Here is a 57,385-nt window from a genome sequence, read left to right on the forward strand (position 1 = left end):
GCCGCCGCCCCGCGGCGACGTGGCCGGTGCGGGTGCGGCCGCCCGTGACTACGTGGGCTCCGGACCGCCCACCTACGACGCCGAGCCCACCGCGCTGCCGCCCGCCGAACCCGACGCGCTGGACGGTCTGGTGGCGGACACCGTGCTGGAGGGTGCCCGGTACGGGACCTGCACGCTGCGGGCCGCCTCCGTGCGGGGCGACTCCGCGCGCTACCGAGGCGACCCGCGCCGCGACGCCCTGCTCGTCGCCCGGTTCGGCGCCGGCGAGCAGGCCCTGGTCCTGGTGGCGATGGCGACCGGCGCCCGCGGGACGGCCGGGACGCACCGGGCCGCCGCCCAGGTCTGCCGGTGGATCGGCCGGGCCGTGGGCCGCAGCCACGCCCGGCTCGCCGAGGACCTGCGCGCCGCCCGGCGCGGCGACCTCAAGTCCGGCCTGCACCGTCTCACCGACCGCAGCCTCGGCCGGCTCCGGGCCGAGGCCGCCGAACAGGGCCTCGCCCCGCACGCCTACGCGGCCACCCTGCGCTGCCTGCTGCTGCCCGCCGCCCCCGAGTGCCGCACCCGCGTGTTCTTCGGCGTCGGCGCGGGCGGACTGTTCCGCCTGCGGGACGGCGCCTGGCAGGACCTCGAACCGCGCTCCGGCGACATCACCGGCGAGCCCGTCGTCGGCTTCGGCTCCCCGCCGGGCGAGACACCCGAGGGCGACCGGCTCACCATGGACCTGGGCATCACCACGCCGCCCGGCCCGTACGCCGGACCGCCCGACGAGCCGTCCCGCGAGCCGTTCCGCTTCCGCGCCTCCGTAGCCCGCCCGGGTGACGTGCTGCTGATGTGCAGCGCGGGCCTGGCCGAGCCGCTGCTCGGCGAGCGGGAGCTGGGCGAACTCCTCGCGCGGCGATGGGCCGACGCCGAGCCGCCCGGCCTCGCCGAGTTCCTCGCCGACAGCGGGGTCCGGGTCAAGGGCTACGCCGACGACCGTACGGCCGCCGCCGTTTGGGAGGCGTGACACCGCGCGCTGTGCCTCCATGGACCCATGGCCAAACAGAACGTCGCGGAACAGTTCGTCGACATCCTCACCCGTGCCGGAGTGGAACGCCTCTACGGAGTCGTGGGCGACAGCCTCAACCCGATCGTGGACGCGGTGCGCCGCCACCCCGGCATCGACTGGGTGCACGTGCGGCACGAGGAGACCGCCGCCTTCGCCGCCGGCGCGGAGGCCCAGATCACCGGGAAGCTGACCGCCTGCGCCGGCTCCTGCGGCCCCGGCAACCTCCACCTCATCAACGGGCTGTACGACGCCCACCGCTCCATGGCCCCGGTGCTCGCCCTCGCCTCGCAGATCCCGTCCAGCGAGATCGGCCTCGGTTACTTCCAGGAGACCCACCCCGAACAACTGTTCCGCGAGTGCAGTCACTACTGCGAGCTGATTTCCAGTTCCCGGCAGATGCCCCGGCTGCTCAACACCGCGATCCAGCACGCGATCGGCCGCTCCGGCGTCAGCGTGGTCTCCCTGCCCGGTGACATCGCCGGAGAGCCCGCCCCGGAGAAGGCCGCCGAGACCGCCCTGGTCACCTCCCGGCCGACCGTCCGCCCGGGCGACGAGGAGATCGACAAGCTGGTGCGGCTGATCGACGGCGCCGACAAGGTCACCCTGTTCTGCGGCAGCGGCACGGCGGGCGCGCACGCCGAGGTCATGGAGTTCGCCGGGAAGATCAAGTCGCCGGTGGGGCACGCACTGCGCGGCAAGGAGTGGATCCAGTACGACAACCCGTACGACGTCGGCATGAGCGGACTGCTCGGCTACGGCGCCGCCTACGAGGCCACCCACGAGTGCGACCTGCTGATCCTGCTCGGCACGGACTTCCCGTACAACGCCTTCCTGCCCGACGACGTGCGGATCGCCCAGATCGACGTCCGGCCCGAGAACCTCGGCCGGCGGTCCAAGCTGGACCTCGCGGTGTGGGGCGACGCCAAGGAGACCCTGCGCTGCCTGATCCCCCGGGTGAAGGAGAAGAAGAACCGCCGCTTCCTCGACCGGATGCTCAAGAAGCACGCGGAGGCGCTGGAGGGCGTCGTCAAGGCGTACACCCGCAAGGTCGACAAGCACGTGCCGATCCACCCCGAGTACGTCGCCGCCGTGCTGGACGACATCGCCGACGGCGACTCCGTGTTCACCGTCGACACCGGAATGTGCAACGTCTGGGCGGCCCGGTACATCACGCCCAACGGCCGTCGCCGCATCATCGGTTCCTTCTCGCACGGCTCGATGGCCAACGCGCTGCCGATGGCGATCGGCGCCCAGCTCGCCGACCGGCGACGGCAGGTGATCTCGATGTCCGGCGACGGCGGGTTCACCATGCTGATGGGCGACTTCCTCACCCTCGTCCAGCAGGACCTGCCGGTGAAGGTCGTCCTGTTCAACAACTCCTCCCTCGGCATGGTCGAGCTGGAGATGCTGGTGGCGGGCCTGCCCTCGCACGGCGTGGCCAACCGCAACCCGGACTTCGCCGCCGTGGCCGAGGCCTGCGGTGCCTTCGGGGTGCGGGTGGAGAAGCCGAAGGACCTGGCCGGGGCGCTGAAGGCGGCCTTCAAGCACAAGGGCCCGGCCCTGGTCGACGTCGTCACCGATCCCAACGCCCTGTCCATCCCGCCGAAGATCAGCGCCGACATGCTCACCGGGTTCGCCCTGTCCGCCTCGAAGATCGTCCTGGACGGCGGCGTGGGCCGGATGCTCCAGATGGCCCGCTCGAACCTGCGCAACGTGCCGCGGCCCTGAGGCCTGTCGTCCGGATCGTGCCGGGGCCGCGGACCGGGGCGGATTTCGGCCGGTTCGACCGCTCGTGTGGCCGAACGGGCGTTGGCCGGGCATTCGACATGACTGCCCGGGGCCCGATCGGGCAAGGATCCCCCGTGAACGTGTTCGACAGGTAGAAGGGACATCGACATCGGCACGCGGACGGGGGACATGGAGAGGCAGGCGGTGCCACAGCTCAGGCGCAGACTGGGCCGGGCGGATCTGCGGGCGGTGCCCGAGGCCCGCCGGGCGCTGCGCGAGCTGCTGCGGCACTGGGGCGAACCCGGTCGGTCGGAGATCGCGGAGCTGCTCACCAGCGAGCTCGTCACCAACGCGCTCGTCCACACCGACGACGACGCGGTGCTGACCGCCACGGTCTCAGAGCGCGGGCTGCGGGTGGAGGTCCGGGACCGAGTGGCCCGGCTGCCCCGGCAGCGCGCCCCGGAACCGGACGAGAGCACCCACGGCCGGGGCCTGGTCCTGGTGCAGTCCCTGGCGGACGCGTGGGGCGTGCGGTCGCACGACGTGGGCAAGTCCGTCTGGTTCGAGCTGGGTGCGGACGCCGCGTGAACGCCGCAGGGGCGTGACACGCGGTCACGCCCCTGCGGCGGTGCGGCGGCCCGGCGGGTGGCCCCGGCCGTGCCGCCCTAGCCGAACTGCTGCTCCAGGTCCTTGAGCTTGCGCTCCAGGGAGTCCAGCCGCGGCAGGGCCTGGGTGTCGTCCTCGGCGGTGAGATCGACGGTGTGCTGGTCAGCTCCGGTGCGCACGGGCTGCAGCGAGGGAAGCTGGCGTACGGGCAGCTGCTCCGGCGTGGATATGGCGGGCTCCGCGGCGGCGGCCCGGTCCGAACCGCGCTCGACCTGCTGCACGTCCACCTCGACCTGCCGGCCGCCGCGGCCGGGGAGACCCCGGTGGCCGTGGCCCCGGCTGATCGCCTTCAACTGGGCCCGCTCCAGGCGCTCCTGCTCGCGCCGGCGCTGCTTGGTCTCCTCCTTCTGGCGCCGGTCGTCGCGCACCTCCTCGACCGCCTCGTCCAGGCTGCGCACACCCTCCAGGAGCATCAGCGACCAGGCGCGGTAGGTCTCCCGGGGGGCCCGCAGCCAGCGGACCATGCGGATCTGCGGCAGCGGACGCGGCACGAGACCCTGCTCGCGCAGCGCGGCCCGGCGGGTCTGCTTCAGGGCCCGGTCGAACAGCACCGCCGCCGACAGGGACATGCCCGCGAAGAAGTGCGGGGCGCCCGCGTGTCCGATGCCCCGGGGCGCGTGCACCCAGTTGAACCAGGCCGCCGCGAAGGCGAACGCCCACACGAGTATCCGGGAGCCGAGTGCCGCGTCACCGTGGCTGGCCTCGCGCACCGCGAGCACGGAGCAGAACATCGCCGCCCCGTCGAGCCCGAACGGGACCAGGTACTGCCAGCCGTCGCTCAGGCCGAGGTTCTGCTCGCCGAAGCCGACCAGCCCGTGGAAGGAGAGGGCCGCGGCGACCGCGGCGCAGCAGAAGAGCAGCACATAGGAGAAGGTGCCGTAGAGAGCCTCCTTGCGCCTGCGGCGCTCCTCGGCACGCTCCCACGAGTCGTCCGCGCCCGCGTCCTTCCCCGAGGATCGCTTTCCGCGCGCGAGCACCGCCACCGCCGCCAGCATGCCCAGGAGCAGTACGGCGCCCGGAAGCAGCCAGTTCAGCGATATGTCGGTCAATCTCATCTGGGGGTCCCTTGCCTTGGGATAGGGCGTAACGCCCGCCATGGTGGCCCAAACCCGGCAGCCCTCAGGGGGTTTCGGGGCAAGAGGCCGCCGAGGGAGTGAGGGGGGATGCCCGGGGACGGCGTTCTGCTCGAACTGCCGCTTGAGGGACGGGAGTTGAGTTCGAACAAGAATACCCGTACGGGTGGTTCCGCGGAAAGTTCCCGCGGCGCGTGGGGAAGTTGTGAAACAGGCCGCCGGCGGCGGGCGGCCCCGGTCCGGACGATCTTAGCGGGCGGCGCCGGGCGGCCGGACCCGCGGGCGGCTCAACCGGCGGTGGCGAGCAGCTTGTCGACGCGGTCCGCGTCGCAGGTGCGCGGGCAGGTGGCGCACGTGTCCTCGGGGCGCAGCGTGTAGAACATGCAGCAGCTCGCCCGGTCCCGGGTGTGCAGCGGCTCGCCGTCCGGACCGGTCAGCTCCCGGAACGCGGCCTTGCCGACGTACGGCTTGGTCGCCCCGGGCAGCAGCAGTTCCAGTTCCCGCCGGGCGCGCTCCTGTTCGCCGAAGAGGTGGGCGACGTACCACAGGCCCTCGACGACCTCGTCGGTCGCCATGCCCCACAGGGCCCGCCCCCGCCGGCGCATCCGCGGCCCGAAGCCGGCCAGCACCGGTTCCAGGTGCTCGGCGACCGCGGCCCTCACCTCGGCCCGCAGCGCCTCCTCGTCGGTGACCACCCGGGCGCCGGGCAGCGCGGCGGCGGGGTCGCCGGGCAGGCACGCGAAGCCGCTGGGCCGCGCGGCCATGCGGCCCAGCGGCAGTCCCGCGGCCGTGCGGTCGTAGGCGACGTGGCCGGCCGGGTAGCGCGGCACCCTGCGGTGGAGGAACCAGGGCACCGTGATCAGCAGGCAGGCCGGCCAGGCGTACCGGTGCAGACCGAAGCTCGCGATCACGTCCGGCCGGGCGCGCTGCCCGTAGTCCCGCACCACCTGGGCGTCGTCCCAGGCGAGGAAGGCGTCCAGCTCCGCCCCGCCCGCGGCGAGCGAGGCGGCGGCGACCCAGCCGCCCCCGGCGGGCAGCTCCTCCCCGGAGTCCGGCACCGTGACGCCCAGCCCCGGCAGAACCTCGGACAGGCGCGCGTAGGAGTCCGCGACGGCCGGGTGGGAGACAGGCATGCGGGACCACCGATCCACATCAGGGCGACGGATTGCTTGAGGTAAGCCTTACCTTACTCAAGATCTCCGGCAGGGGAAGCGGAGGGTCGAGCCCTTATGGTGTGTGACGGACCGGACGGCACCCCACCGTCACGACCCCGACCACCGATACGTCCCTGAGGAGGACCCCCGTGAAGCAGGGCGCGCAGGGCTCCGCCGGGACGGACGGCCCGCGCACGGGCGCCGCGAGGCGGGCCCGGGTGCCGGTTCAGCCCGGTGCGGCGGACCGGGAGCGGGGCGGTGGGCCGGACCGGGCCGGCGTCGTGCGCGGCGAGCACACGCACGGTGAACGGCCGCTCGACGCCCCCCGCGCCCTGGTGCGGCGGTCCTCCGTGCGCGGGCAGGTCCTCGACGCCCTGCGCACCGCACTGGTCGCCGGAGAGCTGCGCCCCGGCGAGGTGTACTCGGCGCCCGTGCTCGGCGAACGCTTCGGTGTCTCCGCCACCCCCGTACGCGAGGCGATGCAGCAGCTCGCCCTGGAGGGCGCCGTCGAGGTCGTCCCCAACCGCGGCTTCCGCGTCGTCGAGCGGGACGCCCGGGAACTCGCCGAGCTCGCCGAGGTCCGCGCCCTGATCGAGGTGCCGGTGCTGCTGCGGCTGGCCCGCACGGTGCCCGCCGAACGCTGGGCCCGGCTGCGCCCCGTCGCCGAGGCCACCGTCCGGGCCGCGTCCTCAGGCTGCCCGGCGACATACGCCGAGTCCGACCGCGCCTTCCACCGCGAGGTGCTCGCGCTCGCCGGCAACGACCAGCTCGTACGGGTCGCCGGCGACCTGCACCGCCGTGCGCAGTGGCCGCCGGCCGGCGCCCCCGCGACGCGGGGACGGGCCGACCTGATCGCCGACGCGCACGAGCACACGGCCCTGCTGGACGCGCTGATCGCCGGCGACCAGGACGTGGTACGGGCGCTGGTGGCGGATCACTACGCCGCCACCTGACGGGCCGGTGCCGCCCGCCCGGCCCTCACCGGCCCTGGGGGACCTCCTGCGGCACCTGTCCGGGCTCGCGCTCCCCAGACCGCTGCCGTGCCGCCGGCTTCCCGCGGGCCCCGTCCGGGCGGCGCGGGGCCCGCCGCCCGGCGTCGCGGCCGTGCAGCTCGACGGCGAGCGGGGCGGCGGTGAACACCGACGAGTAGGTGCCGACCACCACACCGATGAGCAGGGCGACGGCGAAATCGGTGAGCGAGTCCCGGGCGAGGACCGCCAGCGAGGCGAGGATCAGCACCGCGCCCATCCCGGTGTTGACCGTGCGCGGCAGCGTCTGCAGGATCGCCCGGTCGGTGAGCCGGGCGAACGGCGTCCTGCCGTCCTTGCCGAGCAGCTCCCGGATACGGTCGAACAGGACCACCGAGTCGTTGACCGAGTAGCCGATGACGGTCAGCAGGGCCGCCAGGAAGACCCCGTCGAAGGGCTTGCCGAGCCAGGCGAACACCCCGACCAGGATGATCACGTCGTGCGCCAGCGCGCCCACGGCCGCGGTACCGAACAGCCACCGGAAACGGGCGGCCAGATACAGGAGCTGGGCGCCGAGGGCCAGGCCGAGGGCGACGAGGGCGTCCCGGCGCAGCTCCGCGCCGAGGCTGGGGCCGATCAGCTCGTCGCGGACCTTCTCCGTCTCGCCGCCGAGCCCGGCGATCGTCCCGGTGACGGTGGCCGCCTCCGCGTCGGTCAGTTCCTCGGTGCGCACCGTGAGGCCGTCGTCGCCGGAGGACTGCACGACCGCGCGCGGGAAGCCCGCGTCGGCGAGCGCGGTGCGGGCCCGGTCGGGATCGACCTCGGTCGCCGTGGAGTACTCGATGAGCCGTCCGCCGGTGAACTCGATGCCGAAGTCGAGGCCGCGGACCACGATGCCCGAGCCGGCCAGCACCAGGACGATGCCGGAGGCGGCCAGCCAGCGGCGCGGCCGGCGCATCAGGTGGGGGTCGCGCCGCAGCAGGGCGTCACGGACCGGGCCGGTGGTGAAGATGCCGGTGAGGTGCGGGCGGCGGAAGACCGACGGGCGGCCGGCGGCGAACTCGGCGAGCACCCGGGTGATCACCAGGGCGCTGACCATGGAGGCGAGGACACCGATGCCCAGGGTGACGCCGAAGCCCTTCACCGGACCGGAGGCCAGGAAGAACAGCAGGGCGGCGGCGATCAGCGTGGTGATGTTGGAGTCGGCGATCGCGCTGAAGGCGCTGCGGAAGCCGGTCGTCAGCGCCGAACGCGTACTGGGACGGGTGCGCAGGGCCTGTTCCTCCTGCGCCCGTTCGAACACCAGGACGTTGGCGTCCACCGCCATGCCGATCGCCAGGACGAAGCCGGCCAGTCCCGGCAGGGTCAGCGTCGCGCCGACCGCGGCCAGGGCCGCGTAGGAGATGACGCCGTAGCAGAGCAGGGCGACGGTGGCGAGGGCGCCCATGAGCCGGTAGACGACGACGATGAACAGCGCGGTCAGCGCGGTGCCGATGACGGCGGCCCGGGCGCCGGCCGCGATGGCCTCGTCACCCAGGGTGGCGCCGATGGTGCGCTGCTCCACGGTCTCCACCGGCACGGGCAGGGCGCCGCCCTCGACGAGCAGGGCCAGCTCACGGGCCTCGGCGTCGTCGAAGGAGCCGGTGATCTGCGTGGAGCCGCCGGAGATGCCCGCCCCGCAGGCCACCGAGGGGTCGACCTGCGGCGAGGAGATGATCTTGTCGTCGAGCACGATGGCGACGCGGCGCTGCGGGTCGCCGGCCGGGTGGCAGGCGGCCTCGCCGGTCACCCGGGCCCACCGGTCGCTGCCCTGGTCCTCGAAGTCCACGGTGACGTGCCAGCCGGCGCCGTTCTGCTGGTCGAAACGGGCCTCGGCGCCCTGGACGTCCTGACCGGTCAGGGCGGCCGTCGCCAGCCGCAGCGACTGGCCGGACTCGTCCGGCAGGACGCGCTCCCGCGACGTGCCGGCGGGCGGCTCGGCGGGGTCTCCCGGCGTCCCGGCGGTGCCGAGCACCGGGTGGACGGTGAGCTGAGCGGTGCGGCCCAGCACGTCGGCCGCCTTCTTCGGGTCCTGCACGCCCGGGAGCTCGACGACGACGCGGTCGTCGCCGGAGCGGACGATGGTCGGCTCGGCGACGCCCAGCGCGTCGATCCGGCCGCGCAGCACCTCCACGGTGCGGTCGGTGGCCTCGCGGCCGGCCTCGGTGGTGGACGTGGATCTGGTCTCCAGCACGATCTGGGTGCCGCCGCGCAGATCGAGTCCGAGGCGCACCGGCACGGTCAGGGCGACGGCCACCGCGGCGGCCATCACGGCCAGGGCGACCAGCGCGCGCAGGCGCAGCGCCCGGGACTGCGAGCGGGAACGGGGTCGGGGACGGGTACGGGGACGTGAACGCTTCACACGGGCCTCCGGCAGGCACGCCGCGGCGGCGGCCGGCACGGCCGCGGCGGAAGAAGGAAGGAGAAGGGCGGATCGTCAGGTGCCGGGAGGCGCGGGAGGCGCCCGCCCGCGGTCGTGGCCCGTGCGGCCGGGGGAGACGGGCGGGGTGCGGCGCGTCGTCGGGTCGTGCCGCCCGTGGGCGGCCGGGACGACACCGGTCCCGTGCGCCGTGACGGCGAGGTGGCCCGGCGCCGGGGCGCGCTCGCCGAGGGGGTCGAGGCGCGGCCTGGCGTGGGTGGCGCAGGGGCTCGGGCAGCCGTCGTCGGCGTGGAAGCCGGCGTCCGGGCGGGGGACCGCCGTGACGGAGTGGCCCGGGAGCGGTCCGCCGGGTGCGACGCGCGCCCCGGGCGCGGGCCACGCCGGGACCAGGGCCAGCAGGACGGCCAGCAGTACGGTGACCGCCGTCCCGAGCCGTCGGCCTGCGGTGCCCGGGTCCGTCCGGAGGACCCGCCCACCGGACCGGCCGGGGGAGTGGCGTCGGGGCCCGCGGCGGTCGTCCGGGGACGGGTCGTGCCGGCGGGCCGGCCGTGGGGCGGGCCGGGGTGCCTCGCCGGCGCTGCCGGGGTGCCTCCCCCACGCTCGGCTGCGCTCGCGCGGGGGGACCCCCACCGCCCGCCCGTGCCGCCCCTCGGGGTACCTCCCCGGCCGTTCAGGCACCGGGGGAGGCACGACGGCCCGCAGCCGGGGCGTGGCAGGGCCGGCGTCGGCCTCGGGCGCCGGACGGCCGGTCAGGCGCACGCCGGACCCCGCGTACCCCGAATCGTCCGGGTGGCGGGCCCAGGGCGCGCGGCGCATGCGCCGTCCCCTTTCGTGGTGGGTGCGCGGGGGTGAGCCCGGGGCTCCGGCCGGGGAGTGGGCGACCAGAGCCCCGGGCGGTCCGGGGGAGGGGGGAGAGGGGTCAGGGTTCGATGAGGCCGGCCCGGATGGCGTACCGGGTCAGCTCCAGCCGGTCGCGCAGGCCGAGCTTCTGCAGCAGGTTCGCCCGGTGCCGCTGGACGGTCTTGACGCTGATGAAGAGGATCTCGGCGATCTCCTTCGACGAATGGCCCTCGGCGACGAGCTTGAGGACCTCCTCCTCGCGGGGGGTGAGGACGTGGCCGGCGGTCTCCTCGCCGTGCCGGACCCGGTCGAGGTAGTTGCGGATCAGGGCCGTGACCGCGCCGGGGTAGAGGAACGGCTCGTCGCGCATCGCGGCCCGGCAGGCGGCGACCAGGTCCCGGTCGGCGACGGACTTCAGCACGTATCCGCAGGCGCCCGACTTCAGCGCCTGGAACAGGTACTGCTCGTTGTCGTGCATCGTCAGCATCAGGATGCGCAGGCCCGGTTTCAGCGCCGACAGCTCCCGGGCCGCCTGCAGACCGGTCAGCCGGGGCATCGCGATGTCCAGCACCGCGAGATCCACGGCACGGGCGCGGGCCATGTCGATGGCCTCGGCGCCGTCCCCGGCCTCCGCGACCACTTCGAGGTCCGGCTCCCGGTCGAGGATCAGGCGCACACCGCGGCGTACCAGCGCGTGGTCGTCGGCGAGCAGGATGCGGATCCGGGACGGGTCACGCGCGGGCGGCCCGGACGCGGCCGGTGCGGACGCGGTCGCCTCGGGAGCGGACGGGGCGGGCAGGGACGGGTCGGACATGGTCAGGGCTGCTTCCTGGATGCGGGTACGGGGGCGGCGAGGCGGATCCGGGTGCCGGCCCCGGGCGCCGAGGTGATGTCGAGGGCGGCCCCGATCAGCAGGGCTCGTTCGCGCATGCCGCGGATCCCCGCGCCCTCGCACGCCGCCTCGATGCCGCGGCCGTCGTCGGTGATCGTGAGCACCACCGCGCCGTCGGCCCGGCCGAGGCCGACCTCCAGGCGCTCGGCGTCCGCGTGGCGGGCGGCGTTGGTCAGGCTCTCCTGCGCGACGCGGTAGAGGACCAGCTCCGTCTCGTGGTCCAGGGCGGGCAGGTCGGCCTCGAAGCGGCGGACGACCCTGAGGCCGGTGTGGGTGGCGAAGTCGTGCGTGAGCGAGGTCAGCGCGCTGATCAGGCCGAGGTCGTCCAGGACACCGGGCCGCAGCCGGCGCACCAGGCGGCGCACCTCGTCCAGGCTCTCCCGGGTGATCTCCTGCGCCTGGTGCAGTTCGTCGCGCAGCGGCTGGTCGGCGTCGTCCGCCGCACGCCCCAGCACGAGCAGGATCGCGGTCATGCTCTGCCCGACCTCGTCGTGCAGCTCCTGCGCGATACGGCGCCGTTCCGCCTCCTGGGCGAGCAGGACGCGGGCGCTGCTGGTGGCACGCTCGTGCTCCAGGCGGTCGAGCATGGCGTTGAAGGTGCGGATCAGCTCGGGGACCTCACCGCCGCCGGACACCGGGAGCCGCTGGCCGGGGCGCAGCAGGTCGACCGTGGTCATCAGCTTCGTGAGCCGGTCCAGCGGCGACAGGCCCCAGCGCAGCAGCGCGCCGTTGGCGACCAGCATGACGGCCATGCCGCCCACCAGGACGGCGGCCTCGGTCAGCAGGACCGGTACGGAGACGGTCACCGGGGCCCACAGCAGCAGCGCCGTGGCAAAGCCCAGCACCACCGCGTTGAGCCCGAAGATCCGCCAGAACAGGGACAACGGGGGACGCCTCCTTCTGCGACGCGGCAAGCCTCTGCCTTCGGTCATCGCGCACCCCGGTCGGAGCTGCGGCCCTTGGTCACGACCGAGCCTGCGCCCAGCCTGCCCCTTCCGCCCCGCCGGGTCGATGGGGTCCGACCCCCATTTCCAGGGAGCGCCGCACCCATACGGCCGCCTCCGCGGGCCGCGGAGTGGATGCTCCGCCCCCGGGCAAATGGGGCCCGCGCCCGATGGGAATCCGCCGCCGGTCCGGCCAGGGTCGAGGTGACCGGGATGTCGTCGCGCCGCCGGCCCCCGCCGCGGCCCCGGCGACCGGCCGCACCCGCGGCCGGCGGGCCGTACTCCCGTGCTCCCGGCGGCCCGCCCCACGACCCCGCACGTCCGAGAGAAGGAATCACCGTGTCGCTCGACGCCTCCCGCATCGAACCCCGCCCCGAGCGGCTGACCGCTCACGAGGCCCGCCAGCGCCTCGAGCACGCGCGCAACACCCGTATGACCCAGCTCCAGGCCCTCGGCGAGAACGGCCAGGACGACCAGCTGATGTCCGCGCAGAAGACGGCCATCGAGCGGGTGCTCAAGGAGATCGAGGAGGCCTTCGCACGGGTCGAGAACGGCACCTACGGCACCTGCCTGGGCTGTGCCAAGCCCGTGCCGGGCGAGCGCCTGGAGATCCTCCCCTACACGCGGTACTGCGTCGCCTGCCAGCGCCGCGCCGCCGCCTGAGCACCGTCCGTCCAGCCTTTCTCTCCCGCCCTGCTGAGGGGTGAAGTGGTGAACCAACAGACCATCGGCGACCGCGACACGCGTCTGTCGCCCGAGGACCTCGCCGCCCTCCGGGACAGCCTCCTCGAACAGCGGCTGTTCCGGCAGGAGCAGCTGCGGCAGATCACGACCGCGCGGCCCCCCGCCGGCGGCCGGCGTCCGCCGGGCTCCGCCGCGCAGGCCGAGGTACGGGGCCAGCTCGCGGCCTCCGCCCGCATGGTCCTCGCCGACGTGGAGGCCGCGCTCGACCGCATGGCCGAGGGCCGCTACGGCTCCTGCCATCTGTGCCGGCGTCCCATTGCCCGCGAGCGTCTGGTGATCGTCCCCCAGGCCCGCTACTGCGCTCGCTGCCAGCAGGTGCGGGAGGCCGGACGATGACCGCGGTCCGGCGGACCCGTGCCGCCCTGCCCCGGCACCGGCCGTGGCCCCTGTGCCGGCAGTGCGGCGGCGTCGTCCTCGACATGGGCAGCGCGCGCACCCGTGCCTGGATCGCCGGGCGGGGCATGATCCTCGACGTGCCGACGGTGACCTTCCCCGGCGCCGGGGCGGTGTACCCGATCCAGCGCGGCTCCATCGTCGACACCCCGGGCACGGCCCGGATGCTCGACCGGCTGCTCGGCCACCGCCTGCCCCGCTTCACCCGCCCGCTGGTCGTGGTGACCGCGCCCGTCCTGGACGGGTTCGCCTACCGCACCGAGGCGCGTACGGCGGTGGAGGTGTTGCGGCCGCGCAGCGTGCTGACCGTCCCCAGCGCGCGGGCCGTCGCCCTGGCGGCCGGGGCGGACCTGTGCCGGCCGCTGCTGGTGGTGGACCTCGGCGCCCGTCTCACCGAGGTGGTGCTGCTGGTGGACGGCGCCGTCTTCGACGCGCGCCGCACCGCGCTGGGCACCGACGATCTGGACGCCGCCACCCCGGCGACGCGGATCGCGGAGGCGGTGGTCGACATGGTGACGTCGATGCTGCGCCAGGACCGGACGTCCCTGACCGTCGACGCCCTGGGCCGGGGGCCCCTGCTGGCCGGCGGGGGAGCCCTGCGTCCCGAGATCACCTGCCGTCTCACCGACACGCTGCACGCTCCCCTGCGGGCCGTACCGGCGCCGCACACCGCCGCGGTCCGCGGTGCCGCGAGGCTCCTGGAGGCCGCCCACGCCCACCCGTCGGCCACGGACCCCGACACGGACCCCGGTCCACCGGAGGGGTGCCCCCACTGACCACGGCCCCACCCCCGGTGCCGGCCGCGGCGGCGACGCCCCCGTCCCCCGCCGCCGCCGCGGCCGGCACCGGCACCCACGGCCGCCCGCTCCGTCTGTCCGGACCCTGGAAGGAGGCACACCGTGGCCGGCGACATACCGCGAGCACAGCCACCTCCGGCCCCCGCGCCCCGACAGCACCCGTACCTGCTGCTGTGGCGGTGGCGCCGCAACTCCTTGCGGCGGCGCACCGACCGGACGCAGGCGTGGATCGCCCTCGGACTGCTGTTCGCCGTGCTGGCGGCGGCACCGGCGGCGATGTTCACGGCCGGCGACGCGGCGTACCGGCACTACCGCGACGCCGCGGCGCACCAGGAACGCGGTCGCGACCACGTGCCCGCGGTCCTCGTCCACGACGCCCCGCGCCACCCGGAACCCGGGTCGGACGAGGCGCGGAAGACCCGCTACCCGGTCGAGGTCCGCTTCACCGCGCCGGACGGCGCGACGAGAACGGGCAGGGCCGACGTCGAGCCCGGGCTGCCCGCGGACAGCACCGTCCTGGTCTGGGTGGACACGGCGGGCGGGATCACCGACCCGCCGCTGGACGCCGGGCAGATCCGCAGCCGCGCGATGGGCTGGGCGATCCTCGCCTTCCTGGGCGTCACCCTCACCGGTCTCGCGGCGCACGGCATCACCGGCCTGCTGCTGCACCGGCGCAACCTCGCCGAGTGGGACAGGGCATGGGCGGCGACGTCGCCCCGCTGGAGCAGATCCCCCTGATCCCCTCCGGCCGGCCGGCCCGCCCGCCGCCCCCGTCAGGCCGTCGCCGCCCCCGCCGCCGGCGGGGTCAGCCGGCGGGCCAGCCAGGTGGGGACGCCGCCGAGCAGGCGCAGCAGCCGGCGGGCCTCCTCCCGCAGCCGTGAGGCCTCCGGTTCCGACTCCGCGTCCGCGAGCGACACCAGCGCCGGGGCCGTACCGACCAGGTACCCCAGCTCCTCGCGGATGCGGAGCGACTCGGCGAAGCCGTGCCGCGCGTCCGCCAACTCGCCCTCCCTGAGCGCGAGTCCGGCCAGATGCCGCCAGGTGGACGACTGGAGCAGCGGATCCCCCTGCGCGGTCGCCCCGGCATGCGCCCGCCGGTACGCCGCGCGGGCGGCCTGCGGCGAGCGGGTCAGGTTCTCCGCGACGAGCCCGCGCCGGAAGTCCAGCAGCGCCCGCCCCCGCGCCCCCGGCGCGATCAGCGCCGCCGCCCGGCCGAGCGCGGCCCGTGCCTCGTCGGCCCGGTCGCGCACCCCGTGCACGGTGGCGGCGTAGGCGAGCTGCCCGCGCTCGCAGGCGGCGGCCCCGCGCTCGTCGTCGGTGTGGGCCAGTGCCTCCGCGGTGCGCAGCGCGTCCTCCGCCTCGGCCCAGCCCTGCTCGGTGTACAGGCACCGCTCCACGAGCAGCGAGGCCCGCTGCAGCGCGGTGGCCGCGGTGACCGGCTGCAGCAGGGACACCGCGTCGGCCCAGCAGGCGCGCGAGCGCAGCCGCCACACCGCGGTCTGGAGCGGATCGTCACCCTCGGTCGTTCCCCAACCAGAACCAGCCATGGCGGAATGCGCCACGTCGCCCTCCCCAAGCACGCCATCGAGCCGTCGAGTGGTGGCCGCATCTCAGCACGAATCCAGGGGCCCGGCCAAGGGGGTGGGTGAAAGATTTCACAAAGTGGTGGGAGATTCGGCGGCCGAGGTTTGGGCCCCTCGGCCGCCGTGTCTCAGCTCATGCGCAGTGCCAGGAAGAAATCGAGCTTGTCCTCCAGCCGCGACAGGTCACGCCCCGTCAACTGCTCGATCCGCCCGACGCGGTAGCGCAGCGTGTTGACGTGCAGGTGGAGCCGGGTCGCGCAGCGCGTCCAGGAGCCGTCGCTGTCGAGGAACGCCTCCAGCGTCGGGATCAGCTCGGCGCGGTGGCGGCGGTCGTAGTCCCGCAGCGGGTCCAGCAGCCGGGCCGTGAAGGCCCGGCGCACGTCGTCCGGGACGAACGGGAGCAACAGCACGTGCGAGGCCAGTTCCTGGTGGCCCGCCGCGCACACCCGGCCGGGCCGGGCCGCGGCGACCCGCCGCGCGTGCCGGGCCTCCTCCAGCGCCCCGCGCAGCCCCTCCGCCGAGTGGACGGCCGCGCTGACGCCGAGCGTGAGGCGCCCGTCGCCGTCCAGCCCGGCCGACAGCGGGTCCCGCACGGACGTCAGCAGCGCGTCGGCGAGGATCCCGGCCTCGGACCCGTCGTGCTCGCTGGAGACCGCGGGCAGCGGCACCAGCGCGATGGCCTCCTCGCCGGTGTGCGCCACGGCGATGCGGTCGGAGGGCTCGGGGCCCGCCGCCATCGGGTCGACGAGGATCTCCTCCAGGAGCCGCTGGGCGACCGGTCCGTCCTCGACCTCGCCGTCCTCCCACTCGACGCGGGCCACGACGACCTGCCAGTGCGGGGCCGCGCCGAGACCCGGCAGCAGCACGGGCGCCGCGACCCGCAGCCGGGCCGCGATCTCGGCGGGCGCCGCGCCCGTCTGCACCAGCTCCAGCACCTCCTGCGCGAGCCGCCGCCGCACCGTGCGTGCCGCGTCCCGCCGGTCGCGTTCGACCGCTATCAGCTGGGTGACGCCGTGCAGCAGGTCGAGCCGCTCCTCGGCCCACTCCCCGGCGTCCGCCTCCACGACCAGCAGCCAGTCGGACAGCACGCTCTCGCGCACGTCCCGCGCGGCCTGCGGGGCACGGCCGGTGCTGCGGACCGGGAAGAGGCTGTACGTCGTCCCGGCGACCGTCACCCGATGCGGTGCCCGGCGGCCCGCGCGGGTCGCGGCCAGGTGCTCCGCCGCCAGCTTCGCGCACACCTCGGCGGGCAGCACCGGACCCGAGTCCTCCGGCCCGGCGACCGGCCGCCCGGTCGGGGACAGCACCCAGGCCCGCAGGTCGAGGTCGGAGCCGAGCAGGTCGAGGACCACGTCCGGGCCGCCGCCCGCCGGCCCGGAGGTCATCATCCGCCGGTGCCGGTCCACCACGGCGGCCAGGTCCCCGGCCCGCTCGCCGGACACCTGGCGGACGACGTGCTCGGTGACGGTCGCGAACGCCACCGACTCGTGCACCGCGAACAGCGGCAGCCGGTGCCGTGCGCACGCCACCACGAGGTCCTCCGGCACGCTTCCGAGCTCCGCCTCACCGGCGGCGAGGGCCGCCACTCCGGCCTGCACCAGGATCCGGACGAACGGCTCGGAGTCGGCGGCGTCCCGGCGCCAGGCCAGACCGGTGAGGACCAGCTCCCCGCCGGAGAGATAGCGGCTGGGATCCCGCAGGTCGGTGGTCATCACGCCCCGGACGGAGCGGTCCAGCTCGTCCTCGCCGCCGAGCAGCTTGAGGCCCAGCGCGTCGGTGTCCAGCAGTGCGCGCAGCCGCATTCTCGTCGCCGCCGTTCTTTCGTCTCGAAATGTTCGCTTGATCGTGGTGGGTCCGGGCCAAGGGGCCGGTCGGCGGGCCGGCGAGCGCCGCTCGCCCGCTTCCGAGCTGTGTTCCAGGTCACGCGGCTGTTTCGCCCGTTTCCAGAGGAAGACGAGGAGGTTGGTGAGGACCCCCGTTCATACGAATCTACAAGATGCCTGCCGTGGCCAGCCAACTCCTTCATGGTTTCTGCGACTGACCCAGGTGGAGCACCGGGCGGTGTACTGAGCCCACTCCACGTGAACAGCACATGAACGAACCGGGCCCGCCACCTACGGAATGGCTCAAACCCGTACGCCCCCCAAGACGATGAAGAGAGCCGGCCATGGACTTCCTTCGCCCCGCCAGTTGGGAGGAGGCGCTCGCCGCCAAGGCGGAGCACCCCACCGCTGTGCCGCTTGCGGGTGGCACCGACGTGATGGTCGAGATCAACTTCGACCACCGCCGGCCCGAGTACCTCATGGACCTGAACCGCATCGGCGACCTGACCGAATGGGAGGTCCAGGAGGGTTCCGTACGGCTCGGTGCCTCCGTGCCCTATACGAAGATCATGGAGAACCTGAGCACCGAGCTGCCGGGTCTCGCCCTCGCCTCGCACACGGTCGCCTCCCCGCAGATCCGTAACCGCGGCGGCGTGGGCGGGAACCTCGGCACCGCCTCCCCGGCCGGCGACGCCCACCCCGCGCTGCTCGCCGCCGGTGCCGAGGTCGAGGTCGAGTCGGTGCGCGGCGCCCGCCGCATCCCGATCGACGCGTTCTACACCGGCGTGAAGCGCAACGCGCTGGAGCCCGACGAGCTGATCCGCGCCGTGCACATCGAGAAGGCCGGCGGCCCGCAGCAGTTCTCCAAGGTCGGCACCCGCAACGCGATGGTCATCGCCGTGTGCGCGTTCGGCCTGGCCCTGCACCCCGAAACCCGCACGGTCCGCACCGGCATCGGCTCGGCGGCGCCCACCCCGGTGCGGGCGAAGGCCGCCGAGGACTTCCTGAACGCGGCGCTCGACGAGGGCGGCTTCTGGGACAACGGAAAGATCATCACGCCGTCGGCCGTCAAGCAGTTCGCGGACCTGTGCGCCGCCGCCTGCAACCCGATCGACGACGTACGGGGCACCGCGAGCTACCGCCGGCACGCGGTCGGCGTCATGGCCCGCCGGACCCTCACCTGGACCTGGGAGGCGTACCGCGACGCCCGCCGCACCACGGAGGGAGCCGCGTGATGCGCGTCAACTTCACGGTCAACGGACGTGCGCTGGAGGCCGACGACGTGTGGGAGGGCGAGTCCCTGCTCTACGTGCTGCGCGAGCGGCTCGGCCTGCCCGGGTCCAAGAACGCCTGCGAGCAGGGCGAGTGCGGCTCCTGCACGGTCCGCCTGGACGGCGTGCCGGTGTGCGCCTGCCTGGTCGCGGCCGGTCAGGCCGAGGGCCGCGAGGTCGTCACCGTCGAGGGGCTGGCGGACTTCGCCCGGCAGCGGGCCGAGGGCCGTGGAGAGGGCGCCGGCACGGGCACGACACTCGACGAGGCCAAGCGGTGGCGGGCGCAGGGCACCGACTCGCAGACCGGCGAGGGAACGGAGCTGGCCCCGATCCAGCAGGCGTTCGTCGACGCCGGTGCCGTCCAGTGCGGCTTCTGCACGCCGGGGCTGCTGGTCGCCGCCGACGAGATGCTGGAGCGCAACCCGAACCCGACCGACGCGGACATCCGCGAGGCACTGTCGGGCAACCTGTGCCGCTGCACGGGCTACGAGAAGATCATGGACGCGGTCCGCCTGGCGGCCGCCCGCCGGTCCGAGGGGGTGTGAGCATGGCTGCCAACGGCGCACCCACCGGGATCACCCAGGGTTCGGGGACCAAGGGCGGCATCGGCGAGTCCACGCTCCGCCCGGACGGCATTCTCAAGGTCACCGGCGAGTTCGCGTACTCGTCCGACATGTGGCACGAGGACATGCTCTGGGGCCAGATCCTGCGCTCCCCGGTCGCCCACGCCGAGATCGTCTCCATCGACACCGGCGAGGCCCTCGCCCAGCCCGGCGTCCACGCGGTCATGACCTACGACGACCTGCCGACGGACGTGCGCACCTACGGCCTGGAGATCCGGGACACCCCGGTCCTCGCCCACGGCAAGGTGCGCCACCACGGCGAGCCGGTGGCGATCGTCGCCGCCGACCACCCGGAGACCGCGCGCCGCGCCGCCGCCAAGATCAAGGTCGAGTACCGGGAGCTGCCGGTCATCACCGACGAGGCCTCCGCGACCGCCCCGGACGCGGTCCTCGTCCACGAGAACCGCGACGACCACCACATCGGCCACGTCCCGCACCCGAACATCCTGCACCGCCAGCCGATCGTCCGCGGCGACGCCGACGCGGCCGCCCGGCGGGCCGACGTGATCGTCGAGGGGGACTACTGGTTCGGCATGCAGGACCAGGCGTTCCTCGGCCCGGAGTCCGGCCTCGCGGTGCCCGCCGAGGACGGCGGCGTCGACCTGTACATCGCCACCCAGTGGCTGCACTCCGACCTGCGCCAGATCGCCCCGGTCCTCGGCCTGCCCGAGAAGAAGGTGCGCATGACGCTGTCGGGCGTCGGCGGCGCGTTCGGCGGGCGCGAGGACCTCTCCATGCAGATCCACGCCTGCCTCCTGGCGATGCGCACCGGCAAGCCGGTCAAGATCGTCTACAACCGCTTCGAGTCCTTCTTCGGGCACGTGCACCGCCACCCCGCCCGGCTGCACTACGAGCACGGCGCCACCAGGGACGGCAAGCTCACGCACATGAAGTGCCGGATCGTCCTGGACGGCGGTGCCTACGCCTCCGCCTCCCCGGCCGTCGTCGGCAACGCCTCCTCGCTGTCCGCCGGCCCGTACGTGATCGACGACGTCGACATCGAGGCCCTCGCCCTCTACACCAACAACCCGCCCTGCGGCGCCATGCGCGGCTTCGGCGCGGTCCAGGCCTGCTTCGCCTACGAGGCGCAGATGGACAAGCTGGCCGCGGAACTCGGCATGGACCCCGTGGAGTTCCGCCGGATCAACGCCATGGAGCAGGGCACGGTCATGCCCACCGGCCAGCCGGTCGACTCCCCGGCCCCGGTCGCCGAACTCCTGCGCCGCGTCAAGGCGATGCCCATGCCGCCGGAACGCCAGTGGGAGTCCAGCGAGGGCGCCGACGTCCGTCAGCTGCCCGGCGGGCTGTCCAACACCACGCACGGCGAGGGCGTCGTCCGGGGCGTCGGCTACGCGGTCGGCATCAAGAACGTCGGCTTCTCCGAGGGCTTCGACGACTACTCCACCGCCAAGGTCCGCATGGAGGTCGTCGGCGGCCGGCCCGTCGCCACCGTGCACACGGCGATGGCGGAGGTCGGCCAGGGCGGCGTCACCGTCCACGCGCAGATCGCCCGCACCGAGCTGGGCGTCACACAGGTCACCATCCAGCCCGCCGACACGCAGGTGGGCTCGGCCGGCTCCACCTCCGCCTCGCGGCAGACGTACGTCACCGGCGGCGCCGTGAAGAACGCCTGCGAGCTGGTCCGCGAGAAGGTCCTGGAGACCGGCCGCCGCAAGTACGGCACCCACCACCCGGCCTGGGCCACCGCCGAACTGCTCCTGGAGGGCGGCAAGGTCGTCACCGACGGCGGGGAGGTCCTCGCCGACCTCGTCGACGTCCTGGAGGGCGAGGCCGTCGAGGTCGAGGCGGAGTGGCGGCACCGGCCGACCGAACCCTTCGACCTGCGCACCGGCCAGGGCAACGGCCACGTCCAGTACTCCTTCGCCGCGCACCGCGCCGTCGTCGAGGTCGACACCGAACTCGGCCTGGTCAAGGTCATCGAACTGGCCTGCGCCCAGGACGTCGGCAAGGCGCTCAACCCGCTCTCCGTCATCGGCCAGATCCAGGGCGGCACCGTCCAGGGCCTGGGCATCGCCGTGATGGAGGAGATCGTCGTCGACCCGAAGACGGCCAGGGTCAGGAACCCGTCCTTCACGGACTACCTGCTCCCCACGATCCTCGACACGCCGACCATCCCCGTCGACGTGCTCGAACTCGCCGACGACCACGCCCCGTACGGGCTGCGCGGCGTCGGCGAGGCACCCACCCTGTCGTCCACACCGGCGGTCCTCGCGGCCGTCCGGAACGCGACCGGGCTGGCGCTGGACCGCACGCCGGTACGGCCGGAACACCTCACCGGCACGGCGTGACAAGACCCTCCGGGCGGCGCACGGAACGTCACACCCTCCGCGCCGCCCGGAGCACATCCGGAATTCCGCTCGCTCGCGGGACCCGGAGCACCACCACCCATGCGTTCGTCTCGGGCCGTCCCCCGGGTCGTGCACGTCCCAAATCCCGTAGCCGCCCCAGCGGTCGACACGGGTGCCCCTCTGAACCTTGGGAGACGACCCCATGACCCAGCAGTCAGTCGAGCCCAAGACCACAGCCGAGGACGCGGGCGCGGGTTCCCGCGTCCCGGCCGGCCGGTCCTGGCTCGACCGCTACTTCCACATAACCCACCGTGGCTCCACGGTGGCGCGTGAGGTGCGCGGCGGCATCACCACCTTCATGGCGATGGCGTACATCGTCCTGCTCAACCCGATCCTGCTCGGCGGCGAGGACGTCGCGGGCGACACCCTGAGCCAGAAGGCCCTGATCACCGCGACGGCGCTCGCCGCGGCGGTGACCACGCTCCTGATGGGCTTCGTCGGCAAGGTGCCGCTCGCCCTGGCCGCCGGGCTCTCGGTGTCCGGAGTGATCGCCGGACAGGTCGTTCCCCAGATGACCTGGGGGCAGGCCATGGCCATGTGTGTGATGTACGGCGTGGTCATCATGCTGCTCGTGGTCACCGGGCTCCGCGAGATGATCATGAACGCCATCCCGCTCGCCCTCAAGCACGGCATCACCATGGGCATCGGCCTGTTCATCGCGATCATCGGCCTGGTGAAGGGCGGTTTCGTCCACCCGGGCAAGGCCACCCCGCTCACCCTCGGTCCCGCCGGTGAACTCGCCGGCTGGCCGGTCCTGCTCTTCGCCGGCACCCTGCTGCTGATCTTCATGCTCCAGGCGCGCAACACCCCGGGCGCGATCCTGATCGGCATCGTCACCGGAACCGTCGTCGCCGCGGTGCTGAACGCCACCGGGGTCATCGACCCCGAGCAGTGGGCCAACGGCGCCCCGGAACTGCACGGCAGCGCCGTCTCCATGCCCGACTTCTCGCTCTTCGGCCACCTGGAGTTCGGCGGCTGGGGCGACGTCGGCGCGATGACCGTCGGCATGATCGTCTTCACGCTGGTGCTGGCCGGGTTCTTCGACGCGATGGCCACCATCATCGGCGTCGGCACCGAGGCCAAGCTCGCCGACGACAAGGGCCGTATGCCGGGCCTGTCGAAGGCGCTGTTCATCGACGGTGCCGGCGGCGCCATCGGCGGTGTCGCGGGCGGCTCCGGCCAGACCGTCTTCGTCGAGTCCGCGACCGGCGTCGGGGAAGGCGCCCGCACCGGCCTCGCCTCGGTCGTCACCGGCGCGTTCTTCGCGGCCTGCCTCTTCTTCACCCCGATCACCGCGCTGGTGCCGCAGGAGGTCGCCTCGGCCGCCCTCGTCGTCATCGGCGCCATGATGATGATGAACGCGCGGCACGTGGACTGGGCCGACCGGGCCACCGCGATCCCGGTCTTCCTGACCGTCGTCCTGATGCCGTTCACCTACACCATCACCACCGGTGTCGCGGCCGGCGTCATCTCCTACGTCGCCATCAAGGTCGCGCAGGGCAGGGCGAGGGAGATCGGCGCGTTCATGTGGGCACTGACGGTGATCTTCGTCGTCTACTTCGCCCTCAACCCCATCGAGAGCTGGATGGGCGTGCACTAGCCGCTCCCGGGGGAACCCCTTCCGTAACACCGCGGGCAAGGAGACCGACCATGCTGGACATCGCCGAAGAGCTCCACCGGTGGGTCGAGCAGGGGCGCGACGTCGCCGTGGCCACCGTCGTGGCCGTCGGCGGCAGTGCCCCCCGTCCGCCCGGCGCCGCCCTCGCGGTGGACGCCGAGGGCACGGTGATCGGCTCGGTCTCCGGCGGCTGTGTGGAGGGGGCCGTGTACGAGCTGTGCCGGCAGTCGCTGAAGGACGGGCGAACCGTCCTGGAGCGCTTCGGCTACAGCGACGAGGACGCCTTCGCCGTGGGTCTGACCTGCGGCGGGGTCATCGACATCCTCGTCACGCCGGTACGGGCGGACGACCCCGCCCGCCCGGCCGTCGCCGCAGCTCTCGCCGCCGCCTCGCGGGGGGAGGCGGCGGCGCTGGCGCGGATCGTGCGCGGCCCGGCGGAGCTGACGGGCCGCGCTCTGGCCGTCCGGGCGGACGGCTCCCGCACCGGCGGCCTCGGCACGCACCCCGGCCTGGACCGCACGGTGGCCGCCGAGGCGGGTGCCTTCCTGAACGCCGGCCGTACGGGCACGCTGGAGATCGGGGAGCGGGGCTCGCGGTGCGGAGCGCCCCTGACGCTGCTGATCGAGTCCTCCGTGCCCGCTCCCCGCATGATCGTCTTCGGGGCGATCGACTTTGCCTCGGCGCTGGCCCGTGCCGGCACGTTCCTCGGTTACCACGTGACGGTGTGCGACGCGCGCCCCGTCTTCGCGACGCGGGCCCGCTTCCCGGACGCCGACGAGGTCGTCGTCGAGTGGCCCCACGAGTACCTGAGGCGCACGGACGTCGACGCCCGTACGGTGCTGTGCGTCCTGACCCACGAGACCAAGTTCGACGTACCGCTCCTCGCGCTCGCCCTGCGCCTGCCGGTCGCCTACGTCGGGGCGATGGGCTCCCGCCGCACCCACCTGGACCGCAACGAGCGCCTGCGCGAGGCCGGCGTGACGGACGCGGAGCTGGCCCGGCTCAGGTCCCCCATCGGCCTGGACCTCGGCGCCCGTACTCCTGAGGAGACGGCCCTGTCGATCGCGGCGGAGATCGTCGCCGCCCGGCGCGGTGGCAGCGGCGCCCCGCTGACCGGCGCCCACACCCCGATCCATCACGAGGACGCCCCGCTCCCGGCCGGATGGACCGGCTCCCTCGGCGCGAGCGGCACGCATCCCGTCACGGCTGTCTGAGCTGTCAGGGCCGACGGAGCCGGCCACGGCTGACTGAGCATTACGGCGCCCCGACCGGTCACGGCGCCCCGACCGGTCACGGCGCCCCGACCGGTCACGGTCCTCCGAGCCGTCACGGTCCTCCGAGCCGTCACGGCTGTCTGAGCAGCCGGTTCACCGCCCTGCCGAACACGTACCGCCCCGACCGGCCCAGCACGCCGTCGAACAGGGACGGCAGCAGGCGGACGTCCAGCTCCTCGCGCCACAGGACGCGCGCCCGCCCGCCGGGGCCCGGCCGGACCTCGATCTCCGCCCAGCCCCTGACCAGCCGGCCCCGCTTCTCCAGCCGGCACCGGCCGGGCGCACCGTCCCGCGGGGGCTGCCAGACGGTCACCTCCATCGTGTCGTCGAAGGCGAACGGGCCGAGCCCCGAGCGGGCGACGACCACCGTGCCCACCCCGGTGGGCGGGGGAGTGGGCACGCGGACCCGGGTCAGCGGCACCGCGTCGCCGTGCCGGTGCCATGCGGTGAGCCGGCGCCATGCCTCGTCCGGGGCGAGCGGTGCGGTGCGTTCGAGCGAGAAGATGACCACGCGACGATCGTAGGCAGCGGGAGCCGTCCCCGCTGCGCCCGTCGGCAGGTCCCCGGGCGGGGGAGGCGGCCCAGGGGGTGTCGTCGGATCTTGCCGGGGTCGCGGGGTCCGGCACGCTCTCCCCCACTGCCCTGAAGGCGTGGGAGGTGCCCCCAGCGGCGTTGGCGTCGGTTGCCGGGCCCCGACTTCGCCCTCCTCCGCCTTGCAGCCGCACGCACCAGACCCCGCTCGGGTCGATCGCAAGGCACCGTTGCCTGGAGCGGCCTGATCCGGACGACGCCCCCTAGCGGTAGACCTCGCCCGGCACGGCCTCGCCCGGCGCGAGCAGTTGCGGCACCGTCACGAACACGTAGCCCCGCCTCTTGAGCGCGTCGATGATCCCGGGCACGGCGGGCACCGTGCCGTCGTAGATGTCGTGCAGCAGGATGATGCCGTCCCGGGACGACTGGTCCAGGACCCGCTCGGTGATGAGGTCGGAGTCGTCCGTCGTGTAGTCCTTGGCGGTCACGCTCCACAGCACCTCCGCCAGCCCCAGCTCGCGGCAGATGCCGTGCACCGTGTCGTCCGTGCGGCCCTGCGGCGGGCGCATCAGCGTGGGGCGCCGCCCGGTCAGGCGCTCTATCTCCTTGTTGGGGCGCTCCAGCTCCTCGCGTATCTCGTCCGGTTCCGCGTCCGTGAGGATCTTGTGCGTCCAGGTGTGGCTGGCGACCTCGTGCCCCTCGGCGGCCATGCGCCTGACCAGGTCCGGATACGTGTCGATGTGCCGCTTGCCGAGCAGGAAGAAGGTCGCGGGGACCTGCTTCTCCTTGAGTATGTCGAGCAGCCGGGCGGAGTTCTCGCTCGGCCCGGCGTCGAAGGTCAGCGCGATGCACTTGGCCCTGCGGCAGTCGACGGTACCGAAGCCGGCCGCCCGCGCCTGCGGGCCGGCCGCGCCCCGGACGGAGCTGGGGGAGTTCGTCTCGAGCTTCGTGCAGCCACTCAGCGCCAGGGTCAGCGAGGCGACCGCCGCGAGAATCGCGGCCCCGCGCAACCAGGTCCCCGTTTTCGTCATCTTGCTGGTCAGCGAAGGCATGCGAGGACTATACACAGCGAGTATATTCGCAGTGTATAGTTATTTCTCGCTCTCCTGTTCGAGGTAGTGGGCGCTTTGTCCGGGTTACTCAGCCGACACGTAGGTGTGGGCGAGAGTGAGGAGAGACCCGTGAGCGAGAGCCCCCTGAGCGGACGCGCCTGGCGCCGGGCCCTGGTGACCGGCGGCGCCGGGTTCGTGGGATCCCACCTGTGCGGCCGGCTGCTGGACGCCGGCACCGACGTCGTCTGCCTCGACAACCTGGCCACCGGCTCCCGGAGCAACGTGACCGACCTGGAACGGCACCGCGGCTTCCGGTTCGTCCGGGCCGACGCGACCGACCCGGCGGCCCTGCGCGGCCTGCCCGGCCGCTTCGACCTCGTCCTGCACTTCGCCTGCCCGGCCTCGCCCGCCGACTACCTCCGGCTGCCCCTGGAGACCCTCGACGTCGGCAGCACCGGCACCCGCAACGCCCTGGAGCGGGCCCGTGCCGACGGCGCCCGCTTCCTGCTCGCCTCCACCTCCGAGGTGTACGGCGATCCGCTCGAACACCCGCAGCGCGAGAGCTACTGGGGCAACGTCAACCCGATCGGCCCGCGCAGCGTCTACGACGAGTCCAAGCGGTTCGCCGAGGCCCTGGTCACCGCCCACCGCCAGGTCCACGGCACCGACACCGCGATCGTCCGCATCTTCAACACGTACGGCCCCCGCATGCGCACCGGCGACGGCCGTGCCGTGCCGACCTTCATCGCGCAGGCCCTGGACGGCATGCCCCTCACCGTCGCCGGGGACGGCGGCCAGACGCGTTCCCTGTGCTACGTCGAGGACACCGTCACCGGTGTCCTCGCCCTGGCCGCCTCCGGTGAGAGCGGCCCGGTCAACATCGGCGGCGACGACGAGATCACCGTGCTGGAACTGGCCCGGCGCATCGTCGAGCTCACCGGGTCCGGCTCCCGCATCCGGTTCGTCGAACGCCCCGTCGACGACCCGTGCCGGCGCAGGCCCGACACCACCCTGGCCCGGGAGCGGCTCGGCTGGCGGCCGCGGGTGAGCTGGGGTGAAGGGCTGGAGCGGACCATCGGCTGGTTCGCGCACTCCGCCGCCGCGTAGCCCCTCGGGGGACGCGGCGCACACATCGTCACCGAGGGTGAGATATCCACTCTCGTCCGGAATTGAGCTGTTTCCAAGTGTTTGAGGCAGCCGCCGCGCGGCACCCGCGAGGCCAAACAGACCCCAGCAGTCCCCCGGGACGGAGCACACCCCATGCGCATCCTTGGTATCAACGCCCTGTTCCACGACCCGGCCGCCGCACTCGTCGTCGACGGCCGGACCGTTGCGGCCGCCGAGGAAGAGCGCTTCAGCCGGCGCAAGCACGGCAAGCGCCCGGTGCCCTTCTCCGCGTGGGAGGTACCGGAGCTGTCGGCGCGGTGGTGCCTGGAGCACGCCGGGGTGCGACCCGAGGAACTCGACGCCGTCGCGTACTCCTTCGACCCCCGGCTCGCCCGGCCCGCCCGCGCCATGGGCCTGGACGACCCCTGGGACCCGCTGCGCCTCGAGTACGCACGCCGGGCCCCGCAGTTCCTCGCCGACGCGCTGCCCGGGCTCGATCCCGACCAGGTCGTCTTCGTCCCGCACCACGTGGCCCACGCCGCCTCCGCCGGACCGGCCTCACCGCACCCCGACAACGACGTCCTCGTCCTGGACGGGCGCGGCGAGTCCGCCTCCCACCTGGCCGGCCGCTACCGCGACGGCAAGCTCGACACCCTCGCCACCCAGGCGCTGCCGCACTCGCTGGGCCTGGTCTACGAGGAACTGACCGAACACCTCGGCTTCCTGCGCAGCAGCGACGAGTACAAGGTGATGGCCCTCGCCTCCTACGGCACCCCCCGCCACCTGGACCGGCTGCGCGAGCACATCCACGCCACCGGTGACGGCGGCTTCCGCGCCCACGGCGTCGACTGGGCGGCCCTCGCCCCGCCGCGCGCCCAGGGCGAGGACTGGACGAAGGACCACGCGGACCTCGCCGCCAGCACCCAGGCCGTCCTGGAGGAACTGCTCCTCGAACTCGTCCACTGGCTGCACCGCGAAGCCGGGGGCAAGGCCCTCACCATGGCCGGCGGCGTCGCCCTGAACTGCGTCGCCAACGCGAAGATCGCCGCGCGCGGCCCGTACCGGCACGTGTGGGTGCAGCCCGCCGCCGGCGACGCGGGCACCGCCCTGGGCGGCGCCCTGCACGTCGCCGCTGCCCGGGAGGGCGCCGCACCCGAGCCGATGGCCGGCGCCGACCTGGGCCGCGGCTGGAGCGACGAGGAGATCCGCGCCTGGCTGGAGACGGCCGCCGTCCCCTACGAGGAACCCGACGACATCGCCGAGACGGTCGCCGAGGAACTCGCCCGGGACGGCATCGTCGCCTGGTTCCAGGGCCGCAGCGAGTTCGGGCCGCGCGCCCTCGGGCACCGCTCCCTGCTGGCCCACCCGGGCCGCGCCGAGAACCTGGAGCGGCTCAACCACGTCAAGGGCCGCGAGGAGTTCCGTCCCGTGGCGCCGATGGTGCTGGCCGACCGCGCCGCCGACCTCTTCACCGGGCCCCTTCCGAGCCCGTACATGCTCTTCGTGCACGACGTCGCCCCCGCGTGGCGCGACCGCGTCCCGGCCGTCGTGCACGTCGACGGCACCGCCCGCATCCAGACCGTCGAGGAGCGCAGCGAGCCGCTCGTCGCGCGGATGCTGGCCGCCTTCGAGCGGCGCACCGGGCTGCCCGTCGTGGTCAACACCAGCCTCAACACCGCCGGGCGGCCCATGGTCGACGACCCGCGCGACGCGCTGGAGTGCTTCGGCTCCGCACCCGTGGACCTGCTGGCCATCGGCCCGTTCGCGGTGCGCCGGGGGAGGGCGTTCGCATGACCGGCGCCCCCATGACCGGCTACGCCGTCGTCATCCCCACCCTCGCCCGCGGCACGCTGAGGGACTGCCTGGCCGCGCTGGCCGCGGCACACGGGCCCCGCCCCGACGAGATCGTCCTCGTCGACGACCGGCCCGTGCCCGACGCCGACCCGGCGGCGCTCGACCACGCGCTGAGCGTCCTCGGCGACCTGCGCGCATGCACCGTCGTGCTGCGCAGCGGGGGCCGCGGGCCCGCCGCCGCCCGCAACACCGGCATCCGCGCGGTCACGTCGCCGTGGACCGCCTTCCTCGACGACGACGTCCAGGTCGGGCCGCACTGGTGCGACCAGCTGGTGCAGGACCTCGCCGAGGCGGCCCCCGACACCGGCGCCGTGCAGGGCGTCATCGCCGTGCCCCTGCCCGGCGAGCGGCGCCCCACCGACTGGGAGCGCGGCACGGCGGGACTCGCCCGGGCCCGCTGGATCACCGCCGACATGGCGTACCGCACCGAAGTGCTCAAGCAGGTCCGCGGCTTCGACGAACGCTTCCCGCGCGCCTTCCGCGAGGACGCCGACCTCGCGCTGCGCGTCCTCGACGCCGGGTGGCGCATCCAGCGGGGCCGCCGCACCACCCGCCACCCCGTACGCCCCGCCTCCCGCTGGGTGTCCCTGAAGCAGCAGCGCGGCAACGCCGACGACGCCCTGATGCGGCGCCTGCACGGCCCCGGCTGGTGGTCCAAGGCGGTGGCCCCCCGGGGCCGCATCCGTCGCCACGCCGCGATCACCGCCGCCGGAGCCGCCGCCCTCGTCCTCGCGGTCGCCGGCCGTCCCCGGGCCGCCGCACTCGCCGGCCTCGGCTGGGCCGCGGGCACCGCCGAGTTCGCCTGGGCCCGCATCGCCCCCGGACCGCGCACCCGCCACGAGGTGACGACCATGCTGGTCACCAGCGCGCTCATCCCGCCCGCCGCGACCTGGCACCGGCTGAGCGGACTGTGGCGGCACCGCGGCGCCCCCGCCTGGCAGGAGGTGGCCGCATGAGCCCGGTGAAGGCGGTGCTCTTCGACCGCGACGGCACCCTGGTCCACGACGTCCCCTACAACGGCGACCCCGAACGGGTCAGGCCCGTCGACGGCGCCCGCGAGGCGGTGACGCTGCTGCGCGACCACGGCATCCGCGTCGGCGTCGTCACCAACCAGTCCGGCATCGCCCGCGGCCTGATCGACGACGTCGACGTCCGCCGGGTCAACCGGCGCGTCGACGAGCTGATCGGCCCCTTCGACGTCTGGGCGATCTGCGCGCACGGCCCCGACGACGGCTGCGGCTGCCGCAAGCCGCGGCCGGGGCTGGTGCTGTGGGCGGCCGGACGCCTCTGCACCGCCCCCGCCGACTGCGTCGTCATCGGCGACATCGGTGCCGACGTCGAGGCCGCGAAACGGGCCGGCGCCCACGGCGTCCTCGTCCCGAACGAGCGGACCCGCCCCGAGGAGACGGCCGCCGCCGACCACGTCGCCCCGGACGTCCTGACCGCCGCCCGCGCCCTCCTCACCGGCCCGCCGAGAGGCCGGGTCCTGGTGAACGAGCGGCCCCTGAAGGCGGCGTTCGGCCCGGCCGGCGGCGACGGCACCCGTGGGAGGGCGCGATGAAGGCTCTGGTCGCCAGGCTCGACAGCTTCGGGGACGTGCTGCTCGCCGGGCCCGCCGTGCGTGCCGTCGCCGCCCGCGCCGAGCACGTCACCCTGCTGTGCGGACCGCGCGGCGCGCCCGCGGCCCGGCTGCTGCCCGGTGTGGACGAGGTCCTGGTGTGGGACGCGCCGTGGGGCGGGTTCGAGCCGCCCGACGTCGACAGGGAGGACATCGACGCCCTGGTGGAGCGGATCGACGCCGACACGGCGCTGGTCCTCACCTCCTTCCACCAGTCCCCGCTGCCCACCGCCCTGGTGCTGCGCCTGGCCGGCGTCCGGTACATCGCCGCGGACAGCGTGGACTACCCCGGCTCCCTGCTCGACCTGCGCCACCGGCGCGCCCCGCACGCCCACGAGGCCGAGGCCGCCCTCGACCTCGCCGAGGCGGCCGGGTTCCCGCGGCCCGACGACGGCAGGCTCCGGGTGCACCCCCCGCCCGCCACCGACGACCTCACCGGCCCCGGCCCCTACGTCGTCCTGCACCCCGGCGCCAGCGTCCCCGCCCGCGCCTGGAGCCCCGAGCGCAGCGCCGAGGCGGTGCGCGAACTGGCCGCCGCGGGCCACCGCGTGCTGGTCACCGGCGGCCCCGGCGAACGCGACCTCACCGCGTACGTCGCGGGCACCCACGGCACCGACCTCGGCGGCCGCACCGAGGCACCGGAACTCTCCGGCGTCCTCGCGGGCGCCGGCGCCGTCGTCACCGGCAACACCGCCCCCGCCCACCTCGCCGCCGCCGTCGGCACCCCCGTGGTCTCCCTGTTCGCCCCGGTCGTACCGGCCGAGCGCTGGCGGCCGTACGGCGTCCCGTACGTCCTGCTCGGCGACCAGGACGCGCCCTGCGCCGACAGCAGGGCCCGGGACTGCCCCGTCCCCGGCCACCCCTGCCTGAACACCGTCACGGCCACCGACGTGGCCGCCGCCGTCGAGAAACTCCTGGGGGAGGCATGAGGATCCTCATCTGGCACGTGCACGGGTCGTGGACCACGGCCTTCGTGCAGGGCCCGCACACCTACCTCGTCCCGGTCACCCCGGACCGCGGACCCGACGGCCTCGGCCGCGCCCGCACCTGGGACTGGCCCGAGTCGGTGATCGAGGTCCCGCCGGAGAAACTGCGGGACGAGGACATCGACGTCGTGATCCTCCAGCGCCCCCACGAACTCGCCCTCGTCGACCAGTGGCTCGGCCGCCGCCCGCCCCTGGTCTACCTGGAGCACAACGCCCCCGACGGCCGCGCTCCAGGCGTACCCGACACCCGTCACCCCGCCGCGGACATCCCCGGCGTCACCCTCGTCCACGTCACCCACTTCAACCGGCTGATGTGGGACTCCGGACCGGCCCCCGCCACCGTCGTCGAGCACGGCATCGTCGACCCCGGCCACCGCTGGACCGGCGAGCTCGACCGGGCGGCCGTCGTCGTCAACGAGCCGATCCGGCGCGGCCGCACGACCGGCACCGACCTGCTGCCGGAGTTCGCCCGCGCCGCCCCGCTCGACGTGTTCGGCATGCGCACCGAAGGACTCGCCGGACACATCGGCGTCGACCCCGGGCGCTGCCGCACCCAGGACGTCGTCCAGAGCGACCTGCACACCGAGCTCGCCCGCCGGCGCGTCTACGTCCACCCCGTCCGCTGGACCTCCCTCGGCCTGTCCCTGCTGGAGGCCATGCACCTGGGCATGCCCGTGGTCGCGCTCGCCACCACGGAGGTGACCGAGGCCGTGCCCCCGGGCGCCGGGGTCGTCTCCAACCGCATCGACGTACTGACCGACGCCGTACGCGACTTCGTCGCCGACCCGCTGCACGCGCGGACGGTCGGCGACGGCGCCCGTGCGGCGGCCCTGTCCCGCTACGGGCTGACCCGCTTCCTGGACGACTGGGAGCGGCTGCTGAAGGAGGTGACCCGATGAGGATCGCCATGGTGTCCGAGCACGCGAGTCCGCTCGCCGCGCTCGGTGGCGTCGACGCCGGTGGACAGAACGTCTACGTGGCCCGTCTCACCGAGGAGTTGGCCAAGCGAGGCCACGACGTCACGGTCTACACCCGCCGCGACTCGCTGGACCTGCCCGACCGGGTCCCGCTGCCGGGCGGCGGCGTCGTCGAGCACGTCCCGGCGGGACCGGCCGAAGTCCTCCCCAAGGACGACCTGTTCCCGCACATGCCGGTCTTCGGCGCGTACCTGGCGCGCGCGTGGAGCCGCGAGCGGCCCGACGTGGTCCACGCCCACTTCTGGATGTCCGGCATGGCCTCCCAGGCCGGCACCGGACCGCACGGCATCCCGCTCGTGCAGACCTTCCACGCCCTCGGCACCGTCAAGCGGCGCCACCAGGGCATGCGGGACACCAGCCCGTACGAGCGCATCGGCATCGAACGGCAGCTCGGCCGCACCTGCGAACGGGTGCTGGCCACCTGCACCGACGAGGTCGTCGAACTCGGCGACATGGGCGTACCGCCCCGGCAGGTGTCGGTCGTGCCCTGCGGCGTCGACGCCGGGCACTTCCGCCCCGGCGCCGCCTCCGGCCGCACCCCCGCCCGGCGGCAGCGGCACCGCCTGCTGGCCTGCGGCCGGCTGGTGCCCCGCAAGGGCTACGACCAGGCGATCCAGGCGCTCGCCGACATCCCCGACACCGAACTCCTCATCGCGGGCGGCCCGCCGTCCGACGCCGTGGACACCGACCCCGAGGCACAGCGCCTGGCCGGGCTCGCCCGCCGCGCCGGCGTCGCCGACCGGGTCCGGCTGCTCGGCGCGGTCGACCTGCGCGACATGCCCGCCCTGCTCGGCAGCGCCGACCTGGTGCTGTGCACCCCGGTCTACGAGCCGTTCGGCATCGTCCCGCTGGAGGCCATGGCCTGCGGCGTGCCCGTCCTCGCCACCGACGTCGGCGGCCACCGCGACTCCGTCGCCGACGGCGTCACGGGCCGGCTCGTCGCCCCGCAGGACCCGGACGCGATCGCCGAGACCGCCTGCGAACTCCTCGCGGACGAGGAGCTGCGCCGCCGGTACGGCGCGGCCGGTCGCGAACGCGTCCTCGCGCACTACACGTGGCGGCGCGTCGCCGACGGCGCGGAACAGGTGTACCGCCTGACGCTCGCCGACCACGAGCTGTCGAAGGAGGTGGCGTGATGACCGTGCACCCGCCCGTCGTCGGGCACTGCGACGAACTCCAGGAGGCGCTGCGGGCGTTCCGTGCCTCCGCGCACGTCACCGAACGCTGGGGCGCGCGGCTCGCCGGCGTCCTGTCCGGCGGCGGCAGGCTGCTGGCGGCGGGCAACGGCGGCAGCGCCGCCCAGGCCCAGCACCTGACCGCCGAGCTCGTCGGCCGCTACCGCGACGACCGGCCGCCGTTCTCCGCCATCGCCCTGCACGCCGACACCTCCAGCACCACCGCGATCGCCAACGACTACGGCGTCGACGAGGTGTTCGCCCGCCAGGTGCGCGCCCACGGCCGGGACGGCGACGTCCTGATGCTGCTCTCCACGTCCGGTGCCAGCGCCAACCTGCTCTCCGCCGCCGACGCGGGCCGCGCCGCCGGCGTGCGGGTCTGGGCCCTCACCGGCTGCGCCCCGAACCCGCTGATGGCGGGCAGCGACGAGTCCCTGTGCGTGGACGCCCCCTCGACGGCCACCGTCCAGGAGATCCACCTGGTCGCCGTGCACATGATCTGCGCGGCCTTCGACGCCGCCCTGGAACGGGGCGTGCCCGGCAAGAGGACGCGGAGGTGACGCGACGCATGGCTGACAGGACCCCGCTGGTGGTGGTCGGCGACGCCCTGCTGGACCGCGACCTGACCGGCTCCGCCGACCGGCTCGCACCCGACGCGCCCGTACCGGTCGTGTCCGGGTGCGCCGAACGGGTCCGGCCCGGCGGCGCCGCGCTCGCCGCCTACCTCGCCGCCCGCGACGGCCGCGAGGTCACGCTGATCGCGGGTGTCGGCGACGACCCCGCGAGCCGGCTGCTGCGCGAACTGCTGGACCCGTGGCTGACGCTGGTCGCCCTGCCGCTGACCGGCACGCTGCCCGAGAAGACCCGCGTCCTCGCCCAGGACCGCCCCGTCGTCCGCCTCGACCGCGGCGGCGGCCGGGCCCGCGAGGCCACCGACGAGGCGCGTCGCGTACTGCGCTCCGCCCGGGCGGTCCTGGTCTCCGACTACGGCCGCGGCGCGGCGGACGCCCTGCGGGACGTGCTGGCCGCCCGTCCGCCCCTGGTCTGGGACCCGCATCCGCGCGGTTGCGCCCCGGTGCCCGGCACCCGGCTGGTGACGCCCGCCGAGAAGGAGGCGCACGGCTTCGCCCCCCAGGACGGCGACGCCGGCGGCGGACTGCGCGCCGCCGCACACCACGCCGCCGCGCTCGTCCGCGACTGGCGGGTGGCCGCGGTGACGGTGACCCTCGGGGCGCGCGGCGCGCTGCTGTCGTACGGCGAACACCCGCTGCTCGTCCCCGCGCCGGCCTCCCACCACGGCGACTCCTGCGGCGCGGGCGACCGGTTCGCCGCGACCGCCGCCGGGCTGCTCGCCGACGGCGCGCTGGTGGGGGAGGCCGTCGAGGGCGCGGTGGGCTCCGCGACGGCATTCGTCGCAGCGGGCGGCGCCGGCGCCCTGCCGCCCGCCGACTCGGGCCCGGACACCAGCCCCTCGCCCGACACCGACGACCCGCACGCCCTGGCCGCCCGCGTCCGCGCCCAGCACGGCACCGTCGTCGCCGCGGGCGGCTGCTTCGACCTGCTGCACGCCGGGCACGTCGGCCTCCTCCAGGCGGCTCGGCGGCTCGGCGACTGCCTGGTCGTCTGCGTCAACTCCGACGCCTCGGTGCGGCGCCGCAAGGGCGACGGCCGCCCCGTCAACCCCCTCGCCGACCGCGTCCGCGTCCTGCGCGCCCTCGCCTGCGTCGACGCGGTCGCCGTCTTCGACGAGGACACCCCGGAACGCCTCCTCGGCGACCTGCGCCCCGACGTCTGGGTCAAGGGCGGCGACTACGCGGGCGCCGACCTCCCCGAGGCCGCCCTGCTCCAGGAGTGGGGCGGTCAGGCGGTCCTGCTGCCGTACCTCGACGGCCGCTCCTCCACGGCCCTGATGGCCCGCGCCGCGGAGGGCGTCCGATGAGCCCCCCTGCCCCCGGCCGCCCCCGCCCCCGTCCTCCGTCGGCCGGGGGCCCGGTGACGGGCGACCCGGTCCACCCGCCCCCCACGGCCCCGCGCGGCGAGCCGATACCGCGCAGCGCGGCTCGCGTCCGACGGGGCCCGGTGGTGCGGGACGACGGTCGTCGTGGTCCGTCGGCGCCGTCGTCGACGGAGGGGGAGGAGGCGTGCCCGCCGTCGGCCGGGGGGCCGGTGACGGGCGACCCGGTCCACCCGCCCCCCACGGTCCCGCCCGGCGAGCCGACACCGCGTGACGCGGCTCGCGTCCGACGGGGCCCGGCGGTGCGGGACGACGGTCGTCGTGGTCCGTCGCCGTCGGCGGAGGGGGAGGAGAGGCGCCCGCCGTCGGCCGGGGGGCCGGTGACGGGTGATCCGGTGCATCCGCCCCCCACGGCCCCGCCCGGCGAGCCGATACCGCGCGACGCGGCTCGCGTCCGACGGGGGCCGGCGGTGCGGGACGACGGTCGTCGTGGTCCGTCGGCGGAGGGGGAGGAGGCGTGCCCGCCGTCGGCCGGGGGGCCGGTGACGGGTGATCCGGTGCATCCGCCGATCGCCGGTGCCGCGTACATGTCCTCCGCGCCCGGAGGGCTGCCGCGGCCGCGGGTGCTCGTCCTGCGGGCCCTCGGGCTCGGGGACCTCCTCGCCGGCGTCCCCGCGTTGCGCGCCTTGCGCCGGGCGTACCCCGGGCACGAGGTGGTGCTGGCCACCCCCGGCGAGCTCGCGCCCGTCGTCGCGGCGACCGGCGCCGTGGACCGGGTGCTGCCCGCCGCCGAGCCCGGCCGGGCCGTGCCGCGCACCCTCGACTGGACCGGCCCGCCCCCCGACGTCGCCGTCGACCTGCACGGCAACGGGCCGCCCAGTCACCGGCTGCTGATGCGCCTGCGCCCGCGGCGACTGCTGGCGTTCGCCCACCCGGAGACCCCGGAGGTCGACGGCCCGCCCTGGTACGCGGACGAGCACGAACGCGACCGCTGGTGCCGTCTCCTGACCGCCTACGGCATCGACGCCGACCCCACCGACCTGCACCTGCCACGCCCGGGCACCCCCTCCCCGGCGCCCGGCGCGATCGTCCTGCACCCCGGCGCGGGCGCCCCCTCGCGGTGCTGGCCCGTCGAGCGGTACGCCGCCGTCGCCGACGCCCTGCGCGAGCGCGGCCGGCGCGTCGTGGTGACCGGGGGAGCGGACGAGGGCGACCTCGTGGCCCGTCTCGCCAAGCTCGCCGGCCTGCCCGACGCGGACGTGTTCACCGGCGGCCTGCCCTACGACCGGCTCTCCGCCCTGGTGGCCGGCGCCCGCGCCGTGGTCAGCGGCGACACCGGCATCGCCCACCTCGCCGTCGCCCACGCCGTACCCTCCGTCACCCTCTTCGGCCCCGTCCCGCCCAGCCGTTGGGGCCCGCCCGGCCACCCCCGCCACCGCGTCCTGTGGCACCCCGGGCCGGACGGCGACCCGCACGGTCACGAGACCGACCCCGCGCTGCTGCGGATCGGCACCGACGACGTCCTCGAGGCGCTCGACGTCCTGGACGCCCTGGACGCCCTCTGCGAGGCACCATGAACCACGGCACCCACCACGGCACCCACGCCGGCACCCACCGAGGCACCGGCGCCGGCCGTGCCGCGACGACCACCCGCGACCGGCCGCACGGCGGACCCGCGAGGCACGCACCCGTCGGCATCGTCATCGCCACCCGCGACCGCTCCGCGAGCCTCGCCGTGACCCTGCGCCACCTGCTCGCGCTGCCCGAAAGGCCCGAGATCCTGGTCGCCGACAACGCCTCCACCGACGACACCCGCGCGATGCTCGCCCGCGACTTCCCCCGGGTCCGCGTCCTCGCACTGCCCTTCAACCGCGGCGCCCTCGCCCGCACCCACGGTGTCCGCGCGCTCGACACGCCGTACGTGGCGTTCAGCGACGACGACTCCTGGTGGGCGCCCGGCGCCCTCGGCGCGGCGGCCCGCTTGTTCGACGAGCACCCACGGCTCGGCCTGCTCTCCGCACGGACCCTCGTCGGCCCCGCCGAGGAGCCCGACCCGCTCAACGACGTGCTCGACGGCTCCCCCCTCGGCCGGGCCGCCGACCTGCCCGGCACCCAGGTGCTCGGCTTCCTCGGCTGCGCGGCCGTCGCCCGCCGCGAGGCCTATCTCGACGCCGGCGGCTACCACCCCCTGCTGTTCTTCGGCGCCGAGGAGACCCTCCTCGCCTACGACCTGGCCGCCCGCGGCTGGGGCGTCACCCACTGCCCCGAGGTGGTCGCCCACCACCACCCGGACCCCGGCCCGCGCGCCGACCGCCCGGCCGTCGTCCGGCGCAACGAACTCCTCACGGCCTGGCTGCGCCGCCCCCTGCCGAACGCCCTCGCCCGCACCCGCGCCCTCGCCGCCGAGGCGCGCCGCGATCCCCACGCGCGCCGCGCCCTGCGCGAGACGCTCACCCGCCTGCCCGCCGCGCTGCGCGCCCGCAGGCCCCTGCCCCCGCACGTGGAACGGGGCGCCCGCCTCCTGGAGGAAGCGACCTCATGACGGACCCCCGTACGACCGTCGTGGTCATCACCCACAACCGGTGCCCCGAACTCCTGCGCACCCTGGACCGTCTCGCCGAGCTGCCGGAGAGACCGCCGGTGATCGTCACCGACAACGCCTCCACCGACGGCACGGCCGCCGCCGTCGCCCGTCACCACCCGGACGTGACGCTGCTGTGCCCCGGCCGCAACCTCGGCGCCGTCGGACGCAACCTGGCGGTCCGCCAGGTCCGCACGCCCTACGTGGCCTTCTGCGACGACGACTCCTGGTGGGCGCCGGGCTCGCTGTCCGGGGCCGCCGACCTGCTCGACCGGCACCCCGCGGTCGGCACCGTCACCGCCCGCATCGTCGTCGAGCCCGGCGGCACCGAGGACCCGATCGTCAGGGAGCTGCGCGACTCGCCCGTGCCCCGCCCGGACTGGCTCCCGGGACCCGCGCTCGGCTCGTTCCTGGCCGCGGCGACCGTCCTGCGCACCGACGCCTTCCGGGCCGCCGGCGGCTTCCACCCCCGGCTGTGGCTGGGCGGCGAGGAGGAGCTCCTCGCCGCGGACCTGGCCGCCGACGGCTGGTGGCTGACGTACGACGACGACCTGACCGTCCACCACCACCCCTCCGAGGTCCGCGACTCGACGCTCCGCCGGGCGCACGGCATCCGCAACACCCTGTGGTTCACCTGGCTCCGCCGCCCGGCCGGGTACGCCCTGCGCCGCACCCTGCACCTGGCCAGGACCGTCCCGCGCGACACCGCGTCCCTGCGGGCCTTCGCCGAGGCGACGGCCGCCCTGCCGTGGGTCCTGCGCGAACGCCGGGTGCTGCCCGCCGAGGTGGAGGCGCGGCTGCGCGCCCTGGAACCGGCCCAGCGCGCCTCGACGGCGCGCAGCTACACGGGCTGACGGGACCGCACGCACCCGGTCTCCCGCCGAGGGGACGGGAGACCGGGTGCGTGTGCGGCGCCGTACGGGGGAGGTGCCGTCAGCCCCGTGACCACCGGCACAGCAGCCGGAACGCCGCGAACAGCGTGGGCGGCCACACGAGGGCGAACGCCCAGATCACGGCGGGTTCCGAGGTGACGATGCCGGTCACCATGAGGGTGAGGGACAGCACGAGCAGCAGAGCGACCGTCAGGGTGCGCGGGCGGTAGGACGCCAGGCGGGTGAGGTCGGGTCCGCGGCGCAGCCGCAGCGTGCGCAGCCGCCGGTCGAGCCGGCGGTCGCGGCGCAACGCCCGTTCGACCTCGTCGAGTATGCGCTGTTCGTGATCGGGGAGGCGGCTGATGGTCATGATGTTCCTCCTGGGCGCGGACCGACCACCACCGGGTGCCCGCGCGCGGGCCGGCTCAACCGGCCGGTTGCATGCCCAGCGCCGCCACCAGAGCGTCGGCGCCGTCCGGTGGGGTCTGCGCCCGGAACCCGGCGCCGATCCGCCGCGCGGCCTCCCGCCCGTCGGTCAGGCACCACCGCCACCAGTGGTCCAGCACACCCGCCTCCAGCCGTTCGGCGGCCACCAGCGCGGGCCAGCCGCAGGCGCGGGCCTGCGCCGTCACCTTCGCGCCGCCCGAGACCGGGTCCACCGCCAGCGCGGGCGTCCCGGCGCGCAGGGCCAGCACCAGCCCGTGCAGCCGGTCGGTGACGACCAGGTCCAGCCGGGACAGCACGGCCTCCAGCTGGGCCGGCGTGCCGCACAGCCGCCAGTCGTGCGCGTCCAGCCGGGTCTCCAACTCCAGGCGCGCGCAGTCCCGTCCGGCCAGCCAGCGCGTCACCCCCTCGGCGACCTGGTCGTGCCGCCGCTGGGCCCCGTACTCGTGCTGCCCGTGCGTGAGCACCACCCCGACGACGGGACGGGCGGGCAGCGCGGGGGCGCGGGCCGCGAGGTCCAGGGTCGGCTCGGTGCCGACGGCGTCCCGGGCCAGGACACGGTCGAAACCCGTGACGGCGGGGGAGCCGGGATCCACGACGGAGACGCCGACCGCGACCCGCACGCAGTGCGCGAACCGCCGGTGCAGCTCCTCCACCTGCGGCCCGTGGGCCGGCCCGCACACGAACACCAGGTGCGACCAGTCCGCCGGGTCCACGTCCGCGAAGTGCAGCGCGTCCGCCCGGAACCCCGGGCTCCACACGACGTCGTGGGCGAGCCCCGCGGCCCGCAGCACCTCCTCGACCCGGCGCAGCGCCAGCACGTCCCCGGCGGTCGCCTCCCCGTCCAGGAAGCTGAACCACCCGGTCACCAGCACCCGGGTCCGCCCGGCCCGGCCGTCGCGTCCGTCCGATGCGTGTAGTCGCTGCACAGTGGCCATGGGTGCCCGCCCGGCCGCGGGAGAACCGCCGTGTCCCCCGTTCGGCTACTCCTCCTCCGCGGCGACGTTCATGTCGGCGTCGAGCACGCCCTCGGCGTGGAACAGGTCGGAGGTCAGCCGCACCGCGTCCCCGGTCCCCTCCAGCCGCAGCAGGACCCGGGCGGCCGGATCCGTGCGGCCCGGCAGCCGTTCGGCGGTCACCCGCAGGATGCGGAACCCGCGCCGCGTGCACGTCTCCATCAGCTGCGGCAGCAGCGCCCGGCCGGTCAGATAGGTCAGCCGGATCTCCACCGTGGTGGCCGTCTCCTTCGCGATGCGCGAGGCCAGGGCCGGGTAGCCGCGCACGACCACGAAGTGCAGCGCCGTGGTCGCCAGGGCCAGCAGCGGCAGCCCCCCGCCGCAGGCCATGCCGACCGCGCAGGTCAGCCAGATGGTCGCCGCGGTCGTCAGCCCCCGTACCGCGTCCCGCCGTACGAAGATCAGGCCACCGCCGATGAAACCGATCCCCGAGACGATCTGCGCCGCCACCCGGGACGGGTCGAGGGAGACGCCGTCCATGCCCAGCACGGCGGAGAAACCGTGCTGGGAGATCTCCATCATCAGCGCGCTGGCGACGCCGACCAGGGTGTGGGTGCGCAGGCCGGCGCTCTTCTGCTGGGCCTCGCGCTCCCAGCCGATCAGGCTGGACAGCAGCAGGGCGAGCCCCAGCTCGGCCAGCTGACGCAGCCCCTGCCCGTTGCTCACGTCCCACAACGCCACCGCCGGCTCGTGCATCCGCGGCCTCCCTCGCGATCCCGTCGTTCCCTCACCGGGCCGGCCCTCTTCAGCGATCATCCCCCACGACCGCTCCGCCGGCTCACCCAGCACCCGGCGGGCCCGCCGCCCGGGCTCCGAGTGCCCGGCGGGGGCGGGCCGTCACGGACGCGGGCCCGCCGCGGGCGGCGCTACCGTGCACCGCATGACGTCCAAGGCACCCACGACGGCCCCCGTGCTCGGCAGCCGCGCGCTCAACCGCGCCACGCTCGCCCGGCAGTTGCTGCTGCGCCGCGCGCCGCTGTCCGCCGAGGGCGCGGTCGCGCACCTCGTCGGACTCCAGGCCCAGAACGTGAAGCCCCCGTACTACGCGCTCGCCGCCCGGCTCGACGGCTTCCGCCCCGAGGATCTGTCCGCGGCGATGGCCGGCCGCCGGGTCGCCCGCATCGTCACCCTGCGCTCGACCATCCACACCCACACCGCCGACGACTGCCTGACCCTGCGTCCGCTGGTGCAGGCCGCCCGGGACCGGGAGCTGGGGACCTTCCGCAAAGGGCTGGTGGGGGTCGACCTGGACCGGCTCGCCGTCGTCGCCCGTGAGCTGGTGGAGGCCGAGCCGCGCACCATGGGGCAGCTGCGGGAGGAGCTGCTCACCGAGTGGCCCGACGCCGACCCGCAGGCCCTGTCCGTCGCCGCGCGCTGCCGGCTCCCGCTCGTGCAGGTGACGCCGCGCGGACTGTGGGGCCGCAGCGGCCAGGTCACGCTCACCACCGCCGAACACTGGCTCGGACGCCCCGCGCAGCCGGTGCCGCCTCCGGACGACACCGTGCTGCGCTACCTGGGCGCCTTCGGCCCGGCGTCCGTGAAGGACATGCAGACCTGGGCCGGCCTGACCCGGCTGCGGGACGCCTTCGAACGGCTCCGGCCCCGGCTCGTGACCTTCCGCGGCCCGGACGGCACCGAACTGTTCGACCTGCCCGACGCGCCGCGCCCCGACCCGGACACCCCGGCCCCGCCGCGCTTCCTGCCGGAGTTCGACAACCTGCTCCTGTCCCACGCCGACCGCACCCGCGTGGTCCCGCCGGAACACAAGGGCCGCACCTGGCGGGGGAACACGGGGTACCGGGTCCTCCTCGTCGACGGCTTCGTGGCCGGACTGTGGAAGCTCGAGGACGGGGCTCTGGTCGTCGAGACCTTCGGCCGGCTCACCGGGGCGCAGCGGGACGAGGTCGTGGCCGAGGGGGAGCGGACGCTGGCGACGCTGCACCCGGGTGAGGCCTACGTGATCCGGTTCGGGACCGTGCGCGGCTGACCGGCGCGGCCCGGCGGCCGACGGGCATGGAGAGGGGGCGCTGCGGGCCGCTCGTGGAGGCCCGCAACGCCCCCCGGTCTTGCACCTGAGGGATGCTCAGGAGTCCTGCCGGGGCGGGGCTACGAGGTGACCTGCGCGGTCACCAGGTCCGAGAAGGTGGTCAGCCGGGAGTAGACGCCCGGATAACCGGCTCGGGCGCAGCCCTCGCCCCAGGAAGTGATCCCTGCCAGGACGCCCCCTATGAGAAGGGGCCCGCCGCTGTCGCCCTGGCAGGTGTCCACGCCGCCGGAGGTGTATCCGGCGCACACCATGTCGCTCGCGACGAAGTCGGAGCCGTAGGAGGTGCGGCAGCTCGAGTCGGACACGACCGGCACGGTCGCGGTCCGCAGCTGGTTGGAGGAGGCGCCGTTCTCCCGGGTCGTGCCCCAGCCGAGGACGCGGGCGGTGGTGCCGGCCGCGTAGACGGAGGTGTCCGACGAGGAGACGTACTTCGCCGCCGTGTACGGCATCGGCGCCGACAGGGTCAGCACGGCCACGTCGTCGCCGTCGGCGGCGTCCGAGTAGCCGGGGTGGACCCAGATCCGGCTGACCCGGCCGACCGTGCCGTTGGTGCCGTTGAGGTAGGTGCGCCCGCCGACGACGCGCACGCTGCGCGTGGTCTCGCCGGCCATGCAGTGGGCGGCCGTGACCACCTTCGTGGGGGAGACGAGGGTGCCGCCGCAGAACTGGTTCTGCGAGGCGTCGGTGATCTGCATGACGAACGGGTAGGCGCTGGTCGTCGTGGTCGTACCGCCGACGATCGGCTGGGGCGCGGCGTCCGCGGCGGGGGCGGCCAGCAGCGCGGTCGCGGCGGCGGCGGTGGTGACCAGGGCGGCGGCGGTCGATCTGGCGCGAGTGAGCCCGAACATGAGTCTCCTCAGGATTGCCGGTGGGGGGTCGCGCGGGCGTGGGGGGTGAGCACGGGGGTCTCGGGACAGACCCCCGTATGCCCGGGCGAGCGGCACGTCCTCACGCTAGAACCGGCGGCACCGGCCTCCCAATGAGGGAAGCCCCTAAGGGAGTCGGGCAGGGATAACCCTCGGTGAGCCCCCGTCAAACCTCCGCCCGCACGGCCCTGAACCGGCCGCCTCCTCGGACGTGCCGACGGGCGTCCCGGTTCCGTTGACATCCTCGGCTAACAGCATTAGCTTGAAGCTAACAACGTTAGCCAATCGGAGTCGGGGGAAGCCATGACCGAGTACCTTGCCGTCGACGGCGGCACGATCGCTTACGAGGTGGCGGGGGCCGGTCCCCTGATCGTCCTCGCCCACGGCGTGGGGGACAGCCGCGCCGCCTACCGTGCCGTGATGCCGGCCCTGGTGGCGGCGGGCCACCGGGTCGCCGCCGTCGATCTGCGCGGCTGCGGCGAGTCCAGCGTCGCCTGGCCGGCCTGGAGCCGCACCGACATCGCCGGTGACCTCCTCGCCGTGATCCGCCACCTGGGCGGGCCGGCGGTCGTCGTGGGCCACTCGGTCTCCGGCGGCGCCGCCACCATCGCCGCCGCACAGGACCCCTCGCTGGTCACGGCGGTCGTCGAGCTGGCGCCGTTCACCCGCAAGCAGTCCGTCCGCCTCGGCGACCTGCGGGTGAGGCGCTTCCGGCGGGGCATGTCGCGGCTGCTCGGCGCGGGCGTGCTCGGCAGCCTGCCGCTCTGGCGCTCCTACCTCGAGGTGGCCTACCCCGGCGTCAGGCCGGCCGACTGGGCCGAGCGGCTCGGCCGCATCGAGTCCCTGCTGCGCGAGCCCGGCCGGATGAAGGCCATGCAGGGCATGGGCCGCAGCGCCCCGGTCGACGCGGGCGCACGGCTCGCCGACGTCCGCTGCCCGGTCCTGGTGGTGATGGGCACCCTCGACCCCGACTGGGTCGACCCGCACGCCGAGGGGTCGGCGATCGTCGACGCCCTGCCGCCCGGCCTCGGCCGCGTCGAGATGATCGAGGGCGCCGGCCACTACCCGCACGACCAGTTCCCCGACCGGTTGGTGGCGCTCACCCTCGACTTCCTCGGCACGCACGCCACGAACGACTAGGGCGTCCCGGCGCCGACGGCCGTGGCCGCACCGGGCGCCGCCGGCAGACGGCCCCACGCGCGGCCCGCCCCGCGCCCGGCCCGCCGGGCCTCGCCGCATGACGCCGGTGTCCGGTCCCGGTCGCGGTCCCGGTCCCGTAGTGCCGACCGCGCCGGGCGCCGCCGTTCCGTCGGGCCGCGTGCAGCCGTCCCGACGGTCTGGCCGCGGGGGCCGGTGTCCGGTCCCGGTCCCGTAGTGGCGACCGCGCCGGGCGCCGCCGTTTCGTCGGGCCGCGTGCAGCCGTCCCGACGGTCTGGCCGCGGGGGCCGGTGTCCGGGCCCGCTCCCGTAGTGGCGACCACGCCGGGCGCCGCCGTTCCGTCGGGCCGCGTGCAGCCGTCCCGATGGTCTGGCCGCGGGGGCCGGTGTCCGGGCCCGGTCCCGTAGTGGCGACCGCGCCGGGCGCCGCCGGCCCGCCGGGCCACGATCGGCCTGCCCCGCGGCCGGGTCTGTCACGCACCGCCGGTGGGCGCGTCCGCGCCGCCCCGCCGGGCTACGTCTTGCGGCCCGCCGCCAGTCTGACGATGTCGACCCGCGACCGGATCCCGAGCTTGCGGTAGACCCGGGTGAGCGTCGCCTCGACCGTCTTGACGCTGACGAACAGGCGGGCGGCGATCTCCCGGTTGGTGGCGCCCTCCATGACGAGCGAGGCCACCTGACGCTCCATCGAGGCCAGACCCGCCAGACAGTCCGGAGCCGCGGCGTGCCGCACGGGCGCCGGGGCGACCGTGGCCGCCCGCGCCGCGACGGCCGCCTCCACCTGCCGCAGCCAGGGAAGCGCCCGGCAGCGCCGGAAGAGCCGCGCCGCCTCGTCGTACGACACCGGCCCCGGCCGGTCCGCCCGCAGTTCCGCCAGCGCGAACGCCGCCCGCGCCTCCTCCAGTCCGAAGCCGAGCTCGGCGAGCCGGTCCCGCGCCACCACCAAGCGGGAGACGGCGGACCGGTGTTCGCCCCGCGCCGCCCGCAGCCGCGCCTCCGCCCGGTCCAGCACGGCCAGCACGCTCCCGCGGCCCAGCCGCAGCGCGTGCGCGCGCGTGACCTCGATGACCTCCTGGGCCTCGGCCCGCTGCCCGGTCCGCACCAGCGCCTCCGCGAGGTCGCCCTGCCACCGGCCCCGCGCCGGGTCGGTGATGCCGGCCCCGGCCTCCAGTTCCCGTACCCGCCGCAGCGCGTCCACGGCCGCACGGGCGTCGCCCGCCACCAGGTGGGCGTGGCCCAGCGCGGCCAGGGCGCGCGAGAGGTACACCGCGTCGCCGTCCTCCTCGGCCCGCCGCACCGCCTCCCGTGCCAGCGCCAGCGCACGCTCCACGTCCCCGCCCGCGGCCTCGGCCAGCGCCGCCTGCATCGCCCCGGCGCCCTCGCCGATGCCCGCGTCCCGCGCCAGCGTCAGGCTCTCCCGGGCCAGTTCCAGCGCCCGGCCGCAGTGCCCGGCGTGCAGTTCGGTCTCGGAGAGGAAGCGCAGGTAGTGCACCTCGCTCTCGGCCATGCCGCGACGGCGCACCTCGCGCAGCAGCGCCGTGACGGTGCTCCGCGCCTCCGCCAGCCGGTCGCTCATCACCAGCCAGCGGTACCGGGTCGAGCCCGCCCCGTTGTGATGGCACGCCACCCGCGGGTCCTGCGGCTCCTGCCGCGCCCGCTCGATCGTCAGGGGAGCGTCCGGATGACCCATCAGCGTCTCCGCCTGGGCCTGGAACGCCAGCGCGAGCAGCTCGGTGCTCCGGTCCCCGGCCCGCGCCGCCAGCAGGGCCGCGTGCGCCGCCTCCTCCCGGCCCTGCGCGAAGTCTCCCTGCACCACCAGACCGCGCCAGGCCAGCTGGTAGTGGACCAGGGCCAGCAGCCGGGGGTCGTCACCCGCGTCGGCCAGGGCCTGCGGGAAGACGGCGTCGACGTCGCCGATGGCCTGGCCGGCCGCCTCGATGACCACCATCCAGGCCCGTACGCGCTCGCCCGACGCGGTGGCCCGGGTCAGCACCTCGCGGGCGACGTCCCGGGCGAGGTCCACCTCGCCCGCGGTGATCGCGTCCTCCGCGGCCTGCAGCCGGTGCCCGTCCGGCCCCGGTGTGCTGTCCGGCGGAGTGTGCCGGGCCGCCAGCAGCCCCAGCGACGCGGCCACCGACGGCGCCCCGCGGTCCCGGGCCAGCGCGGCGGCCTCCGCGAGCCGCGCCGCCACGTCCGGGTCGGTGCCGGTGGTCGCCAGCGCGAGGTGCCGGGCGCGCTCGATCGGGTCGGACGCCGCCGTGGACAGCGCGGCGTGCGCGGCCCGCCGTTCCGGTGCCGGCGCCTCGGCGTACAGCGCGGCCGAGATCAGCGGATGCGCGAACCGTACGGCCGGGCCCTCCGGGTCGGTCGCCAGCAGGCCCAGCTCGGCGGCCTGGGCGGTCTCCGCCTCGGCGTTGGCCCGGCCGGCCGCGTGCAGCAGGGCCGGGGTGGGCCGGGCGCCCGCGCTGGCCACCAGCAGCGTGCGGCGGGCCTCCTCCGACAGCATCTCCAGGCGGTTGAGCACCAGCGCGCGCAGCGACGTCGGCACCGGCAGCGGCTCACCCGGCCGGGGCGGGGTGGGGTTCTCGGCCAGGGCGCGGCCCAGTTCCAGCGCGAACAGCGGGTTGCCGCCGCTGGTGCGGTGGATCTCGCGGACCGTGGAACGGGGCAGACCGGAGAAACCGCGCTGGTCCAGCAGCGCCGACACCTGGGCCCGGGTCAGCGGATCCAGCCGCACCACCCGGGTGTCCGGCGGGGAGGCGCGCAGATGGCGGTCGTACTCCTGGCCGTCCGTCCGTACCGCGCACAGCAGCCGCACGGGGGTGTCGCCCAGGCGGCGGGCGGCGAAGCCGAGCAGCTCGGTGCTGGCCGGATCCAGCCATTGCAGGTCGTCGGCGACGACGAGGACGGGGCCCTCGGCGGCGAGGGCGCGCAGCGCGGCCAGCACGGCCAGGCGCAGCGCGAGTCCGTCCCGCTGGAGCGTGGACTCGCCGCGGCCGGTGAGGGCCGACTCCAGCGCGGTGCGCTGCGCGGCGGGCAGGACACCGGAGACCTCGTCCAGCACCGGGCCGAGGAGGTCGGCGAGGGCCAGGAACGGGAGATGGGATTCGGACTCCGTGGCCGAGCAGCGCAACACGGTGCGTGCCGTGCGGGCATATTCGGTGGTCAGTGTCCGCAGGACGGCCGACTTTCCAATTCCGGCGGGGCCGTGCAGGAGCACGCTGCCGCCTCGGGTGAGCTGCTCACGGGCCGCGCCGAACGGTACCTCCCGCCCGATGACCAGGTCCGAGCGGCCCCCGGCAGGCTCCGTGAAGTCCCGTCGCACGGTGACCGCTCCCCTCGCGTGTCGTGTCCCGGCCAATATTAGGCATCGGTGCAATGAATTAAGGGAGAGCGAGGAGGTGAGGGAAATAACAAGGCGCCGAACACAGAATACAAAGCCCCCCGGAATGCCCACAGCCCTGCCCCCGCCCAGGCGCCCCCAGGTCCGCGGAGAACTGCGCGCCCAGCCCCCACCCACCGGCACCCGCACGACCGACGCCCGGGCCCCGGGGCCTTGTGTCCCGGCGCTCGCACGGACCTCCCTAGGGGCGCGGGGAACTGCGCGCCCAGCCCCCACCCACCGGCACCCGCACGACCGGCGCACGGGCCCCGGGGCCTTGTGTCCCGTCCCTCGCACCGACCTCCCCAGGGGCGCGGGGAACTGCGCGCCCAGCCCCCACCCACCGGCACCCGCACGACCGACGCACGGGCCCCGGCGCCTCATCCCGGCCCTCGCACCGACCTCCCCAGGGGCGCGGGGAACTGCGCGCCCAGCCCCCACGCACCCGCAGCCACAAGACGGCGCACGGGCCCCGGGGCCCCGCACCGACCCCCCAGGGGCGCGGGGAACTGCGCGCCCAGCCCCCACCCACCCGCACCCGCACGACCGACGCACCCCCCGGAGAACGCCCCGCACGCCCCCCCCCCGCTAACCGCCGGACGGCTACGGCAGCCAACCCGCCCGCCGCGCCGCGACCACCGCCTCGCCGCGGGTGCGGGCGCCCAGCTTCCGCATGGCCGACCGCAGGTACCCCTTCACCGTCTCCGGCCCCACCCCCAGCCGCTCCGCGGCCACCGCGTTCGTCGACCCGGCGGCGACACACGCCAGCACGTCCACCTCACGCGGAGCGAGCCGCACCCCGTCGACGGCGGAGCCGCCCGCGGCCAGCATCCCGCACGCCCGCAGCAACTCGTCCCGCAGCGCCGGGTCCGCGATCCTCGGCGCCAGCGCCCGCAGCGCCGCATGCGCCTCCCGCACCTGCTCCCACGCCGCGGACCCGGCCGGATCGCGCGCCGGCTCCGGCCGGGCGGCCGCCGCCAGCAGCTCGCCCGCCTCGTCCCGCAGCAGCAGCGCCTGCTCCACGTCCCGCGCCGCCTCCACGGCCGCGCCCAGCGTCCGGTCGCCCAGCGGCTGGGCCGAGCGCAGGGCGCCGTACAGCACGCCGCGTACCCTGCGCCGCACCACCACCGGCACCGCCACGACCGAGCGCAGGCCCTCGGCGGCGACCGGGAGGTCGTACTCGTGACTGATCTGCCGGGAGACGGAGTAGTCCGTCACCGCGCACGGCCGCGACAGCGCCACCGCCTTGCCGCCCAGGCCGTTGCCGGCAGTCACCGCGAGGGCGCTGAGCGCCGCGGTCGCCGTGCCGCTGAGCTCGCTGATCCGCACCCGACGCCGGCCGGACTCCACCAGCCCGCCGAAGGCGACCGGCAGCCCGGTGGCGCGCCGCAGCCGCACCAGGGCACCGCGGATCTCCACCACGTCAGCCGCGTCCACCGCCACTCCCGCTCACTCCTTCGCGGCCCGTTCCCTCGCGCACACCCCCGTTCGGGGGTAGTGAGACCTGCATCACGGATTACACGATGGCAGAGAGCCGCCCGGCAATGGTCCGGCACCGAGGAGGACAGATGACGACGGCGACCGAGCTGTTCCGCAGCGCGCGCGATTTCCTGTTGGAACACCGTGAGGACTACGCCACCGCCTACGAGGGCTTCACCTGGCCACGCCCGGGGGAGTTCAACTGGGCGCTGGACTGGTTCGACGTGATCGCCGAGGGCAACGAGCGCACGGCGCTGCACATCGTGGAGGAGGACGGCTCCGAGGTCCGGGTCTCCTTCGCGGAGATGTCCGCCCGCTCCGACCGCGTGGCGAACTGGCTGCGCGAGCGCGGTGTCCGTGCCGAGGACCGCGTCCTCGTCATGCTCGGCAACCAGGTCGAGCTGTGGGAGACCGCCCTGGCGGCGATGAAGCTGCGCGCCGTGGTCATCCCGGCCACCACCCTGCTGGGCCCTGCCGACCTGCGTGACCGCGTCGACCGCGGCCGGGTGAGGCACGTGATCGCGCGGGCCGGCGACACCGGCAAGTTCGACGACGTGCCCGGCGACTACACGCGTATCGCGGTCGGCGGCACCACGGCCCCCGGCTGGCAGGCGTACGAGGACGCCGCCACGGCCCCCGCCGGCTTCGCCCCGGACGGTCCCACCGCCGCCGACGACCCGCTGATGCTGTACTTCACCTCGGGCACGACCGCCCGCCCCAAGCTGGTCGAGCACACCCACGTGTCGTACCCCGTCGGCCACCTGGCGACCATGTACTGGATCGGGCTCAGGCCCGGCGACGTGCACCTGAACATCTCCTCGCCCGGCTGGGCCAAGCACGCCTGGTCGAACCTGTTCGCGCCGTGGAACGCCGAGGCGACCGTCTTCCTGTACAACTACACGCGGTTCGACGCGCCCCGGCTGATGGCCGAGATGGACAGGGCCGGGGTGACCACCTTCTGCGCCCCGCCGACCGTGTGGCGGATGCTCATCCAGGCCGACCTGACCCGTCTCACCACCCCGCCGCGCGAGGTCGTCGCCGCCGGGGAGCCGCTGAACCCGGAGGTCATCGAACAGGTCCGGCAGGCATGGGGCGTGACCGTCCGGGACGGCTTCGGGCAGACCGAGACGGCCGTGCAGGTGTCCAACAGCCCGGGACAGGTGCTGAAGACGGGCTCCATGGGCCGTCCGAGCCCCGGCTACCGCGTCGAACTCCTCGACCCGGTCTCCGGCGCCCCCGGCGCCGACGAGGGCGAGATCGCGCTCGACCTGTCCGAGAGCCCCGTCGGCCTGATGACGGGCTACCACGGCGACCCCGACCGCACCGCCGAGGCCATGGCCGGCGGCTACTACCGCACCGGCGACATCGGAGCCCGCGACGCCGACGGCTACCTCACCTACGTGGGCCGGGCCGACGACGTGTTCAAGGCCAGCGACTACAAGATCAGTCCCTTCGAGCTGGAGAGCGCCCTGCTGGAGCACGAGGCGGTCGCCGAGGCGGCGGTCGTGCCGGCCCCCGACGAGCTGCGGCTCGCGGTGCCGAAGGCGTACGTCGTCCTGGCGGCGGGCTGGGCGCCGGGCCCGGACACCGCGAAGGTCCTCTTCGAGCACTCCCGCGAGGTTCTCGCCCCGTACAAGCGCGTCCGCCGCCTGGAGTTCGGCGAGCTGCCCAAGACCGTCTCCGGCAAGATCCGCCGCATCGAGCTGCGCGAGGCCACGGCGGCCGGCTCGCAGGACGAGTACCGCGAGGAGGACTTCCGATGACCGCGCTGTCCTACGCCCACGGCACCGCCGGGACCCCTCTCCTCGGCGACACCATCGGAGCCAACCTCGACCGGGCGATCGCCGCCCACCCCGACCGCGAGGCCCTGGTCGACGTGCCCTCCGGCCGGCGCTGGACCTACGCCGAGTTCGGTGCCGCCGTCGACGAGGTGGCGCGCGGACTGCTGGCCAAGGGCGTCACCAAGGGCGACCGGGTCGGCATCTGGGCGGTCAACTGCCCCGAGTGGGTCCTCGTCCAGTACGCCACCGCCCGCATCGGCGTCATCATGGTGAACGTCAACCCGGCCTACCGGGCGCACGAGCTGGAGTACGTGCTCAACCAGTCCGGCATCAGCGTGCTCGTCGCCTCACTCGCGCACAAGAACAGCGACTACCGGGCGATCGTGGACCAGGTCCGCGGCAGGTGCCCCGCGCTGCGGGAGACCGTCTACATCGGCGACTCCTCCTGGAACGCGCTGACCGCCGGCGCCGCCTCCGTGCCGCCGGAGCGGGTCGGAGAGATCGCCGCGGAAGTGAGCTGCGACGACCCGGTCAACATCCAGTACACCTCGGGCACCACCGGCTTCCCCAAGGGCGCCACCCTCTCCCACCACAACATCCTCAACAACGGCTACTGGGTGGGCCGTACGGTCGGCTACACCGAGCAGGACCGGGTCTGTCTGCCCGTCCCCTTCTACCACTGCTTCGGCATGGTCATGGGCAATCTGGGCGCCACCTCCCACGCCGCCTGCATCGTCATCCCCGCCCCGTCCTTCGAGCCCGCAGCGACACTGGCGGCGGTGCAGCAGGAGCGGTGCACGTCCCTGTACGGCGTCCCCACCATGTTCATCGCGGAACTGAACCACCCGGACTTCGCCGCGTACGACCTGTCCTCCCTGCGCACCGGCATCATGGCGGGCTCGCCCTGCCCGGTGGAGGTGATGAAGCGGGTGGTCGCCGAGATGCACATGGAGCAGGTCTCCATCTGCTACGGCATGACCGAGACCTCGCCGGTCTCCCTCCAGACCCGCATGGACGACGATCTCGAACACCGCACCGGCACCGTCGGCCGGGTCCTGCCGCACATCGAGGTGAAGGTCGTCGACCCGGTCACAGGCGTGACCGTGCCCCGCGGCGAGGCCGGCGAGCTGCGCACCCGCGGCTACAGCGTGATGCTCGGCTACTGGGACGAGCCGGAGAAGACCGCCGAGGCGATCGACCGGGGCCGCTGGATGCACACCGGGGACCTCGCGGTGATGCGCGAGGACGGCTACGTGGAGATCGTCGGCCGCATCAAGGACATGATCATCCGGGGCGGCGAGAACATCTACCCGCGCGAGGTCGAGGAGTTCCTGTACGCCCACCCGAAGATCGCGGACGTCCAGGTCGTCGGCGTGCCGCACGAACGGTACGGCGAGGAGGTCCTCGCCTGCGTCATCCCGCGCGACGCGGCCGACCCGCTCACCCTGGAGGAGCTGCGCGCCTACTGCGACGGGCAGCTCGCGCACTACAAGGTGCCGAGCCGGGTGCAGAACCTGGACGCCTTCCCGATGACCGTCTCCGGCAAGGTCCGCAAGATCGAGCTGCGGGAGCGGTACGGAGTGTGAGGCGGGGGACCGGCTCGCCCGCCCCTCCCCGATCGCGGTGGACCTCGACATCGCCGTTCGGACGGAGGACGACCAGGCCGGCCTTGCCGTCGGCTCCGGCGTCCACCGCGCCGGTCCGGGTCTCCGTCGCGCCGAAGCACCCGCCCTGCCAGGAGAAGCTGTTGATGGCGGTGAGCTCGACCTCACCGCCCCTGCGGCGCAGGCCGGACCACCGGTGCCCCCCTTGCGGACGGATTCCCCGTCAGGGCCCGCGGGGGCATGGCTCGCGAAGCCGGTCGGGCCGGGTGCGCGTGAGGCATGCCGGGGGCCGATCGTGGCCGGGAGGGTGTCCGCGTCCCCGGCCGGGCACCGGGAGGCGCTGCTCCCGTCGGAGACGGGACCCAGGGGTTCCTTGCCGGAGGCCGGCCGGGGCTGTCCAGGGAGGTTCCGGGACCCTGGCTACTTGGTGATCCGGATCTCCACGAGCATGTGGTCGCGGCCCTCGGGGTCCGCGGTCTCGCCCACCGGCGTCCAGGCGTTCTTGTTGATCTCGTAGGACTTCTCCTCGGTGCCGACGGTCATGTCGACGGTGGTGGAGTAGTCGTTGCCCTTGACCGAGAAGACGGCGGGGATCTCCAGGGTCAGCCAGCCCTCGTTGCCGACGGTGTTGAAGCAGACCTTGTTGTCCCTGTCGCGGGCCAGGAGTTCCAACTGCCCGGTTCCCGTCACGCAGTCGGCGAGCGTGATGTGGCCGTCGCCTCGCTTCAGGACGATGTTCTGCTCCGCGAGGATCTTGTCGGCCTGGGGGTAGTTGAAGTCCTCCACGGCGTAGCCGGGGGAGTCCCCCGCGACCAGGACGGCGTTGTCCGCGGTCTCCGCGGTACCCGCGTCTCCGCCCTGCGCGCCGCCGGCCACCGCGACCCAGGCCAGCGCGCCGCCGCCGGCGACGGCGCCGAGTACCCGTATCGCAAGCCGCATTCTCCGCGGCTTTCCGGCAGTGGTGTTGATTTCCTTCATTGCATCCCCAATTTCGTAGCCAGTGCCCGGCCTTGAGAACCATCGGCCCCGAACGGGTCGCGAACAGGGGAAGCCGCACATGCGGAATGAAAGCCCCCCTTGCGCACCAGTGGCGCGCCTCCGCGACGAACTGTTCGAACCCCGGTGATCGTCATCGGCCCTGGCATCCCAGCACGGCGACGCACCCACGTCCAGCGCCGTGAATTATCCATATCCAGACATTGACAGCAATCTTCCCGTGAGCTGTGTCACGACGAGGGGAGGCGGCATGAGCAAGTGTCAGGATTTTGCGACATACGTGTTGCTCCGTCAAATAGTCGTAGACAGCGCACTGTTCAAGTTCCATGGGTCACAACTTCCGCGAAATCTCTATGGCGTTGGTACTGTCCACAAAATGTGGCGCACTCCGATCCATGGATCCGCCGTCCGCCACAATGCGAAATCCCGACACGTCACCGCATTACTCCTGGAAGGGCAAGTCCCGCATGCAGACAGCTTTTTGGAGCAGACGCCGCGTCCTCGGCGCGCTCGCGGCCGCGACCGCTGTCGCCGCCACCCCCTCGGTCCTGCGGCCGGCCACCGCCGCGGCCGCCGAGACAGCGGGTGCCGACCCGGTGCCGTTGCCGAACACCGAGCGCGCCAAGGCCGTCCGCGCCTGGCTGACCGGCGGCAAGGGCGTGAAGGCCGCTGCCACCACGGCTCTCTACGGGACCGACGCCGAGATCCAGACCTTCCTCGCCGAGACGCTGCCGCGGCAGACCGTGCAGGACAACCGGGTCGCGATCGTCCGTGCCCTGGACCGTGCGGGCAAGGGCCTGCGCCGCGAGGCCGTCGCAGCCCTGGACAACGGCGACGAAGCCATAGCCGGCTTCCTCTCGGCGGGCTTCGCTCCCGCCGTCCTGGAGGATTTCCAGGTCGCGACCAGCGTCGTCGCGTCCACCGGTGACAGGGCTGTGAAGCGCGAGGCCAACGCCGCCCTCGACGCCGGCACCGAACAGGCCCTCCTCGCCTTCCTGGCCGACGACCAGTACGACGCGCGGCTGGAGGACACCCGGGTCCAGGTCAGCGCCATGATGATGACCGGCGGTCCGGAGGTGCAGAAGTACGCGGACCGCGCGCTCAGCGGCACCGCGAAGGACGTCGAGTGGTTCATCGAGACCGGCCAGCACATCGCGCGCGCCCGCGACCAGGAGTCGGCGACCATCGAGGAACTGGTGGCCGTCGTCGAGCGCGAGGGCAAGCGCGCCGAGCGCGAGACGAACCTGGCCATCGAGGCCGGGGCCCGCGCCGAGACCGCCGCCACGAAGGCCAAGGAGGCCGCCGAGAAGGCCGCCGCCGAGGCCGCCGCCGCCCAGAGCGACGTGCAGAAGTCGGGGGCCGCGGCCCGCAAGGCGGCGAGCGCGGCGAAGGGCGCGGCCGACGCCGCCCGCAACGCCGTCAACGCCTCCAACGCCGCCGTGAACGCCTCCCGCCGCGCCTCCTGGGCCGCCGCGGGTGCCGCCCAGGCCGCCGCGAAGGCCGGCAACGCCGCCGCCCGCGCCTACAACGCCGCGATCGCCGCGTCCAAGGACGCCGGGAAGGCGGAGAACGCCAAGAACGCCGCGGTCGCCGCCCGCAACGCCGCGGACAAGGCCCGCAGTGCCGCCGCCGCTGCCGAGAAGGCAGCCCTCGCCGGCGACGCCTCCTCGGCCGCCGGCCTGGCCGCCGCCTCCGCCGCCCGCAACTCGGCCGCCGCCGCGAACGCCGCCGCGCAGGCCGCCGTCTCCGCCGGTGCCGCCCAGGCGGAGGCCGCCGAGGCCAAGCGCCAGGCGGCCATCGCCACCAGCGCCGCCAACCGGGCCACCAACGCCGCCTCCGCCGCCCAGGCGCTGGCGACCGCCGCCGCCAAGGCGGCCCGCACCGCCCGCGACGCCGCCAACTCCGCCGCCGCCCACGCCGACAAGGCGGCGGACGCCGCCGAGGAAGCCGTGAAGTACGCGGGCAAGGCCGTCGACTACGCCAACAAGTCGACCTCCCACGCCGCGGAGGCCGTGAAGGCCGCGAACATCGCCACCCAGGCCGTCAGCGACGCCCTCGAGGTGGAGAAGAACGCCCGCGCCGCCGAGGCACAGACCATCGAGCAGGACAAGCAGCAGGCCATCGAGGAGGTCCAGCAGCTCGCCGCCATCGAGCAGGCCGAGCTGTCCGACGTCCGCGAGAAGCGGATGATGGCGGAGCGCACCGACCAGGCGACCAAGGACCTCATCACCAAGGCGGAGCAGGCCCTCTACTCCGGCGACATGGCGGTGGCCGCGACCCTGGGCCGGCAGGCCGCGGTCGCGCTGATCGACGCCCGCGGGGCCCACACCCGGCAGGCCGCGCAGCACGCCCTCGCCGGCTCCGACGACGACGTCTTCGCCTGGATCGACCTCGACCGGTCCCTCGCCCAGACGCAGGACGACCGCGAGACCACCCTTCACGTGGCGACGATCGCCGGCCCGAAGGTCGCCGCGGCCGCAGCGGCCGCGCTGGAGAGCTCCGACTCCAAGGCCGTCGGCGACTTCCTCACCGGCGGCATGAAGCGCGCCTCGGACGAGGACCTGCGCGTCGCCATCACCAAGATCCTTGACGACGACCCGGGCAGGGCCGTCAAGGACGCCGGCAACGACGCGCTGGACAAGAACACCACCGAGTCCCTCAACTACTTCTTCGACACGGCGTACCCGATCGCCATCAAGGAGGACGACCAGGTCAAGGCCAACGAACTGATCAGAACCGGGGGCGCCTTCACCAAGGCGTACGCGGAAGTCGCGCTCGAGGGCCCGGCGTGGATGCTGCGCAACTTCATCAGCGTCGTCCAATACCAGACGGCCCAGCTGGACTTCGACACCGCCACCCACGTCGCCGCGATCCGCGGGGCCATCGCCGCCGCCGCGAAGATCGCGGAGAAGGCGCAGGAGGACGCGGCCCTCGCCTCGAAGGCCGCCGCCGACGCCCGCAAGGCGGCAACCGAGGCCCAGCAGTGGGCGCAGAAGGCCCTCGACTCCGCCGCCAAGGCCGAGGACTACGCCCAGCAGGCGCGGGACAACGCCAACGCCGCAGACAAGTCGGCCGCCGACGCCCAGGCCTCGGCCAACACGGCGAAGAACGCCGCCGCCGTTGCCCGCGGTGCCGCCCGCTCCGCCAACTACTCGGCCAACAAGGCCGTCGACTCGGCCCGCTCGGCCATTGCCTCTTCCGCCGCGGCCCAGCGGTCGGCCGCCGCGGCCCGCGCCTCCGAGCTCGCCGCCTCCGCCGACGCGAAGGCCGCTGCCGCCGCGTACGCCCAGGCCAAGCAGATCGCCGCCGACAAGAAGCGGGCGGAGGAGATCGCCAAGGCCAAGATGGCAGCGCTCAAGGCTCAGGAGGAGCGCGAAGCCAAGCGGAACCCGGCCGACAACGACAAGAACAACCAGGTCAACCCGAACGGCACCGCGGACGGCGACGCCGACGAGTGGTGGAACGACGCCCAGTTCTACGCGGACGCCGCCAGCGTGGTCAGCACCGGCGCCGCGTTCCTGTCGGCCGGCTGCGCGCTCGCCGCCATCGTCTTCCCGCCGGCTCTCGCCGCGGCGGGCTTCTTCGCCGGCGTCTCCGCGGGCGCGGGCGCCCTCAGCAGCCTCTTCACCGGCATCGAGCACGGTTTCACCAGCGGCGCCTTCTGGGAGTCCGCCGCCGG

Annotated in this window: 47 protein-coding genes (2 of these 47 running past the window's edge); 30 read left to right on the forward strand and 17 right to left on the reverse strand. The window is 74.7% G+C overall.

The features are described from left to right. The 3 genes from ACGF3H_RS35255 to ACGF3H_RS35265 all read left to right on the forward strand — a co-directional run. On the forward strand, positions 1-1,006 hold the 3' portion of the coding sequence (locus tag ACGF3H_RS35255; RefSeq protein WP_393816575.1) for a protein phosphatase 2C domain-containing protein. It extends 902 nt beyond the left edge of the window; only the last 1,006 of its 1,908 coding nucleotides appear in the window; its start codon lies beyond the left edge, outside the window; its stop codon occupies positions 1,004-1,006. 27 nt (positions 1,007-1,033) lie between these two features. After that, complete coding sequence (locus ACGF3H_RS35260) at positions 1,034-2,776, forward strand: pyruvate dehydrogenase (protein ID WP_362495915.1); 1,743 nt, start codon at positions 1,034-1,036, stop codon at positions 2,774-2,776. 189 nt (positions 2,777-2,965) lie between these two features. Beyond that, a complete protein-coding gene (locus ACGF3H_RS35265; RefSeq protein ID WP_362495913.1) occupies positions 2,966-3,364 on the forward strand; it encodes an ATP-binding protein in 399 nt (132 codons plus the stop codon). Between the two features lie 77 nt (positions 3,365-3,441). Here ACGF3H_RS35265 and ACGF3H_RS35270 read toward each other — a convergent pair whose 3' ends face one another. After that, entirely contained in the window at positions 3,442-4,497 is a 1,056-nt protein-coding gene (locus tag ACGF3H_RS35270; RefSeq protein ID WP_362495910.1) for a DUF2637 domain-containing protein, read from the reverse strand. A gap of 305 nt (positions 4,498-4,802) precedes the next feature. Beyond that, positions 4,803-5,648: a (2Fe-2S)-binding protein gene (locus ACGF3H_RS35275; RefSeq protein ID WP_362495907.1), complete on the reverse strand. Its 846-nt coding sequence runs from the start codon at positions 5,646-5,648 to the stop codon at positions 4,803-4,805. A 170-nt stretch (positions 5,649-5,818) separates the two neighbouring features. Here ACGF3H_RS35275 and ACGF3H_RS35280 point away from each other — a divergent pair, with 170 nt between their 5' ends. Continuing rightward, a complete protein-coding gene (locus ACGF3H_RS35280; protein WP_362495903.1) occupies positions 5,819-6,622 on the forward strand; it encodes a GntR family transcriptional regulator in 804 nt (267 codons plus the stop codon). Between the two features lie 25 nt (positions 6,623-6,647). Here the strand turns inward: ACGF3H_RS35280 and secD are convergent, their stop codons facing one another. From secD to ACGF3H_RS35300, 4 genes are all read right to left on the reverse strand, one after another. Beyond that, the gene (secD, locus tag ACGF3H_RS35285; RefSeq protein ID WP_362495900.1) at positions 6,648-9,038 is read right to left on the reverse strand and encodes a protein translocase subunit SecD; all 2,391 of its coding nucleotides are present in this window, start codon (positions 9,036-9,038) and stop codon (positions 6,648-6,650) included. A gap of 75 nt (positions 9,039-9,113) precedes the next feature. Beyond that, entirely contained in the window at positions 9,114-9,872 is a 759-nt protein-coding gene (locus ACGF3H_RS35290) for a hypothetical protein (protein WP_362495897.1), read from the reverse strand. 103 nt (positions 9,873-9,975) lie between these two features. Next, positions 9,976-10,710, reverse strand: coding sequence for a response regulator transcription factor (locus ACGF3H_RS35295; RefSeq protein ID WP_362495894.1), 735 nt, complete (start codon positions 10,708-10,710; stop codon positions 9,976-9,978). A gap of 2 nt (positions 10,711-10,712) precedes the next feature. Then, complete coding sequence (locus ACGF3H_RS35300; protein ID WP_362495891.1) at positions 10,713-11,672, reverse strand: HAMP domain-containing sensor histidine kinase; 960 nt, start codon at positions 11,670-11,672, stop codon at positions 10,713-10,715. Positions 11,673-12,071: 399 nt separating this feature from the next. Here ACGF3H_RS35300 and ACGF3H_RS35305 point away from each other — a divergent pair, with 399 nt between their 5' ends. From ACGF3H_RS35305 to ACGF3H_RS35320, 4 genes are all read left to right on the forward strand, one after another. After that, positions 12,072-12,395 (forward strand): TraR/DksA C4-type zinc finger protein, encoded by a 324-nt coding sequence (locus ACGF3H_RS35305; RefSeq protein WP_362495889.1) that lies wholly within the window; start codon positions 12,072-12,074, stop codon positions 12,393-12,395. Between the two features lie 45 nt (positions 12,396-12,440). Next, positions 12,441-12,812 (forward strand): TraR/DksA C4-type zinc finger protein, encoded by a 372-nt coding sequence (locus ACGF3H_RS35310; RefSeq protein WP_362495886.1) that lies wholly within the window; start codon positions 12,441-12,443, stop codon positions 12,810-12,812. Further along, a complete protein-coding gene (locus ACGF3H_RS35315; protein WP_362495884.1) occupies positions 12,809-13,645 on the forward strand; it encodes a rod shape-determining protein in 837 nt (278 codons plus the stop codon). The genes ACGF3H_RS35310 and ACGF3H_RS35315 overlap by 4 nt, the downstream gene beginning before the upstream one ends. Positions 13,646-13,768: 123 nt before the next feature. Further along, positions 13,769-14,404 (forward strand): hypothetical protein, encoded by a 636-nt coding sequence (locus ACGF3H_RS35320; protein WP_362495881.1) that lies wholly within the window; start codon positions 13,769-13,771, stop codon positions 14,402-14,404. A 35-nt stretch (positions 14,405-14,439) separates the two neighbouring features. Here the strand turns inward: ACGF3H_RS35320 and ACGF3H_RS35325 are convergent, their stop codons facing one another. Both ACGF3H_RS35325 and ACGF3H_RS35330 read right to left on the reverse strand, forming a co-directional pair. Then, positions 14,440-15,228 (reverse strand): hypothetical protein, encoded by a 789-nt coding sequence (locus ACGF3H_RS35325; RefSeq protein ID WP_362495878.1) that lies wholly within the window; start codon positions 15,226-15,228, stop codon positions 14,440-14,442. Positions 15,229-15,377: 149 nt separating this feature from the next. Further along, positions 15,378-17,051 carry a PucR family transcriptional regulator ligand-binding domain-containing protein gene (locus ACGF3H_RS35330; RefSeq protein ID WP_362495876.1) on the reverse strand — a complete coding sequence of 558 codons (1,674 nt, stop codon included), beginning with the start codon at positions 17,049-17,051 and terminating at the stop codon, positions 15,378-15,380. Positions 17,052-17,416: 365 nt separating this feature from the next. Between ACGF3H_RS35330 and ACGF3H_RS35335 the strand changes: the two genes are divergently transcribed. The 5 genes from ACGF3H_RS35335 to ACGF3H_RS35355 all read left to right on the forward strand — a co-directional run bounded on the left by ACGF3H_RS35335 (position 17,417) and on the right by ACGF3H_RS35355 (position 24,167). Beyond that, complete coding sequence (locus ACGF3H_RS35335; RefSeq protein ID WP_362495873.1) at positions 17,417-18,307, forward strand: xanthine dehydrogenase family protein subunit M; 891 nt, start codon at positions 17,417-17,419, stop codon at positions 18,305-18,307. Further along, a complete protein-coding gene (locus ACGF3H_RS35340) occupies positions 18,307-18,888 on the forward strand; it encodes a (2Fe-2S)-binding protein (RefSeq protein WP_362495871.1) in 582 nt (193 codons plus the stop codon). The genes ACGF3H_RS35335 and ACGF3H_RS35340 overlap by 1 nt, the downstream gene beginning before the upstream one ends. Before the next feature lie 2 nt (positions 18,889-18,890). Further along, positions 18,891-21,275, forward strand: coding sequence for a molybdopterin cofactor-binding domain-containing protein (locus tag ACGF3H_RS35345; protein WP_362495868.1), 2,385 nt, complete (start codon positions 18,891-18,893; stop codon positions 21,273-21,275). A 202-nt stretch (positions 21,276-21,477) separates the two neighbouring features. Continuing rightward, positions 21,478-22,935 (forward strand): NCS2 family permease, encoded by a 1,458-nt coding sequence (locus ACGF3H_RS35350; protein ID WP_362495865.1) that lies wholly within the window; start codon positions 21,478-21,480, stop codon positions 22,933-22,935. 50 nt (positions 22,936-22,985) lie between these two features. After that, positions 22,986-24,167: an XdhC/CoxI family protein gene (locus tag ACGF3H_RS35355; RefSeq protein WP_362495863.1), complete on the forward strand. Its 1,182-nt coding sequence runs from the start codon at positions 22,986-22,988 to the stop codon at positions 24,165-24,167. A gap of 130 nt (positions 24,168-24,297) precedes the next feature. Here the strand turns inward: ACGF3H_RS35355 and ACGF3H_RS35360 are convergent, their stop codons facing one another. Both ACGF3H_RS35360 and ACGF3H_RS35365 read right to left on the reverse strand, forming a co-directional pair. Continuing rightward, a complete protein-coding gene (locus ACGF3H_RS35360; RefSeq protein WP_362495861.1) occupies positions 24,298-24,738 on the reverse strand; it encodes an SRPBCC family protein in 441 nt (146 codons plus the stop codon). Between the two features lie 283 nt (positions 24,739-25,021). After that, positions 25,022-25,810, reverse strand: a complete 789-nt coding sequence (locus ACGF3H_RS35365; RefSeq protein ID WP_362495858.1) for a polysaccharide deacetylase family protein — start codon at positions 25,808-25,810, stop codon at positions 25,022-25,024. A 129-nt stretch (positions 25,811-25,939) separates the two neighbouring features. Between ACGF3H_RS35365 and ACGF3H_RS35370 the strand changes: the two genes are divergently transcribed. From ACGF3H_RS35370 to ACGF3H_RS35425, 12 genes are all read left to right on the forward strand, one after another. After that, positions 25,940-26,917 carry a UDP-glucuronic acid decarboxylase family protein gene (locus ACGF3H_RS35370; RefSeq protein ID WP_362495856.1) on the forward strand — a complete coding sequence of 326 codons (978 nt, stop codon included), beginning with the start codon at positions 25,940-25,942 and terminating at the stop codon, positions 26,915-26,917. Positions 26,918-27,070: 153 nt separating this feature from the next. Then, complete coding sequence (locus tag ACGF3H_RS35375) at positions 27,071-28,711, forward strand: carbamoyltransferase C-terminal domain-containing protein (RefSeq protein WP_362495853.1); 1,641 nt, start codon at positions 27,071-27,073, stop codon at positions 28,709-28,711. Next, entirely contained in the window at positions 28,708-29,727 is a 1,020-nt protein-coding gene (locus ACGF3H_RS35380; RefSeq protein WP_362495851.1) for a glycosyltransferase, read from the forward strand. The genes ACGF3H_RS35375 and ACGF3H_RS35380 overlap by 4 nt, the downstream gene beginning before the upstream one ends. Next, the gene (locus ACGF3H_RS35385) at positions 29,724-30,332 is read left to right on the forward strand and encodes an HAD-IIIA family hydrolase (RefSeq protein WP_362495848.1); all 609 of its coding nucleotides are present in this window, start codon (positions 29,724-29,726) and stop codon (positions 30,330-30,332) included. The genes ACGF3H_RS35380 and ACGF3H_RS35385 overlap by 4 nt, the downstream gene beginning before the upstream one ends. Next, entirely contained in the window at positions 30,329-31,318 is a 990-nt protein-coding gene (locus ACGF3H_RS35390; RefSeq protein WP_362495846.1) for a glycosyltransferase family 9 protein, read from the forward strand. The genes ACGF3H_RS35385 and ACGF3H_RS35390 overlap by 4 nt, the downstream gene beginning before the upstream one ends. Next, complete coding sequence (locus ACGF3H_RS35395; RefSeq protein WP_362495844.1) at positions 31,315-32,274, forward strand: glycosyltransferase; 960 nt, start codon at positions 31,315-31,317, stop codon at positions 32,272-32,274. The genes ACGF3H_RS35390 and ACGF3H_RS35395 overlap by 4 nt, the downstream gene beginning before the upstream one ends. Then, entirely contained in the window at positions 32,271-33,488 is a 1,218-nt protein-coding gene (locus ACGF3H_RS35400; protein WP_362495842.1) for a glycosyltransferase, read from the forward strand. The genes ACGF3H_RS35395 and ACGF3H_RS35400 overlap by 4 nt, the downstream gene beginning before the upstream one ends. Next, positions 33,488-34,087, forward strand: coding sequence for an SIS domain-containing protein (locus tag ACGF3H_RS35405; RefSeq protein WP_362495839.1), 600 nt, complete (start codon positions 33,488-33,490; stop codon positions 34,085-34,087). The genes ACGF3H_RS35400 and ACGF3H_RS35405 overlap by 1 nt, the downstream gene beginning before the upstream one ends. 8 nt (positions 34,088-34,095) lie before the next feature. After that, positions 34,096-35,466 carry a D-glycero-beta-D-manno-heptose 1-phosphate adenylyltransferase gene (gene rfaE2 / locus ACGF3H_RS35410; protein ID WP_362495836.1) on the forward strand — a complete coding sequence of 457 codons (1,371 nt, stop codon included), beginning with the start codon at positions 34,096-34,098 and terminating at the stop codon, positions 35,464-35,466. Between the two features lie 602 nt (positions 35,467-36,068). Then, positions 36,069-37,058 carry a glycosyltransferase family 9 protein gene (locus ACGF3H_RS35415; RefSeq protein WP_362496045.1) on the forward strand — a complete coding sequence of 330 codons (990 nt, stop codon included), beginning with the start codon at positions 36,069-36,071 and terminating at the stop codon, positions 37,056-37,058. Continuing rightward, positions 37,055-38,023 (forward strand): glycosyltransferase, encoded by a 969-nt coding sequence (locus ACGF3H_RS35420; protein ID WP_362495833.1) that lies wholly within the window; start codon positions 37,055-37,057, stop codon positions 38,021-38,023. Before ACGF3H_RS35415 ends, ACGF3H_RS35420 begins: the two co-directional genes overlap by 4 nt. Beyond that, positions 38,020-38,916, forward strand: coding sequence for a glycosyltransferase (locus ACGF3H_RS35425; protein WP_362495832.1), 897 nt, complete (start codon positions 38,020-38,022; stop codon positions 38,914-38,916). Before ACGF3H_RS35420 ends, ACGF3H_RS35425 begins: the two co-directional genes overlap by 4 nt. A 79-nt stretch (positions 38,917-38,995) precedes the next feature. On the opposite strand, the gene ACGF3H_RS35430 is transcribed toward ACGF3H_RS35425, so the two are convergent. The 3 genes from ACGF3H_RS35430 to ACGF3H_RS35440 are packed head-to-tail and all read right to left on the reverse strand — an operon-like array spanning position 38,996 to position 41,090. Continuing rightward, the gene (locus ACGF3H_RS35430) at positions 38,996-39,304 is read right to left on the reverse strand and encodes a DUF3040 domain-containing protein (protein WP_362495830.1); all 309 of its coding nucleotides are present in this window, start codon (positions 39,302-39,304) and stop codon (positions 38,996-38,998) included. A 55-nt stretch (positions 39,305-39,359) separates the two neighbouring features. Then, positions 39,360-40,316 (reverse strand): polysaccharide pyruvyl transferase family protein, encoded by a 957-nt coding sequence (locus ACGF3H_RS35435; protein ID WP_362495827.1) that lies wholly within the window; start codon positions 40,314-40,316, stop codon positions 39,360-39,362. Between the two features lie 45 nt (positions 40,317-40,361). Continuing rightward, positions 40,362-41,090, reverse strand: coding sequence for an MgtC/SapB family protein (locus ACGF3H_RS35440; RefSeq protein ID WP_362495824.1), 729 nt, complete (start codon positions 41,088-41,090; stop codon positions 40,362-40,364). A gap of 184 nt (positions 41,091-41,274) precedes the next feature. On the opposite strand from ACGF3H_RS35440, the gene ACGF3H_RS35445 reads away from it, so the two are divergent. After that, positions 41,275-42,381, forward strand: coding sequence for a winged helix DNA-binding domain-containing protein (locus ACGF3H_RS35445; RefSeq protein ID WP_362495822.1), 1,107 nt, complete (start codon positions 41,275-41,277; stop codon positions 42,379-42,381). Positions 42,382-42,500: 119 nt separating this feature from the next. On the opposite strand, the gene ACGF3H_RS35450 is transcribed toward ACGF3H_RS35445, so the two are convergent. Then, positions 42,501-43,289, reverse strand: coding sequence for a serine protease (locus tag ACGF3H_RS35450; RefSeq protein ID WP_362495820.1), 789 nt, complete (start codon positions 43,287-43,289; stop codon positions 42,501-42,503). A 321-nt stretch (positions 43,290-43,610) separates the two neighbouring features. On the opposite strand from ACGF3H_RS35450, the gene ACGF3H_RS35455 reads away from it, so the two are divergent. Next, positions 43,611-44,447 carry an alpha/beta hydrolase gene (locus ACGF3H_RS35455; RefSeq protein ID WP_362495817.1) on the forward strand — a complete coding sequence of 279 codons (837 nt, stop codon included), beginning with the start codon at positions 43,611-43,613 and terminating at the stop codon, positions 44,445-44,447. 531 nt (positions 44,448-44,978) lie between these two features. Here ACGF3H_RS35455 and ACGF3H_RS35460 read toward each other — a convergent pair. Together ACGF3H_RS35460 and ACGF3H_RS35465 are read right to left on the reverse strand one after the other, a co-directional pair. Further along, complete coding sequence (locus tag ACGF3H_RS35460; protein ID WP_362495815.1) at positions 44,979-47,789, reverse strand: LuxR family transcriptional regulator; 2,811 nt, start codon at positions 47,787-47,789, stop codon at positions 44,979-44,981. Positions 47,790-48,449: 660 nt separating this feature from the next. After that, complete coding sequence (locus tag ACGF3H_RS35465) at positions 48,450-49,289, reverse strand: helix-turn-helix transcriptional regulator (RefSeq protein ID WP_362495812.1); 840 nt, start codon at positions 49,287-49,289, stop codon at positions 48,450-48,452. Positions 49,290-49,414: 125 nt separating this feature from the next. On the opposite strand from ACGF3H_RS35465, the gene ACGF3H_RS35470 reads away from it, so the two are divergent. Beyond that, entirely contained in the window at positions 49,415-51,088 is a 1,674-nt protein-coding gene (locus ACGF3H_RS35470) for an AMP-binding protein (RefSeq protein WP_362495809.1), read from the forward strand. Beyond that, positions 51,085-52,692, forward strand: a complete 1,608-nt coding sequence (locus ACGF3H_RS35475; protein ID WP_362495806.1) for an AMP-binding protein — start codon at positions 51,085-51,087, stop codon at positions 52,690-52,692. The genes ACGF3H_RS35470 and ACGF3H_RS35475 overlap by 4 nt, the downstream gene beginning before the upstream one ends. Positions 52,693-53,130: 438 nt before the next feature. Here the strand turns inward: ACGF3H_RS35475 and ACGF3H_RS35480 are convergent, their stop codons facing one another. After that, positions 53,131-53,649 (reverse strand): hypothetical protein, encoded by a 519-nt coding sequence (locus ACGF3H_RS35480; RefSeq protein WP_362495804.1) that lies wholly within the window; start codon positions 53,647-53,649, stop codon positions 53,131-53,133. 524 nt (positions 53,650-54,173) lie between these two features. Here ACGF3H_RS35480 and ACGF3H_RS35485 point away from each other — a divergent pair. Continuing rightward, positions 54,174-57,385, forward strand: the 5' portion of a protein-coding gene (locus tag ACGF3H_RS35485; protein WP_362495801.1) for an ALF repeat-containing protein. Its footprint extends 172 nt past the window's final position; 3,212 of the gene's 3,384 nt are visible here — the first part of the coding sequence; the start codon lies at positions 54,174-54,176; its stop codon lies off the right edge, out of view.

It is taken from the genome of Streptomyces sp. NPDC048185, assembly GCF_043202495.1.
In the GTDB taxonomy this organism is placed as follows: domain Bacteria; phylum Actinomycetota; class Actinomycetes; order Streptomycetales; family Streptomycetaceae; genus Streptomyces.

Coding starts and splice junctions, on each gene's coding strand:
- ACGF3H_RS35260 (WP_362495915.1), top strand. CDS start 1,034: ATGGCCAAACAGAACGTCGCGGAACAGTTCGTCGACATCCTCACCCGT.
- ACGF3H_RS35265 (WP_362495913.1), top strand. CDS start 2,966: ATGGAGAGGCAGGCGGTGCCACAGCTCAGGCGCAGACTGGGCCGGGCG.
- ACGF3H_RS35270 (WP_362495910.1), bottom strand. CDS start 4,497: ATGAGATTGACCGACATATCGCTGAACTGGCTGCTTCCGGGCGCCGTA.
- ACGF3H_RS35275 (WP_362495907.1), bottom strand. CDS start 5,648: ATGCCTGTCTCCCACCCGGCCGTCGCGGACTCCTACGCGCGCCTGTCC.
- ACGF3H_RS35290 (WP_362495897.1), bottom strand. CDS start 9,872: ATGCGCCGCGCGCCCTGGGCCCGCCACCCGGACGATTCGGGGTACGCG.
- ACGF3H_RS35295 (WP_362495894.1), bottom strand. CDS start 10,710: ATGTCCGACCCGTCCCTGCCCGCCCCGTCCGCTCCCGAGGCGACCGCG.
- ACGF3H_RS35315 (WP_362495884.1), top strand. CDS start 12,809: ATGACCGCGGTCCGGCGGACCCGTGCCGCCCTGCCCCGGCACCGGCCG.
- ACGF3H_RS35330 (WP_362495876.1), bottom strand. CDS start 17,051: ATGCGGCTGCGCGCACTGCTGGACACCGACGCGCTGGGCCTCAAGCTG.
- ACGF3H_RS35335 (WP_362495873.1), top strand. CDS start 17,417: ATGGACTTCCTTCGCCCCGCCAGTTGGGAGGAGGCGCTCGCCGCCAAG.
- ACGF3H_RS35340 (WP_362495871.1), top strand. CDS start 18,307: ATGCGCGTCAACTTCACGGTCAACGGACGTGCGCTGGAGGCCGACGAC.
- ACGF3H_RS35345 (WP_362495868.1), top strand. CDS start 18,891: ATGGCTGCCAACGGCGCACCCACCGGGATCACCCAGGGTTCGGGGACC.
- ACGF3H_RS35350 (WP_362495865.1), top strand. CDS start 21,478: ATGACCCAGCAGTCAGTCGAGCCCAAGACCACAGCCGAGGACGCGGGC.
- ACGF3H_RS35355 (WP_362495863.1), top strand. CDS start 22,986: ATGCTGGACATCGCCGAAGAGCTCCACCGGTGGGTCGAGCAGGGGCGC.
- ACGF3H_RS35365 (WP_362495858.1), bottom strand. CDS start 25,810: ATGCCTTCGCTGACCAGCAAGATGACGAAAACGGGGACCTGGTTGCGC.
- ACGF3H_RS35375 (WP_362495853.1), top strand. CDS start 27,071: ATGCGCATCCTTGGTATCAACGCCCTGTTCCACGACCCGGCCGCCGCA.
- ACGF3H_RS35380 (WP_362495851.1), top strand. CDS start 28,708: ATGACCGGCGCCCCCATGACCGGCTACGCCGTCGTCATCCCCACCCTC.
- ACGF3H_RS35385 (WP_362495848.1), top strand. CDS start 29,724: ATGAGCCCGGTGAAGGCGGTGCTCTTCGACCGCGACGGCACCCTGGTC.
- ACGF3H_RS35390 (WP_362495846.1), top strand. CDS start 30,329: ATGAAGGCTCTGGTCGCCAGGCTCGACAGCTTCGGGGACGTGCTGCTC.
- ACGF3H_RS35395 (WP_362495844.1), top strand. CDS start 31,315: ATGAGGATCCTCATCTGGCACGTGCACGGGTCGTGGACCACGGCCTTC.
- ACGF3H_RS35400 (WP_362495842.1), top strand. CDS start 32,271: ATGAGGATCGCCATGGTGTCCGAGCACGCGAGTCCGCTCGCCGCGCTC.
- ACGF3H_RS35405 (WP_362495839.1), top strand. CDS start 33,488: ATGACCGTGCACCCGCCCGTCGTCGGGCACTGCGACGAACTCCAGGAG.
- rfaE2 (WP_362495836.1), top strand. CDS start 34,096: ATGGCTGACAGGACCCCGCTGGTGGTGGTCGGCGACGCCCTGCTGGAC.
- ACGF3H_RS35415 (WP_362496045.1), top strand. CDS start 36,069: ATGTCCTCCGCGCCCGGAGGGCTGCCGCGGCCGCGGGTGCTCGTCCTG.
- ACGF3H_RS35420 (WP_362495833.1), top strand. CDS start 37,055: ATGAACCACGGCACCCACCACGGCACCCACGCCGGCACCCACCGAGGC.
- ACGF3H_RS35425 (WP_362495832.1), top strand. CDS start 38,020: ATGACGGACCCCCGTACGACCGTCGTGGTCATCACCCACAACCGGTGC.
- ACGF3H_RS35430 (WP_362495830.1), bottom strand. CDS start 39,304: ATGACCATCAGCCGCCTCCCCGATCACGAACAGCGCATACTCGACGAG.
- ACGF3H_RS35435 (WP_362495827.1), bottom strand. CDS start 40,316: ATGGCCACTGTGCAGCGACTACACGCATCGGACGGACGCGACGGCCGG.
- ACGF3H_RS35440 (WP_362495824.1), bottom strand. CDS start 41,090: ATGCACGAGCCGGCGGTGGCGTTGTGGGACGTGAGCAACGGGCAGGGG.
- ACGF3H_RS35445 (WP_362495822.1), top strand. CDS start 41,275: ATGACGTCCAAGGCACCCACGACGGCCCCCGTGCTCGGCAGCCGCGCG.
- ACGF3H_RS35450 (WP_362495820.1), bottom strand. CDS start 43,289: ATGTTCGGGCTCACTCGCGCCAGATCGACCGCCGCCGCCCTGGTCACC.
- ACGF3H_RS35455 (WP_362495817.1), top strand. CDS start 43,611: ATGACCGAGTACCTTGCCGTCGACGGCGGCACGATCGCTTACGAGGTG.
- ACGF3H_RS35470 (WP_362495809.1), top strand. CDS start 49,415: ATGACGACGGCGACCGAGCTGTTCCGCAGCGCGCGCGATTTCCTGTTG.
- ACGF3H_RS35475 (WP_362495806.1), top strand. CDS start 51,085: ATGACCGCGCTGTCCTACGCCCACGGCACCGCCGGGACCCCTCTCCTC.
- ACGF3H_RS35480 (WP_362495804.1), bottom strand. CDS start 53,649: ATGCGGCTTGCGATACGGGTACTCGGCGCCGTCGCCGGCGGCGGCGCG.